The 55785-nt window shown below is 72.0% G+C and carries 53 protein-coding genes and 1 pseudogene (1 of these 54 cut by a window edge); 33 read left to right on the top strand and 21 right to left on the bottom strand.

Annotated features, from left to right (window positions below; all coding sequences use genetic code 11):
- The 3 genes from ACIOC0_RS34070 to ACIOC0_RS34060 all read right to left on the bottom strand — a co-directional run.
- On the bottom strand, nt 1-826 hold the beginning of the coding sequence (locus ACIOC0_RS34070; protein WP_402159620.1) for a fumarate reductase/succinate dehydrogenase flavoprotein subunit. Its footprint begins 1106 nt before the window's first position; 826 of the gene's 1932 nt are visible here — the first part of the coding sequence; it begins with the start codon at nt 824-826; the stop codon falls past the left edge of the window.
- A gap of 16 nt (nt 827-842) precedes the next feature.
- A complete protein-coding gene (locus ACIOC0_RS34065) occupies nt 843-1661 on the bottom strand; it encodes a hypothetical protein (RefSeq protein ID WP_402159618.1) in 819 nt (272 codons plus the stop codon).
- 84 nt (nt 1662-1745) lie between these two features.
- Nucleotides 1746-2033 carry a hypothetical protein gene (locus ACIOC0_RS34060; protein WP_402159616.1) on the bottom strand — a complete coding sequence of 96 codons (288 nt, stop codon included), beginning with the start codon at nt 2031-2033 and terminating at the stop codon, nt 1746-1748.
- Nucleotides 2034-2362: 329 nt separating this feature from the next.
- Here ACIOC0_RS34060 and ACIOC0_RS34055 point away from each other — a divergent pair, with 329 nt between their 5' ends.
- From ACIOC0_RS34055 to ACIOC0_RS34025, 7 genes are all read left to right on the top strand, one after another.
- Nucleotides 2363-4492 (top strand): ABC transporter family substrate-binding protein, encoded by a 2130-nt coding sequence (locus ACIOC0_RS34055; protein WP_402159614.1) that lies wholly within the window; start codon nt 2363-2365, stop codon nt 4490-4492.
- Between the two features lie 138 nt (nt 4493-4630).
- The gene (typA, locus tag ACIOC0_RS34050; protein ID WP_402159612.1) at nt 4631-6547 is read left to right on the top strand and encodes a translational GTPase TypA; all 1917 of its coding nucleotides are present in this window, start codon (nt 4631-4633) and stop codon (nt 6545-6547) included.
- Nucleotides 6548-6985: 438 nt separating this feature from the next.
- Nucleotides 6986-8032, top strand: coding sequence for an ABC transporter permease (locus tag ACIOC0_RS34045; protein WP_402159610.1), 1047 nt, complete (start codon nt 6986-6988; stop codon nt 8030-8032).
- Nucleotides 8033-8133: 101 nt separating this feature from the next.
- Nucleotides 8134-9939 (top strand): ABC transporter substrate-binding protein, encoded by a 1806-nt coding sequence (locus ACIOC0_RS34040; protein ID WP_356680599.1) that lies wholly within the window; start codon nt 8134-8136, stop codon nt 9937-9939.
- Between the two features lie 99 nt (nt 9940-10038).
- Nucleotides 10039-11016, top strand: coding sequence for an ABC transporter permease (locus tag ACIOC0_RS34035; RefSeq protein WP_402159607.1), 978 nt, complete (start codon nt 10039-10041; stop codon nt 11014-11016).
- A gap of 15 nt (nt 11017-11031) precedes the next feature.
- The gene (locus ACIOC0_RS34030) at nt 11032-12093 is read left to right on the top strand and encodes an ABC transporter ATP-binding protein (RefSeq protein WP_402159605.1); all 1062 of its coding nucleotides are present in this window, start codon (nt 11032-11034) and stop codon (nt 12091-12093) included.
- 13 nt (nt 12094-12106) lie between these two features.
- Entirely contained in the window at nt 12107-13246 is a 1140-nt protein-coding gene (locus ACIOC0_RS34025) for an ABC transporter ATP-binding protein (RefSeq protein WP_402159603.1), read from the top strand.
- A 138-nt stretch (nt 13247-13384) separates the two neighbouring features.
- Here ACIOC0_RS34025 and ACIOC0_RS34020 read toward each other — a convergent pair whose 3' ends face one another.
- Nucleotides 13385-15586, bottom strand: a complete 2202-nt coding sequence (locus ACIOC0_RS34020) for a prolyl oligopeptidase family serine peptidase (protein ID WP_402159601.1) — start codon at nt 15584-15586, stop codon at nt 13385-13387.
- Nucleotides 15587-15762: 176 nt separating this feature from the next.
- Between ACIOC0_RS34020 and ACIOC0_RS34015 the strand changes: the two genes are divergently transcribed.
- The 8 genes from ACIOC0_RS34015 (at nt 15763) to ACIOC0_RS33980 (ending at nt 23978) form a co-directional block, all read left to right on the top strand.
- Nucleotides 15763-15957 carry a hypothetical protein gene (locus tag ACIOC0_RS34015; RefSeq protein WP_030783885.1) on the top strand — a complete coding sequence of 65 codons (195 nt, stop codon included), beginning with the start codon at nt 15763-15765 and terminating at the stop codon, nt 15955-15957.
- 239 nt (nt 15958-16196) lie between these two features.
- Nucleotides 16197-17066: an N-acetyl-1-D-myo-inositol-2-amino-2-deoxy-alpha-D-glucopyranoside deacetylase gene (gene mshB / locus ACIOC0_RS34010; RefSeq protein ID WP_402159599.1), complete on the top strand. Its 870-nt coding sequence runs from the start codon at nt 16197-16199 to the stop codon at nt 17064-17066.
- The gene (locus ACIOC0_RS34005) at nt 17066-17476 is read left to right on the top strand and encodes a DUF6113 family protein (protein WP_402159597.1); all 411 of its coding nucleotides are present in this window, start codon (nt 17066-17068) and stop codon (nt 17474-17476) included. Before mshB ends, ACIOC0_RS34005 begins: the two co-directional genes overlap by 1 nt.
- A 154-nt stretch (nt 17477-17630) precedes the next feature.
- On the top strand, nt 17631-20183 hold the full coding sequence (locus tag ACIOC0_RS34000) for a hypothetical protein (RefSeq protein ID WP_402159595.1): 2553 nt from the start codon (nt 17631-17633) through the stop codon (nt 20181-20183).
- Between the two features lie 372 nt (nt 20184-20555).
- Entirely contained in the window at nt 20556-21479 is a 924-nt protein-coding gene (locus ACIOC0_RS33995; protein ID WP_402159593.1) for an ABC transporter ATP-binding protein, read from the top strand.
- Nucleotides 21476-22204, top strand: coding sequence for an ABC transporter permease (locus tag ACIOC0_RS33990; RefSeq protein ID WP_402159591.1), 729 nt, complete (start codon nt 21476-21478; stop codon nt 22202-22204). The genes ACIOC0_RS33995 and ACIOC0_RS33990 overlap by 4 nt, the downstream gene beginning before the upstream one ends.
- Entirely contained in the window at nt 22201-23364 is a 1164-nt protein-coding gene (locus ACIOC0_RS33985; protein WP_402159589.1) for a sensor histidine kinase, read from the top strand. The genes ACIOC0_RS33990 and ACIOC0_RS33985 overlap by 4 nt, the downstream gene beginning before the upstream one ends.
- Nucleotides 23361-23978 carry a response regulator gene (locus ACIOC0_RS33980; protein ID WP_402159587.1) on the top strand — a complete coding sequence of 206 codons (618 nt, stop codon included), beginning with the start codon at nt 23361-23363 and terminating at the stop codon, nt 23976-23978. The genes ACIOC0_RS33985 and ACIOC0_RS33980 overlap by 4 nt, the downstream gene beginning before the upstream one ends.
- Before the next feature lie 91 nt (nt 23979-24069).
- Here ACIOC0_RS33980 and ACIOC0_RS33975 read toward each other — a convergent pair whose 3' ends face one another.
- Nucleotides 24070-24912, bottom strand: a complete 843-nt coding sequence (locus ACIOC0_RS33975) for a transglutaminase-like domain-containing protein (RefSeq protein ID WP_352250239.1) — start codon at nt 24910-24912, stop codon at nt 24070-24072.
- Nucleotides 24909-25913, bottom strand: coding sequence for a GNAT family N-acetyltransferase (locus ACIOC0_RS33970; RefSeq protein ID WP_402159585.1), 1005 nt, complete (start codon nt 25911-25913; stop codon nt 24909-24911). The genes ACIOC0_RS33975 and ACIOC0_RS33970 overlap by 4 nt, the downstream gene beginning before the upstream one ends.
- 141 nt (nt 25914-26054) lie before the next feature.
- On the opposite strand from ACIOC0_RS33970, the gene fdxA reads away from it, so the two are divergent.
- Nucleotides 26055-26375 (top strand): ferredoxin, encoded by a 321-nt coding sequence (fdxA, locus tag ACIOC0_RS33965; RefSeq protein ID WP_130443832.1) that lies wholly within the window; start codon nt 26055-26057, stop codon nt 26373-26375.
- A gap of 142 nt (nt 26376-26517) precedes the next feature.
- Nucleotides 26518-27666 (top strand): bifunctional succinyldiaminopimelate transaminase/glutamate-prephenate aminotransferase, encoded by a 1149-nt coding sequence (locus ACIOC0_RS33960; RefSeq protein WP_402159583.1) that lies wholly within the window; start codon nt 26518-26520, stop codon nt 27664-27666.
- 78 nt (nt 27667-27744) lie between these two features.
- Here ACIOC0_RS33960 and ACIOC0_RS33955 read toward each other — a convergent pair whose 3' ends face one another.
- Together ACIOC0_RS33955 and ACIOC0_RS33950 are read right to left on the bottom strand one after the other, a co-directional pair.
- Complete coding sequence (locus ACIOC0_RS33955; RefSeq protein ID WP_402159581.1) at nt 27745-28179, bottom strand: ATP-binding protein; 435 nt, start codon at nt 28177-28179, stop codon at nt 27745-27747.
- Between the two features lie 327 nt (nt 28180-28506).
- Nucleotides 28507-29553 carry a heavy metal transporter gene (locus tag ACIOC0_RS33950; RefSeq protein ID WP_402159580.1) on the bottom strand — a complete coding sequence of 349 codons (1047 nt, stop codon included), beginning with the start codon at nt 29551-29553 and terminating at the stop codon, nt 28507-28509.
- Between the two features lie 93 nt (nt 29554-29646).
- Between ACIOC0_RS33950 and dapE the strand changes: the two genes are divergently transcribed.
- Nucleotides 29647-30726 carry a succinyl-diaminopimelate desuccinylase gene (gene dapE / locus ACIOC0_RS33945; protein WP_402159578.1) on the top strand — a complete coding sequence of 360 codons (1080 nt, stop codon included), beginning with the start codon at nt 29647-29649 and terminating at the stop codon, nt 30724-30726.
- A 94-nt stretch (nt 30727-30820) separates the two neighbouring features.
- Nucleotides 30821-31579 (top strand): TIGR00730 family Rossman fold protein, encoded by a 759-nt coding sequence (locus ACIOC0_RS33940; RefSeq protein WP_130443824.1) that lies wholly within the window; start codon nt 30821-30823, stop codon nt 31577-31579.
- Nucleotides 31580-31691: 112 nt separating this feature from the next.
- On the opposite strand, the gene folP is transcribed toward ACIOC0_RS33940, so the two are convergent.
- Complete coding sequence (folP, locus tag ACIOC0_RS33935; RefSeq protein WP_130443948.1) at nt 31692-32552, bottom strand: dihydropteroate synthase; 861 nt, start codon at nt 32550-32552, stop codon at nt 31692-31694.
- Nucleotides 32553-32682: 130 nt separating this feature from the next.
- Here folP and ACIOC0_RS33930 point away from each other — a divergent pair, with 130 nt between their 5' ends.
- Both ACIOC0_RS33930 and ACIOC0_RS33925 read left to right on the top strand, forming a co-directional pair.
- On the top strand, nt 32683-33033 hold the full coding sequence (locus ACIOC0_RS33930; RefSeq protein ID WP_402159705.1) for a DivIVA domain-containing protein: 351 nt from the start codon (nt 32683-32685) through the stop codon (nt 33031-33033).
- Entirely contained in the window at nt 33030-33608 is a 579-nt protein-coding gene (locus ACIOC0_RS33925; RefSeq protein ID WP_402159575.1) for a DNA-3-methyladenine glycosylase I, read from the top strand. Before ACIOC0_RS33930 ends, ACIOC0_RS33925 begins: the two co-directional genes overlap by 4 nt.
- Before the next feature lie 21 nt (nt 33609-33629).
- Here ACIOC0_RS33925 and ACIOC0_RS33920 read toward each other — a convergent pair whose 3' ends face one another.
- Nucleotides 33630-34433, bottom strand: coding sequence for an enoyl-CoA hydratase/isomerase family protein (locus ACIOC0_RS33920; protein ID WP_130443818.1), 804 nt, complete (start codon nt 34431-34433; stop codon nt 33630-33632).
- A 381-nt stretch (nt 34434-34814) separates the two neighbouring features.
- Here ACIOC0_RS33920 and ACIOC0_RS33915 point away from each other — a divergent pair, with 381 nt between their 5' ends.
- Nucleotides 34815-34982 (top strand): DUF3117 domain-containing protein, encoded by a 168-nt coding sequence (locus ACIOC0_RS33915; RefSeq protein ID WP_003966491.1) that lies wholly within the window; start codon nt 34815-34817, stop codon nt 34980-34982.
- Nucleotides 34983-35171: 189 nt separating this feature from the next.
- On the opposite strand, the gene ACIOC0_RS33910 is transcribed toward ACIOC0_RS33915, so the two are convergent.
- On the bottom strand, nt 35172-35870 hold the full coding sequence (locus ACIOC0_RS33910; protein WP_402159702.1) for an O-methyltransferase: 699 nt from the start codon (nt 35868-35870) through the stop codon (nt 35172-35174).
- A gap of 162 nt (nt 35871-36032) precedes the next feature.
- Here ACIOC0_RS33910 and sigE point away from each other — a divergent pair, with 162 nt between their 5' ends.
- The 5 genes from sigE (at nt 36033) to ACIOC0_RS33885 (ending at nt 41518) form a co-directional block, all read left to right on the top strand.
- Nucleotides 36033-36818 (top strand): RNA polymerase sigma factor SigE, encoded by a 786-nt coding sequence (gene sigE, locus ACIOC0_RS33905; protein ID WP_358795859.1) that lies wholly within the window; start codon nt 36033-36035, stop codon nt 36816-36818.
- Nucleotides 36815-37804, top strand: coding sequence for a zf-HC2 domain-containing protein (locus ACIOC0_RS33900; RefSeq protein WP_402159573.1), 990 nt, complete (start codon nt 36815-36817; stop codon nt 37802-37804). Before sigE ends, ACIOC0_RS33900 begins: the two co-directional genes overlap by 4 nt.
- Nucleotides 37805-37901: 97 nt before the next feature.
- Complete coding sequence (locus tag ACIOC0_RS33895; protein ID WP_402159571.1) at nt 37902-40025, top strand: trypsin-like peptidase domain-containing protein; 2124 nt, start codon at nt 37902-37904, stop codon at nt 40023-40025.
- A 199-nt stretch (nt 40026-40224) separates the two neighbouring features.
- Entirely contained in the window at nt 40225-40668 is a 444-nt protein-coding gene (locus ACIOC0_RS33890) for a sec-independent translocase (protein ID WP_402159569.1), read from the top strand.
- A 190-nt stretch (nt 40669-40858) separates the two neighbouring features.
- Nucleotides 40859-41518, top strand: a complete 660-nt coding sequence (locus tag ACIOC0_RS33885; protein ID WP_402159567.1) for a hypothetical protein — start codon at nt 40859-40861, stop codon at nt 41516-41518.
- Between the two features lie 101 nt (nt 41519-41619).
- Here ACIOC0_RS33885 and ACIOC0_RS33880 read toward each other — a convergent pair whose 3' ends face one another.
- From ACIOC0_RS33880 to ACIOC0_RS33870, 3 genes are read right to left on the bottom strand one after another with little or no spacing between them, the layout of a single operon-like run.
- Entirely contained in the window at nt 41620-42753 is a 1134-nt protein-coding gene (locus ACIOC0_RS33880) for an Mrp/NBP35 family ATP-binding protein (RefSeq protein WP_402159565.1), read from the bottom strand.
- Between the two features lie 42 nt (nt 42754-42795).
- Nucleotides 42796-43389: a DUF1003 domain-containing protein gene (locus ACIOC0_RS33875; protein WP_402159563.1), complete on the bottom strand. Its 594-nt coding sequence runs from the start codon at nt 43387-43389 to the stop codon at nt 42796-42798.
- Entirely contained in the window at nt 43373-44671 is a 1299-nt protein-coding gene (locus ACIOC0_RS33870) for a magnesium transporter MgtE N-terminal domain-containing protein (RefSeq protein ID WP_402159561.1), read from the bottom strand. Before ACIOC0_RS33870 ends, ACIOC0_RS33875 begins: the two co-directional genes overlap by 17 nt.
- 235 nt (nt 44672-44906) lie before the next feature.
- Here ACIOC0_RS33870 and ACIOC0_RS33865 point away from each other — a divergent pair, with 235 nt between their 5' ends.
- On the top strand, nt 44907-45680 hold the full coding sequence (locus tag ACIOC0_RS33865) for a hypothetical protein (RefSeq protein ID WP_352250268.1): 774 nt from the start codon (nt 44907-44909) through the stop codon (nt 45678-45680).
- Between the two features lie 30 nt (nt 45681-45710).
- Here ACIOC0_RS33865 and ACIOC0_RS33860 read toward each other — a convergent pair whose 3' ends face one another.
- Nucleotides 45711-46247 carry a hypothetical protein gene (locus ACIOC0_RS33860; RefSeq protein ID WP_402159559.1) on the bottom strand — a complete coding sequence of 179 codons (537 nt, stop codon included), beginning with the start codon at nt 46245-46247 and terminating at the stop codon, nt 45711-45713.
- Nucleotides 46248-46270: 23 nt separating this feature from the next.
- Complete coding sequence (locus ACIOC0_RS33855) at nt 46271-47386, bottom strand: magnesium and cobalt transport protein CorA (protein WP_130443798.1); 1116 nt, start codon at nt 47384-47386, stop codon at nt 46271-46273.
- A 505-nt stretch (nt 47387-47891) separates the two neighbouring features.
- Here ACIOC0_RS33855 and ACIOC0_RS33850 point away from each other — a divergent pair.
- Entirely contained in the window at nt 47892-48476 is a 585-nt protein-coding gene (locus ACIOC0_RS33850) for a suppressor of fused domain protein (protein ID WP_130443796.1), read from the top strand.
- A gap of 83 nt (nt 48477-48559) precedes the next feature.
- On the opposite strand, the gene ACIOC0_RS33845 is transcribed toward ACIOC0_RS33850, so the two are convergent.
- Nucleotides 48560-49804, bottom strand: a complete 1245-nt coding sequence (locus ACIOC0_RS33845) for an MFS transporter (RefSeq protein WP_402159556.1) — start codon at nt 49802-49804, stop codon at nt 48560-48562.
- Nucleotides 49805-49951: 147 nt separating this feature from the next.
- On the opposite strand from ACIOC0_RS33845, the gene ACIOC0_RS33840 reads away from it, so the two are divergent.
- From ACIOC0_RS33840 to ACIOC0_RS33830, 3 genes are all read left to right on the top strand, one after another.
- Nucleotides 49952-50593, top strand: coding sequence for a DUF6758 family protein (locus ACIOC0_RS33840; protein ID WP_402159555.1), 642 nt, complete (start codon nt 49952-49954; stop codon nt 50591-50593).
- Nucleotides 50594-50751: 158 nt separating this feature from the next.
- Nucleotides 50752-51624 carry a PHP domain-containing protein gene (locus ACIOC0_RS33835; protein WP_402159553.1) on the top strand — a complete coding sequence of 291 codons (873 nt, stop codon included), beginning with the start codon at nt 50752-50754 and terminating at the stop codon, nt 51622-51624.
- Between the two features lie 70 nt (nt 51625-51694).
- On the top strand, nt 51695-52300 hold the full coding sequence (locus tag ACIOC0_RS33830; RefSeq protein WP_402159551.1) for a MarC family protein: 606 nt from the start codon (nt 51695-51697) through the stop codon (nt 52298-52300).
- Nucleotides 52301-52356: 56 nt separating this feature from the next.
- Here the strand turns inward: ACIOC0_RS33830 and ACIOC0_RS33825 are convergent, their stop codons facing one another.
- Nucleotides 52357-52734 (bottom strand): hypothetical protein, encoded by a 378-nt coding sequence (locus ACIOC0_RS33825; protein WP_402159549.1) that lies wholly within the window; start codon nt 52732-52734, stop codon nt 52357-52359.
- A gap of 280 nt (nt 52735-53014) precedes the next feature.
- Nucleotides 53015-53167, bottom strand: a complete 153-nt coding sequence (locus ACIOC0_RS33820) for a hypothetical protein (RefSeq protein ID WP_007384531.1) — start codon at nt 53165-53167, stop codon at nt 53015-53017.
- 240 nt (nt 53168-53407) lie between these two features.
- Here ACIOC0_RS33820 and ACIOC0_RS33815 point away from each other — a divergent pair, with 240 nt between their 5' ends.
- Complete coding sequence (locus ACIOC0_RS33815; RefSeq protein WP_402159699.1) at nt 53408-54313, top strand: NYN domain-containing protein; 906 nt, start codon at nt 53408-53410, stop codon at nt 54311-54313.
- 26 nt (nt 54314-54339) lie between these two features.
- On the opposite strand, the gene ACIOC0_RS33810 is transcribed toward ACIOC0_RS33815, so the two are convergent.
- Both ACIOC0_RS33810 and ACIOC0_RS33805 read right to left on the bottom strand, forming a co-directional pair.
- Nucleotides 54340-55224, bottom strand: a complete 885-nt coding sequence (locus ACIOC0_RS33810) for an alpha/beta fold hydrolase (protein WP_402159547.1) — start codon at nt 55222-55224, stop codon at nt 54340-54342.
- A gap of 135 nt (nt 55225-55359) precedes the next feature.
- Nucleotides 55360-55785: pseudogene (locus ACIOC0_RS33805) on the bottom strand (hypothetical protein); the annotation flags it as partial.

The following is a 55785-nucleotide window of genomic DNA, read 5'->3' as shown; positions in this document are numbered from 1 at the left end:
TGAGCACCCCGCCGTCGCCGCGCACGGATTCGGTGACGAGGATGCCCTTCACCGACGGCGGCCAGACCATGCCCGTCGGATGGAACTGCACGAACTCCATGTTCAACAGGGGCGCGCCCGCGAGCAGGGCGAGCGCGTGGCCGTCGCCGGTGTACTCCCAGGAGTTCGACGTCACCTTGAAGGACTTGCCGATGCCGCCGGTCGCGATCACGACGGCGGGGGCTTCGAGGACGAAGAAACGGCCGGTCTCACGCTCGTATGCGAAGACCCCGCTGACGCGTGAGCCGTCCTTGAGGATCCGGGTGACCGTGCACTCCTGGAAGACCTTGAGGCGGGACTCGTAGTCGCCGGTCTCCTTGAAGTCCTCCTGCTGAAGGGCGACGATCTTCTGCTGGAGGGTGCGGATCAGCTCCAGGCCGGTGCGGTCTCCGACGTGCGCCAGGCGCGGGTACTCATGGCCGCCGAAGTTGCGCTGCGAGATCCGGCCGTCCGCAGTGCGGTCGAACAGGGCGCCCCAGGTCTCCAGCTCCCACACCCGCTGTGGCGCCTCCCGCGCGTGCAGCTCGGCCATCCGCCACTGGTTGAGGAACTTGCCCCCGCGCATGGTGTCGCGGAAGTGCACCTGCCAGGTGTCGTGCTCGTTGGCGTTGGCCATGGCCGCCGCGATGCCGCCCTCGGCCATCACGGTGTGCGCCTTGCCGAACAGCGACTTGCAGATCACGGCCGTGCGCGCGCCCCGCTCACGCGCCTCGACGGCGGCGCGCAGACCGGCGCCGCCGGCCCCGACCACGACGACGTCCCACTCCTGCCGGTCGACCACGGACATCAGAAGCCCCACTCGTCTAGAAGAAGCGCGGATCGGCGAAGGCGCCCGAGGCGACCAGGTACACGTAGAAGTCGGCGAGCGCGACGCTGATCAGCGACGCCCAGGCCAGCTGCATGTGGCGGGCGTTCAGCCTCCCCGCCCACTGCCACAGCCGGTAGCGCACGGGATGCCTGGAGAAGTGCTTGAGCTTGCCGCCCACGATGTGCCGGCAGGAGTGGCAGGAGAGCGTGTACGCCCAGATCAGCACGATGTTGACCAAGAAGACGACGGTGCCCAGGCCCATGTGGCCCCACGCGTAGTGCTCGTCGCGGAAGGCGAGCACGGTGTCGTAGGTGAGGATGCCCGCGACGGGGAGCGCCGCGTAGAAGAAGTAGCGGTGGACGTTCTGCAGGATCAGCGGGAAGCGGGTCTCGCCGGTGTACCGGCGGTGCGGTTCGGCGACCGCGCAGGCCGGCGGGGAGGCCCAGAAGCCCCGGTAGTACGCCTTGCGGTAGTAGTAGCAGGTCAGCCGGAAGCCCAGCGGGAAGATCAGGATGATGATCGCGGGCGAGATGCCCCACCAGCTGCCGAAGATCTCCCAGTTCGGGCCCGCGCGCATCGGCTCGCAGCGCTCGGCCAGACAGGGCGAGTAGAACGGCGAGACGTACGGCGCCGCGTAGTAGTGGGCGTCGGAGAACGCCCGCCAGGTCGAGTACACGATGAAGGCGAGCAGCCCGGCGGCGGTGACGGCGGGGGCCAGCCACCAGCGGTCGGTGCGCAGGTGGGGGGCGGTGACGGCGGCGCGCGTGGGGGTGCGCACGCCGCTCGGGGGACGGGGTTCCGTGCCTGTGGCCAACGTAAGGACGCACCTTTCGGGGATCGGTTCGTCTCCGGAGCGCGGCAGCCGGCGTCGGGCGCGCAGCGGCCCGGCCGGGTCGGATCAGGGCGCGTGCCGGCGCGCGCCGAAGCCCTCGTCGTCGGTGTCCACCCACAGGCTGTCGTCGTAGGGGGTGTCGGAGATGGTGACCAGCGGGGGCCTGTCCGCCGCGGCGGGCGACGCGGCCGCCGTGCGCAGCAGGGCGACGCTCTCCCGCAGATGGTCGGCGTCGACGCGGACGCGGCGCATCTCCAGCCCGCTGCTGCCGAGTTGCTGCTCCAGACGGCCCACCGAGCGGGACAGGTCGTCGAGGCAGCGCTGTACCGATGTCAGATCGTCGTGCACGGACATGACGTGACCTCACTTCCGCGGACCCGTGGGCCCTGGACGGCGACGCTCATGCGCCAGCGAGTGTTGCGCGTCACACGGGTGATGTGAAGGCGTGTGCGGCGATTGGCGCATTGTGCGCCTAGCCGCACGCCCGTACGCGCTCTGTGTGCGCCGGGAGCGCGCTTTGCTCCGCACGAGTGGGCTTGCGCCCCCGCGCCGCCGTGTCGCCCCCGGCTGAGGAAGCCTTTCCTCTTCAGTGGGCCGTAGATCTGATCAACTCCAAAATACCGCCGAATGTGAACATAACGCACGCGTGTCACGGGCGGCAGCGGCTCCCGGAGGTACCGGATATGTCCTACGACGGCGTCGGCCCCCGCGCGGTCATGCGCTCGGTCGCCTTCCTCACCGCGGGCGTCCTCGCGGTCACCACGCTGACCGCCTGCGGCTCCGAGGACCCGGCCGGAGAGCCGCTCGCCGCTCAGGACATCGCCGCGGCCGCCCGCTCCCAGGTCGCCGACGGCGGCACACTGCGCTGGGCGGTCGACACCGTGCCGGAGACCTTCAACGCCTTCCAGGCGGACGCCGACGCCACCACCTCCCGGGTCGCCCAGGCCGTCCTGCCGTCGATGTTCCGGCTCGACGCCGACGGCCGGCCGCGGCTGAACACCGACTACCTGGAGTCCGCCGAGGTCGTCGACACCGAGCCCAAGCAGGTCGTCCTCTACCGGCTCGCCCAGCAGGCCGTGTGGAGCGACGGGCGGGAGATCGGCGCCGCCGACTTCGCCGCCCAGTGGCGCGCCCTGTCCGGCAAGGACAGCGCCTACTGGACCGCCCGCAACGCCGGCTACGACCGGATCGAGAAGGTCGAACGCGGCAAGAACGACCTGGAGGTCAGGGTCACCTTCAGCCGCGCCTACGCCGACTGGCGCTCGCTGTTCACCCCGCTCTACCCGAAGGACGTCATGGGCACCCCCGACTCCTTCAACGACGGGGCGCGCGGCAAGCTCAAGGTGACCGCCGGGCCCTTCGGTATCGGGCAGGTGGACCGCCCCGGCGGCCGCATCCTGCTGACCCGCAACCCGCGCTGGTGGGGCGAGCCCGCGAAGCTCTCCGAGATCGCGCTGACGGCCGTGCCGCGCGAGCGGCGCGCCGACGCCCTCGCCGCCGGCTCCGTCGACCTCGCCGAGATCGACCCCGCCGCCGCCCGCCGCGTCGACGAGGCCGCCCGGGGCGCGGCGGGACCGCTGACCACCACCGGCTCCGGACGCACCGCCGCGAAGGCGCCGAACCCCCCGGCACAGGGCGACGCGGCGGACAAGACGCTGGGCGAGTACGAGGTGCGCAAGTCCCTGGAGCCCGCCTATACCCAGCTCGCCCTGAACGGCGCCGACGGCCCGCTCGCCGACGAACGGGTGCGCCGCGCGGTGGCCCGGGCGCTGGACCGGGCGGATCTGGCGAAGGCGGTCCTCGGGCCGCTGGGCCTGCCCGCCGTGCCCGTCGGCAGCCACCTCGCGCTGTCCGGGCAGGAGGCGTACGCCGACGGAAGCGGAGCCCTCGGCGGGCAGGACGCCAAGGAGGCGCGGGCCCTGCTCGCGGACGCCGGCTGGGTGCCGGGCGGCCCGGTGAAGGAGGAGAAGAAGGCCGAGAAGGCGGCCGGGTCCGAGGGCGGCAAGGCCGGCGCGCGCTCCTCGCAGAAGGAGTCCGCGGGCGGCGACGACGGCACGTACATCGTCGGCGAGGACGACAAGGCGGGCCGGGAACAGCAGCAGGGACACCTGCGCGGCACGGCGGCCGGGGAGGAGGGCGGACGGCAGCTCGCCCAGGACGGCAAGCAGTACGTCAACAAGCACGGCGCGCCCGGCGCGTACGCCCCCCGGGGCACGGCCGCCCCGGCCGGCGCGGCGCACGGCGGCCTCGCCAAGGACGGCAAGGCGCTCACCCTGCGGTTCGTGCTGCCGTCCGGGCCGGGCTCGGCGCCCCTGCACACCGTCGCCGGGCGGATCGTGTCCATGCTGGAGAAGGTCGGCATCCGGATCGAGGTCACCAAGGTCGCCGACGAGAGCTACTTCAAGGACCACATCGCCTCCGGCCAGTACGACCTCGCCCTGTACTCCTGGCCGGCCTCGGCGTTCCCGGCCACCGACGCCCGGCCGATCTACGCCAAGCCGGTCCCGGCCGCCGACGGGTCGCTCACCGTCGAGCAGAACTACACCCGGGTCGGCACCGACCAGGTGGACCAGCTGTTCGACCAGGCGGTCTCCACCCTGGACGAGGAGGAGCGGCGGTCCCTGATCCGCAAGGCCGACGCCCGGATCTGGGCGGCCGCCGGATCGATTCCCCTCTACCAGCGCCCCCAGCTCACGGCGGTGCGCAAGAACCTCGCCAACGCCGGAGCGTTCGGTTTCCAGACCCCCGTCTACGAGGACATGGGCTTCCTGAAGAAGGGCGCCGCGGGTCCGGCGAACCCGTCGGCGAAGTGACCCCCGTGGCCCTGCGGAGAACGCCCCCCGCCGGGCCACGTACCATGGGGTGAGGCCGTGGCATGTCAAGCCCGGCAGGGCCCGCGTAACACAGACGTACGTGCAGGCCTTCCTCACACTCCGGGAGAACGCCGCTTTATGGCCGTGTCCGCAACACGTCACGACATCCGCAACGTAGCCATCGTCGCCCACGTCGACCACGGCAAGACGACCATCGTCGACGGCATGCTGAAGCAGGCCGGGGCCTTCGCCGCCCACCAGCTCGACTCCGTCGACGACCGCATGATGGACTCGAACGACCTGGAGCGTGAGAAGGGCATCACGATCCTCGCCAAGAACACGGCGGTGAAGTACCACCCCAAGGCCGGCGGGGACCCGATCACGATCAACATCATCGACACCCCCGGCCACGCCGACTTCGGCGGCGAGGTCGAGCGCGGCCTGTCGATGGTCGACGGCGTCGTCCTCCTCGTCGACGCCTCGGAGGGTCCGCTGCCGCAGACCCGCTTCGTGCTGCGCAAGGCGCTGCAGGCCCGGCTGCCGATCATCCTGTGCATCAACAAGACGGACCGTCCGGACGCCCGGATCGACGAGGTCGTCAATGAGACGTACGACCTCTTCCTCGACCTGGACGCGGACGAGGAGCAGATCGAGTTCCCGATCGTCTACGCCTGCGGCCGTGACGGCATCGCCTCGCTGACCAAGCCCGCCGACGGCACCGTCCCGGAGGACTCCACCAGCCTGGAGCCGTTCTTCTCGACGATCCTCCAGCACATCCCCGCCCCCACCTACGAGGAGGGGGCCCCGCTCCAGGCGCACGTCACCAACCTGGACGCCGACAACTTCCTCGGCCGTATCGCGCTGCTGCGCGTCCACCAGGGCGAGCTGAAGAAGGGGCAGACCGTCGCCTGGATGAAGCGCGACGGCTCCGTCACCAACGTGCGCATCTCCGAGCTGATGATGACCGAGGCGCTCACCCGCAAGCCGGCCGAGAAGGCGGGCCCCGGTGACATCTGCGCCGTGGCCGGCATCCCCGACATCATGATCGGCGAGACGCTGGCGGACCCGGAGAACCCGGTTCCGCTGCCCCTGATCACGGTGGACGAGCCCGCGATCTCCATGGTCATCGGCACCAACACCTCCCCGCTGGTCGGCCGTGGCGGCACCGGCAAGGGCGCGGACGCCAAGGCGGCCGTCAAGGACCGCAAGGTCACCGCCCGCCAGGTCAAGGACCGCCTCGACCGTGAGCTGATCGGTAACGTCAGCCTCCGCGTCCTGGACACCGAGCGCCCGGACGCCTGGGAGGTGCAGGGCCGCGGTGAGCTGGCGCTGGCCATCCTGGTCGAGCAGATGCGCCGCGAGGGCTTCGAGCTGACCATCGGCAAGCCGCAGGTCGTCACCAAGGAGGTCGACGGCAAGGTCTACGAGCCGGTCGAGCGCATGACGGTCGACGTGCCCGAGGAGCACATGGGCGCCGTCACGCAGCTCATGGGCGTCCGCAAGGGCCGGATGGACAACATGTCCAACCACGGCTCGGGCTGGGTCCGCATGGAGTTCGTCGTGCCGTCCCGGGGCCTGATCGGCTTCCGCACCGAGTTCCTCACCCAGACCCGCGGCACCGGCATCGGCCACTCCATCCACGAGGGCCACGAGCCCTGGTTCGGCACGCTGCAGACCCGTAACAACGGCTCCCTGGTCGCCGACCGCTCCGGCGCCGTCACCGCCTTCGCGATGACGAACCTCCAGGAGCGGGGCGTGCTGTTCGTGGAGCCCGGCACCGAGGTGTACGAGGGCATGATCGTCGGCGAGAACTCCCGCGCCGACGACATGGACGTCAACATCACCAAGGAGAAGAAGCTCACCAACATGCGGTCCTCGACGGCCGACGTGGCGGAGTCGATCGTCCCGCCGCGCAAGCTGTCGCTGGAGCAGTCGCTGGAGTTCTGCCGCGACGACGAGTGCGTCGAGGTGACCCCCGAGGCGGTTCGCATCCGCAAGGTCAACCTGGACGCACGCGAGCGCGCCCGCGCCGCGAGCCGCGCCAAGCACGGCTGACGCCTGACGGCGCCCCGGCGGGCGCCCTCTGCGCATCCCTCGTCGCCCGGCCCGCCCTGTCCGGCGGGCCGGGCTTCAGGCATGTCTTTGGGCAGCCGGCCGGCGGGTCGCCCTCAGGGGTGGGCGACGGCGTGTCCGGGTGACGGACCGTCACCCGGTCGGCGCAGTCCGGATACCGGTGAATCAGCGATCGCGTTTCGGACATGTAAACCGAAACCTGTCAGTTAATGTCCGTTTTGACGGTTGTTCATCTTGGCTGTCAAGCGCGCTCAGGTGTCGGTCTGCGCAATTTTTCCTCAAAATATCGGCGGTAGGGAGATCCCTATGTCTTCCGCCCTTGACGCGCGTTGAACACTTTGGCGAAAGTTCCCCCAAACCACAGAACCTGCCGGTTTCTGTGCTGCGCTCAACTCTCAACCCCCCGGGGGAAGAACAAACATGACCAGTCCAGCCAAGGCTGAGGGCACCGGGCCGTCGATCGCCTTGGAGCCCGAGCTCGAGCCGAACCCCGTTCCCGCCAAGGACGAGAAGAAGCTCGAGGGCCGTTCTCCTGGCCAGTTGATGTGGCAGCGCTTCAAGCGTGACCGTACCGGTGTCATCTGCGCGTGGGTAGTGATTATCTACTTCGTCATCGCGCTGGCGGCGCCGCTGCTGGTCAAGCTGAGCGGGACCGACCCGTACACGCTGTACGGCCAGGACCCGACCTACGCGGACAAGCCCGTCCTGGACGAGTTCGGGCTGCCTCTGGGGTGGTTCGGGGGGATTTCGGGGGACCACTGGTTCGGTGTGGAGCCGCAGTTCGGCCGTGACGTGTTCGCCATGCTGGTCTACGGCATGCGCACCTCGCTGTTCATGGCGCTCGGGGTGACCACCCTGCTGATGACGACGGGCATCGTCATCGGCCTGATCGGCGGCTACTTCGGTGGCCGTACCGACTACTGGATCGGCCGGGTCACGGACTTCTTCCTGTCCTTCCCGCAGCAGCTGTTCTTCATCGCCTTCATGCCCGTGGTGACCTCGTTCTTCGTGGACCCGCGGGAGGAGACGCCCACCTACTTCCGGGCGCTGGCGATGCTGATCGTGCTCTGGCTGCTGGGTTGGATGAGCATGGCCCGACTGGTCCGCTCCACCGTGCTGTCCCTGCGGGAGCGCGAGTTCGTGGAGGCGGCGAAGGTCTCCGGGGCCTCGCCCGGCCGGATCGTCCGCAAGGAGATCCTGCCCAACGTGGTGACGCCGATCCTGGTGCAGTTCACGTACCAGCTGCCCAGCACCATCCTCACCATCGCCTTCCTGTCCTTCGCGGGCGTCGGCTTCGTCGAGCCGACTCCCGACTGGGGCCGTCTGTTCGCGGCCGGCTCCAGCTACGCGCAGCAGGACCCCGCCTTCATCTTCTTCCCGGGCGTGGCGCTGGTGATCTTCGTCCTGGCCTTCAACCTCCTCGGAGACTCGGTGCGGGACGCCTTCGACCCCAAGTCCGGGCGGTAACCGTCCATTGGTGGGGGGTGACTGCCGCCCCCGCGTCGGCCTACCAGCCGCGTCAGGCAGTACTCATGGATAACAACCGACAGGTAGGTGTTTTCGCCATCATGAAGCCGTTCACCTCACGCAGGGCGCGTGCCGTCGTGGTCGCCATCGCGGCCGGCTCGCTGGCGCTCACGGGCTGCTCCGAGAACAAGGGCAGCAAGTCCAGCGGCGACTCCAAGAAGGACCAGGCGGAAGCCGCGACCCAGTCGAAGCCGGTCACGTACAGCGACGCGGCGGGCTCCACCGGTCCCGCCAAGGAGATCCCCGGCGCCAAGAGCGGCGGCACGGTCACGGTCTACCAGGAGGCGGGCCTCTCCCACCTCGACCCGAGCCAGATCTACGTCTCGGACGCCGGTCAGGTCGCCAACCTGCTCTTCCGCCGCCTGACCCAGTTCCAGGAGGACGACAAGGGCAACGTCTCGGTCGCCGGCGACATCGCCACCGACTCGGGCAAGTCCTCCGACGGCGGCAAGACCTGGACCTTCACGCTGAAGGACGGCGTCAAGGACGCCAACGGCAACGTGATCACCTCCGCCGACGTCCGCCACACCGTCGAGCGCCAGTTCGCGAAGTTCATCTTCGACGGCCCGCCCTACCTGCAGACGTGGCTCGCGGGCAAGAAGTACGAGGCTGACTACCGCAAGCTCCTGCCGGGCGGCGGCTTCGACGGCAAGCACCTGCCGGCCACCGTGCTGGACACCCCGGACGCGAAGACGGTGATCTTCCACTTCGACACCGCCCGCCCCGACCTGCCGCAGACGCTGGCCATGGCCGGCTACGGCATCGTCCCGGCGAAGACGGACACGAAGGAGAAGTACGACAAGGCCCCGGTCGCCACGGGCCCGTACAAGATCGCTTCGTACAAGGCCGGCAAGTCCCTGGTGCTCGTCAAGAACACCAACTGGGACCCGAAGACCGACTCCGTGCGCCACCAGTACCCGGACGGCTTCAACTTCCAGTTCGGCGTCACCGAGGCCACCCAGACCCAGCGTCTGATCGCCGACCAGGGCGGCGACAAGAACGCCATCCAGCTCACCGGCGCGGTCGAGGCCACCCAGATCCAGAAGGTCATCGGCACCCCGTCGGTCAACTCCCGCACGGTGAAGGGCTACCAGCCCTACGTCATGCAGCTGAGCTTCAACCTGGACCGGGTCAAGAACAAGGCGGTCCGCGAGGCCGTCACCTACGCGGTGAACTCCAAGTCGCTCATCGCCGGTGAGGGCGGTGTCTACGGCGGTGACGTGGCCCCGAACTACTTCGCCCCGACCCTGCCGGGCTACGAGCCCAAGTACGACCCGTACGGCCGTCTGAAGACCCCCCAGGGCAACGTGGCCAAGGCCAAGGAGCTCCTGAAGGACATCCCGGCCGCCGAGAAGAAGCTCGTCTTCGCCTACTCCAACAGCTCGGCCGGCCAGAAGCGCAAGGTCGCCATCGAGGACGCGCTGACCAAGGCGGGCTTCGAGGTCGTCTCCAAGGAGGTCGACTCCGCGAGCTACTACGAGCAGATCGGCAAGGTCAACAACCCGTACGACATCTACATCACGGGTTGGGGCCAGGACTGGCCGTCGGCCGGCACCGTGATCACGCCGATCTACGACCCGAGCCTGGTCTCCGACGGTTCGCCGAACTACTCGCACACCAAGGACCCGAAGGTCAAGGCCCTCATCCAGAAGGCGCTGACCCAGGAGCCGGTCGAGGCCGCGAAGACCTGGAAGGAGGCCCAGCACTACCTGCTGGAGACCGTCCTGCCGTCCGCTCCGCTGTGGTACACGAAGCAGTTCCAGCTCTCCGGCTCCAACGTCGGCGGAACCCGCTACGGCTCGGTGTCCAGCCTGCTGGACATCAACCGCATCTTCCTGAAGTCGTAACTCTCTACGGCTGATCGGCGGGGGCGCGCACCAGGCGGAGCGCGCCCCCGCACCTCCGTGAAACCTCCCACCGTCTCCGCAGAGAGCAGCCTCCCCGCCATGTTTCAGTTCATCATCCGGCGCACGGTCGGTGCCGTCGTCACTCTGTTCCTCATCGGCGCCGCCACGTTCTTCCTGTTCGTCGCCGCGCCCTCCGACTACGCGTCCCTGGCCTGTGGCAAGGACTGCTCTCCGCAGCGACTCGAGGACATCCGTACGGCTCTCGGCCTGAACCTGCCGCTGCACACGCAGTTCTGGGACTTCATGTCCGGCATCGTGATGGGCCGTGACTTCCCGACCGGACACTGCAACGCGCCCTGCCTCGGCATGTCGTTCTACTCCGGCGACCCGGTCTGGTCCACCATCATGGACCGCTTCCCGACCACCCTGACCCTCACCGTGGGCGGCGCGGTCGTCTTCCTCGTCGTCGGTGTCGGCGCGGGCATGGTCGCCGCGTACAAGCGCGGCTCGTTCGTCGACAAGATCGCCACCGGCGGGTCGATGGTGCTCAGCTCGTTCCAGATCTACTTCCTCGGCCCGATCGTCCTGATCATCTTCGTCTACAGCACGGGCTGGATGGAGAACTCCCAGTACCGTCCGATCACCGAGGACCCGTTCGGCTGGTTCACGGGGATGCTGCTGCCCACGCTGGTGATGGCCACCATCTTCACCGCCCAGTACACCCGTATGGCGCGCTCGTCGATGATCGAGCAGCTCGCCGAGGAGCACGTGCGCACCGCCCGCGCCAAGGGCATGCCCCGCAAGTACGTGTTCTTCCGCTACGCCTGGCGCGGCTCCCTCATCCCGATCGTCACCGTTCTCGGTATGGACATCAGCGGCATGCTGGGCGGCGCCGTGGTCACCGAGATCACCTTCTCCCTCCAGGGGATCGGCCGCCTCGCCGTCGACGGCGCGCAGACCAAGGACCTGCCGCTGACCATGGGCGTCATGCTGTTCGGTGCCTTCTTCATCCTGATCTTCAACATCCTCACCGACATCGCGTACGCCTACATCGACCCGCGCGTCCGGCTCTCCTAGGAAGAACGAACCACCGTGACCACACTGACCAAGACCGAGGACGCCCCGGCCCCCACCGGCCCGGAGAGCTTTCTGTCGGTGCGTGATCTGAAGGTGCGGTTCTCCACCGAGGACGGCATCGTCAAGGCGGTCGACGGCCTCTCCTTCGACGTCGAACGCGGCAAGACCCTGGGCATCGTCGGCGAGTCCGGCTCCGGCAAGTCCGTCACCAACCTGACGATCCTGGGCCTGCACAACTCCCGCACCACCACCGTCGACGGCGAGATCGTCCTCGACGGCCAGGAGCTCGTCACCGCCTCCGAGAAGGAGCTGGAGCGGCTCCGCGGCAACAAGATGGCGATGATCTTCCAGGACCCGCTGACCGCGCTCTCCCCGTACTACACGGTGGGCCGGCAGCTGTCCGAGCCGTTCATCAAGCACACCGGCGCCTCCAAGAAGGAGGCGAAGGACCGGGCCGTCCAGATGCTGGAGAAGGTCGGCATCCCGCAGCCCAAGGCGCGCTTCGACGACTACCCCCACCAGTTCTCAGGCGGTATGCGCCAGCGCGCGATGATCGCCATGGCGCTGATGTGCGACCCGCAGCTGCTGATCGCCGACGAGCCCACCACCGCGCTGGACGTGACCGTGCAGGCCCAGATCCTGGACCTGCTCAAGGACCTCCAGCAGGAGTTCGGCTCCGCGATCATCTTCATCACCCACGACCTCGGCGTGATCTCCAACATGGCCGACGACCTGCTGGTGATGTACGCCGGCCGGGCCGTGGAGCGCGGCACGGTGCGCGAGGTCATGAGCGCGCCCCGCCACCCCTACACCTGGGGTCTGCTCAGCTCGATGCCGCGACTGGACAGCGACGTGGACGAGGCGCTCGTGCCGATCCCCGGCTCGCCGCCCTCGCTGCTCAACCCGCCCACCGGCTGCCCCTTCCATCCGCGGTGCGCCTTCAAGGACGAGGTGTCGGGCACCCTGTGCACCGACAGCCGTCCGCCGCTGGCCGAGGGCCGGGCGTCCGCCTGTCATCTGACGGCCGAGCAGAAGCAGGCCATCTTCATCGACAAGATCCAGCCCCGGCTGCGCTAGGGAGAACCGAGACATGAGCGACAACCTCACCCTCCCCACGCCGCAGGACTCAGCCGGCACCACCGCGTCCGAGCCGCTGCTGACGGTCGAGGGCCTCACCAAGCACTTCCCCATCTACGGCGGCTTCCCGATCAAGCGCAAGGTCGGCGCGGTCCAGGCCGTCGACGGCGTCGACCTGACGGTCGGCGTGGGCGAGAGCGTCGGCCTCGTCGGCGAGTCCGGCTGCGGCAAGTCGACCACGGGCCGGCTCATCACCCGGCTCCTGGACCCGACCGGCGGAAAGATCACCTACGCCGGTCAGGACATCACCAAGGCCTCGCGCAGGCAGCTGGCGCCGGTGCGGTCCGAGATCCAGATGATCTTCCAGGACCCGTACTCCTCGCTGAACCCGCGGCAGACCGTCGGCTCCATCATCAAGTCGCCGATGGAGGTCAACGGGATCGAGCCCGAGGGCGGCCGGGAGAAGAAGGTCCGGGAGCTGCTGGAGCTGGTCGGCCTCAACCCCGAGCACTACAACCGCTTCCCGCACGAGTTCTCCGGCGGTCAGCGCCAGCGCATCGGCGTGGCCCGCGCGCTCTCCCTGAACCCGAAGCTGATCGTGGCGGACGAGCCGGTCTCCGCGCTGGACGTCTCCATCCAGGCCCAGGTGGTCAACCTGCTCAAGCAGGTGCAGGAGGAGCTGGGCATCGCCTTCCTCTTCATCGCCCACGACCTGGCCGTCGTCCGGCACTTCTCGCAGCGCGTCGCGGTCATGTACCTCGGTAAGGTAGTCGAGGTCGGCGACCGCGACTCCATCTACAACCGCCCGCGCCACCCGTACACGCACGCGCTGCTGTCGGCGGTGCCGGAGGTGGAGCTGGACGGGGAGGACAGCCGGGAGCGGATCCGCCTCGCCGGTGACGTCCCCTCGCCGATCCACCCGCCGTCCGGCTGCCGGTTCCGCACCCGGTGCTGGAAGGCGCAGGACAAGTGCGCGACCGAGGAGCCGCCGCTGGTGCAGCTCTCCGGCAACCGTGAGAGCCATCTGACGGCCTGCCACTTCCCGGAGGACCCGACCACCGGGGCCCGTGCCGAGGACGTCGTCCTGGACCCGGCGCTGAAGGCCCTGGAGGCCGGGGCGGCCGCGGAGCCGGGCAGCGCCGCGAAGGAGTGACCCACGGGCGCAGCGCAGTGTGTTTGCGCTGCAACTGCGTTAACAAGCAGGCAACTTGACTGACGTCGTCCCGATATACGGACGCGTCAGGCTGAACGGCGTACGGCCGTGCGGGTGCCGTAAGCGGGCCGGGGAGCATCATGCGCCCCGGCCCGCCGCCGTGCTCTGGGAGAGGCCCAGCGAGCGCTTGAGGAAGTCCACCTGGAGCAGGAGCAGGTTCTCGGCGACCTGCTCCTGCGGGGTCATGTGGGTGACCCCCGACAGCGGGAGCACCTCGTGCGGGCGGCCGGCGGCCAGCAGGGCCGAGGACAGCCGCAGGGCGTGCGCGACGACCACGTTGTCGTCGGCGAGGCCGTGCACGATCATCAGCGGGCGGTGCGGCTCGGCGGGCGAGGAGAGCCCCTCGTCGGTCACCAGGGAGTTCTCGGCGTACGTCCGCGCCGCCGTGGCCGGGTCGCCGAGGTACCGCTCGGTGTAGTGGGTGTCGTACAGCCGCCAGTCGGTGACCGGCGCGCCCGCGATGCCCGCGTGGAAGACGTCGGGGCGGCGCAGCACCGCCAGGCCGGCCAGCCAGCCGCCGAAGGACCAGCCGCGGATCGCCACCCGGGACAGGTCCAGCGGGTACCGCTTCGCGAGGTCCTGGAGCGCCTCGATCTGGTCGTCGAGGGCGACGGTGAAGTCCTGGTGGATCGCCTTCTCCCAGCCCGGGGAGCGGCCGGGCGTGCCGCGCCCGTCCGCGACGACCACCGCGAAGCCCTGGTCGGCGAACCACTGCGAGGTCAGGTGCGCGTTGTGCGCGGCGAGCACCCGGGGGCCGTGCGGGCCGCCGTAGGGGTCCAGGAGGACGGGGAGCGGGGGAGCGGAGGCGGGCGAGACGTCACCGGGGTAGTCCGTGGGCATAACCACGGCGCACGGGATGCGCCGTGCGCCCCCCTCGGTGAGGAACACGCGGGGGGACAGGCCGGGATCCTCCGCGAACGACCGGATCGTGACGCCCGAACCCGCGCCCGAGACCGCCTGCGCCCCCCTTTCCCTCCGGCCGCCCTCGCGCAGCACCCGCGCCTGACTTCCCGGCCGGTCGAGGGTCGCCGACACCAGCACGGTCACGCCCCCGGCGCGCACCGCCGAGTGCACACCCGGTTCCCTCGAAAGGCGCTCGACGCCCAGTTCGTTGACGCGATAGACGTGCACCTCGCCGGTCTCCGGGTGTTCCGCGGCCTCCCCGGCCGAAGCCGCCACCAGCACGTCCTCGGCCGTCACGTCCAGCACCGCTCGCACATGCAACTGCGCCCCCGTCAGCGGCCGCCCGCCCACCGAGAGCACCCGCGCGCCGCCCTCGTCGGCGATCCGCACCAGATGCCCGGAGGGGCTCCAGCACGGCACCCCGGGAAAAAGATCCAGCCAAATCGGATCTTCGTCGGCATGCACCATACGGGTGGCCCCGGAGTCGGGGTCCACCGCCAGGAACAGCTGACTGCGCTGGTCGCGCGCCTGTACGAGCAGCAGCGGCGCACCCGCCGCTGACCAGTGCACTCGCGCCAGGTACGGATAGCGCGCCCGGTCCCAGCGGACCTCCGTGCGCACCCCGTCGAGGCCGAGGACGAACAGCCGTACCTCCGCGTTGGCCGTACCGGCAGCCGGATACGGCACGTGGTGTGGGTCACGTTTCGGCTGCGCCGGATCCGAGATCCACCACCGCTCCACCGGCGCGTCGTCGACCCTCGCCACCAGCAGTCGGTCCGACTCGGGAGCCCACCAGAAACCCCGCGAACGCCCCATCTCCTCGGCCGCGATGAACTCGGCCAATCCATAGGAAACCGACTCCGACTCCGGCTCGGCCAACGCCCGGTCGCCCTCACCCTCGGCGCCCACCACCCGCAGCGAGCCCCCCGCGACGTACGCCACGAGCCGGCCGTCCGGCGAGGGACGGGGGTCGATCACCGGCCCGGCGACCGGCAGTTCACGCGCAGTACCGGCCCGCAGCTCAGCGGTGAACAGCCGCCCTGACAAGGCGAAAGACGCCAACTCCACGGCGTCGTCCGTGGCGTAGGCGACGATCCCCGCCCCACCCTCGCGGCTGCGCTCACGCCGTGCCCGCTCCTGCGGGGAGAGGTCCTCCGAGGCCCCGCCCAGCAGGGCGCGCGGATCCGCCGCCACGCGTTCCCCGGCGTCAACGGGGTCGAGCACCCACAGCGCGTTCGCCCGGTCCGTGCCGGAGGCCGAGCGGAGGAACAGGACACGGGAGCCGTCGGGGGCCACCGTGAAAGACCGCGGCGCGCCGAGCGTGAACCGCTGGGTGCGGGCGTGCCGTCGGGGAAAGGAGTCGGACTCGGTCGTCATGCCCTGACCATATTGGCCATGCGCCCCCTTGTGCGGCTGTGCGCCGAGAGATGCGCGCGCACCCGAAGTTATGATCACTGGCGCTACGTGGGTATGAACCTGCTGGCAGTTGTATGGATTTACAAGTTCCCTAGCCCTGTTCCCCCACGTACCCGGGTTCTTGGAGGTGAGCCGCCGTGGCACTCTCGATTTCGGCGGTGGTGCTGCTGGCGATCATCGTCTTCTTGTTGATCAAGAAGTCAGGCCTGAAGGGCGGTCACGCGGTTGTCTGCATCCTGCTCGGCTTCTACCTCGCCTCCTCGACGATGGCGGGGACGATCAACGACCTGACGACGAGCGTGGCCAGCATGATCGGCAGCATCAAGTTCTGACACGCGCGCTGAGCCCTGAGCGCCGGTGGACAGTTGACCGGAGCTCACTCCCGACCGCCGTGTGTACCGCGTCTTCCCCGGATCCGGGTCCATAAGCCACCCGGATCCGGGAGAGGCGGCCCCGACGAGTGCGGCAGCCGTCCGTCTGGCCCGAGGCCGACGCCTGAGCCGTCGGCCGGCGGGCTGACCGGGGGTGGGGAGGTGGCCTGGTGGCGGGGGTCGCCTCGTAGGGTTGGGGCATGACCGAACTGCCCGCGCGGCGTCTGCTGCTCGTCCACGCGCATCCCGACGACGAGTCGATCAACAACGGGGCCACCATGGCCCGGTACGCGGCCGAGGGCGCGCACGTGACCCTGGTCACCTGCACGCTCGGCGAGCGCGGCGAGGTCATCCCGCCCGGGCTGCGGCATCTCGCGGGCGCCGCCCTGGGCGCGCACCGGCGGCGTGAGCTCGCCGACGCCGCTGCCGCCCTCGGCGTCACCGACGTCCGGCTGCTCGGCGGCACCGGCCGCTACGCCGACTCCGGGATGATGGGCCTGCCCGACAACGACGACCCCGCCTGCTTCTGGCAGGCCGACGTCGACGCCGCCGCCGCGGCCCTCGCCGAGGTGGTCCTCGACGTGCGCCCCCAGGTCGTCGTCAGCTACGACGACGAGGGCGGCTACGGCCACCCCGACCACATCCAGGCCCACCGCGTCGCCATGCGGGCCGTCGAGCTGGCCGGGGACGCCGGCTGGAGCGTCCCCAAGGTCTACTGGAACCGCGTCCCGCGCACCGTCGCGGAGGCCGCCTTCGAGCGCCTCCGCGAGCGGCTGCCCGGCCTGCCCTTCGCCAAGAGCGCCGCCGTCTCCGACGTGCCCGGCGTGGTCGACGACGCGCTGGTCACCACCGAGATCGACGGCACCGCCCACGCCGCCGCCAAGGCCGCCGCGATGCGCGCGCACGCCACCCAGATCGAGGTCGCCCCCGACGACAGCTCCTTCGTCCTCTCCAACGAACTCGCACAACCCCTCTTCACCACCGAGTACTACCAACTCGTGCGTGGGGAGCGGGCGCAGGGCGCCGGCCGGGAGGACGACCTGTTCGCCGGCGTCGAGGCGGAGGCGTGATGACGTACCACGGCTCCCCGCTCGCCCAGCCCTTCGAGCGCCCCTCCGCCGGACGCGTCGCCGTCTGCCTCGGCCTCTTGCTGCTCGGCGCGGTCACCGGCCTGGCCGGGGCCCTCGTCCAGGCCGGCTGGTTCCCCGGCGGGCTGCTGCTCGCGCTCGTCGGCGCGGCCGGCCTCTTCGTCGGCGGGGCCCGCGCCCTCGGCGGCCGCGCTGGGGCCGTCGCGCCCGCCGCGGGCTGGATGATCTCCGTCGTGCTGCTCACCTCGGGCCGGCCCGAGGGGGACTTCCTCTTCGCCGCGGGAAGCGGCTCCTATCTGTTCCTGCTCGGCGGCATGGCCCTCGCTGTGATCTGCGCCACCCTTGTCCCGGGGCGGCAACCGGTCGGCGACGACGCCCGACTTGGCAAGTGACGTACCACTTCTCCCCGGTGTGACGGTGGGAGACCCGTGGGGGTTTCCCCGGCGGTCGTGGGATACAGGCCAGAAGTGGCCAGTATGGTGGTGCGCGCCGCCGAGCCGCCCGTGAGGTTGTGGCGGGCGGCGGAGCCAACCTGGAGAACCTGCCTTGAGTCGTGAAACTGACAGTCCGTCCTCCGGGCCCAACGGGCGCGGCGGAGCCGCATACCCGTCGGGCACCCCGCCGTACGGCACCCCCGTGGTGTCCGACGGCGGTGCGGACGCGGGCCGTTCGGCCGCGCAGCCGGAGGAACGCAAGACCGAGACCACGCTGACGACGCGGATCCGCATCAACATCCCCGGATCCCGGCCCATTCCGCCGGTCGTCGTGCGCAAGCCCGTCGCGGACGCGGAGGGCAAGGGCGGCGGCAGCGGCGCCGACGCGCAGGCCGCCCGCTCCGCCAGGGGCGGCACGGGCGCCGCTGCCACGCCGACCGGTGCGCCCGGCGGCGGGAGTTCGGCCGGGGCCACCGCCTCCGCCGGCGCCGTCGAGGCGTCCGCCGAGCAGCCGCCCGGCGCGGAGGAGAAGCAGAGCGACTGGTTCGCGCCGCGCAAGTCCGGCGGCGGCAAGGGCGGTCCGGGCTCGGGCTCCAGCAACGGGGCGGGTCTGCCGGGTGGTTCGGCGGCGGGCATGGGTCCCGGTCCCGCCGGCCCGGCCGACGGCGGTGCGCGCCCGGGCGGTTCGGGCGCGGCTGCGCCCGGCGGCCGCCCCGGTGCGGGTGCGGGACGCCCCGGCGGTGTGGTCGGCTCCATGAGCGTGCCTGGCGGCGCGCGTTCGGGCGGCACGAACGGCGCCGGCATGCCCGGCGCCCGCTCCGGTGGGACCAACGGCGCCGGACTCCCCGGCGCCACCGGCGGTCCCGTCGCGCCGGGGCACGGCGGCGGCACCGGCTCCTTCGACGTCACCGAGGCGCTCGCCGCGGGCCCGCTGGGCGGCGGCGCGCGACCCGCGCAGGGCGGCGGCCCCGAGACGCGCCGCGACGACCTGCCGTACTTCTCCGACAACGACGGCGCGCGCAACGGCCAGGGCGTTCCCGACGCCCCCGGCGGCGGTCCCGGCGGGTCCGGTGGTCGCGCCGGCCTCGGCGGCCCCGGCGATCCCCACGACTTCAACGGGCCGGACAACCCCCGCGGCCTCGGCGGCCCGCAGCACCCGTCAGGCCCGACCGGCGGTCCGGTCACCGGCGCCGGCCCCGCCGTGCCGCCGGTGCACGGCGGAGCGCCCGGCGCGCACGCAGGCTCCCTGGGCGCGCCGCAGGCCCCTCACGCGCCCGGTGCGCCCGCAGGTCAGGGCCGCCCCCGCGGCGGTCAGGGCAACCCCGCGGGCCCGGGCGGCCCCGGCCGTCCCGCGGGACCCGGAGCCCCTGCCGGTCCCGGCCGCCCCGGTGCGCCCGCGGCCGGTGGCGCTCCCGCGGGCCGGTACCCCGGCGGCGGGCTCAGCGACGACACAGCGATCCTCACCCCGCAGAAGCCGGCCCCCGAGCCGGGCGCGGGCGGCGGCTACCCCCGTCACGACAACGTCTCCTCGGACACCGTCACCAGCGGTATCCCCGTCGTGCCCTCCGCAGGGCAGCAGCCGGGCCCCGGCGACCGGTTCGCGCCGGCCGGCCCCGGTGACGGGCCGCTGCCCAACACCCCGCCGACGGGGTCCGAGCCGGCCGGCCAGAACGCGTCGGCGGGCGGCTCCAAGAAGAACCAGAAGGCCGCCAAGCCCAAGAAGAAGGGCCGCAGCAAGCTGGTCCTGGTCGGCGGTCTGCTCGTCGTCGGCGCGGCCGGCGCCTACGGCGCGGGTCTGCTGATGAACCACTCCGACGTGCCCAAGGGCACCACCGTGCTCGGAGTCGAGATCGGCGGGGGCACCCGTGACGACGCCGTCAAGAAGCTCGGCAAGGCCTTCGACGGCCGGGTGAACAAGGCGCTGAAGCTGTCCATGGACGGCTCCGACGTCACCCTCAAGCCGGAACAGGCGGGCCTGCAGTTCGACATGCAGGCCACGGTCGACGCGGCCGCCGGGAGCGACTACAACCCGGTCTCCGTGATCGGCTCGCTGTTCGGTCAGCACCGCGTCGTCGACCCCGTCATGCCGGTCGACGAGGAGAAGCTCCAGGCCGCCCTGAAGAGCGCCGCGGGCGGTGCCGGATCGTCCAGCGACGGCACCATCAAGTTCGAGTCCGGCAAGGCCGTCGCCGTCTACGGCAAGGCGGGCAAGGGCATCGACGCGGCGAAGGCCGGCACGGCCGTCGCCGACGCCTACCGCGCCCAGGTGGAGAGCGGCACCGCGACCCCGGTGAAGGTCCCCACGACCACCCGCCGGCCGACGGTGTCCGACGCCGAGGTCGACCGGATGATGAAGGAGTTCGCCACACCGGCGATGTCGGGCAAGGTCACCGTCCAGACCGACGCGGCGCACTCCGTCCCGCTGAGCCCGAAGAACTCGTTGTGGAAGTTCCTCGGCGTCAAGGCGGTCAACGGCAAGCTCGTCGAGTACTACGACAAGGCCGCCCTCAAGGAGCTGTACGGCAGCGCCTTCGACGGCGTCCTGATCACCCGCGGCACCGGCCAGAAGACGCCCGTCACCGTCGAGGACGTCATCAACGCGCTGCGCCCGGCCCTCAAGAGCGAGACGAACCGGGTCGGAGTCATCGACACCGACCCGAGCTGACCCGCGCTTCCCCACAGGGGCGTCCGGCACAACCACCGGGCGCCCCTGTACATGTCCCGGCGCCTCAGCGCACGTCCCGGCACCCCGCCGTCCTCAGCCCCGGCACGGGGCCGGCCGTCCTCAGCCCCGGCACGGGGCCGGCCGGTCTCCGCCACGCCTCGCGGTCCGGCAGGTCTCCGCCCCGCCCGGCGGCTCAGCCGCCTTCGGGTCGCCCCGGCGTGTCGGCCGCCCTCCGCGGGTGCCCGGCCGGCCTCCGCGTACCCGGCGCCCACACCCCGCGCGACTCTCCCGTAGTGCCCATGACATCTGTCATGCGGCAGTCCGGACGCCCGACACTGCCGTCGGAGACATCCCGCGGGCCACCATCGACGCATGACGACGACGACACCGGTGGTCGAGTTCGACCAGGTGCACAAGGGGTTCGGGGACGTGCGGGCGGTGGACGGGCTCAGCCTCGCCCTGCACCCGGGGGAGACCGTGGCGCTGCTGGGGCCCAACGGCGCGGGCAAGTCGACCACGCTCGATCTGCTCCTCGGCCTCAAGAACGCCGACAGCGGCACGGTCCGCGTGTTCGGCGCGAGCCCGCGGGAGGCGATCGTCGCCGGGCGGGTGGGCGCGATGCTGCAGAGCGGCGGTCTGATGGACGAGGTCACCGTCGCCGAACTGGTGACGCTCGCCTGCCGGCTGCACCCGAAGCCCTACCGCCCCGACGAGGTGATGGCCCGCGCGGGCATCACCAAGATCGCCGCCCAGAAGGTCGACAAGCTCTCCGGCGGCCAGGCCCAGAGGGTCCGCTTCGCCCTGGCCACCGCAGGGGACAGCGACCTGATCGTCCTGGACGAGCCCACCACCGGCATGGACGTCACCGCCCGCCGGGCGTTCTGGGCCACCATGCGCGAACAGGCCGACCAGGGCCGCACGGTCCTCTTCGCCACCCACTACCTGGAAGAGGCCGACGCGATGGCCGACCGCGTCCTGGTCCTGCGCCGCGGCCGCCTCCTCGCCGACGGCACCGCCGCCGAGATCAAGGCCAAGGCCGGAGCCCGGCGGATCGCCTTCGACCTCGCGGACGACGCGATCGGCGAGGCCACCGAGAGCGCCCTGCGCGGCCTGCCCTTCCTCACCACGCTGGACGTCTCCGGCCACACCGTCCGCATCCAGTCCACCGACGCCGACGCCACCGTCCACGCCCTCTACGCCCTCGGCCTCTACCCCCGCAACCTCGAAGTCGCCGGCCTCGGCCTGGAGCAGGCCTTCGTCGCCCTCACCGCCGCCGAGGAGGCGCACACGTCATGAACGGCCTCATCAAGCTCGAACTCACCCGCGCCCTGCGCAACCGCAAGTTCCTGTTCTTCTCGGTGATCTACCCCTCGGTCCTCTTCCTGCTCATCGCCGGCAGCGCCGACAGCACGACGAAGATCGACGGCACCGGGCTGACCCTCCCGACCTACATGATGGTCTCCATGGCCTCCTTCGGCGCCCTCACCGCCGTCCTGATGGGCAACAGCGAGCGCATCGCCAAGGAACGGGAGAACGGCTGGGTACGGCAGCTGCGGCTGACCTCACTGCCCGGCCGGGGCTTCGTCCTCGCCAAGACCGCGAGCGCCGCCGTCGTCAGCCTGCCGTCCGTCGTCGTCGTCTTCGTCGCCGCCGCGGCCGTGAAGCACGTACGCCTGGAGGCCTGGCAGTGGCTGGTCCTGACCGCCGCGATCTGGGCCGGAAGCCTCGTCTTCGCCGCGCTCGGCGTCGCCCTCGGGTACCTGGCGAGCGGGGACGCGGTCCGCCCGATCACGATGATCACCTACTTCGGCCTGTCGATCCTCGGCGGTCTGTGGATGCCCACGGCCACCTTCCCGGAGTGGCTCCAGCAGATCTCGAAGTGGGTCCCCACGCACGCGTACGCTGCCCTCGGACAGAACCAGGCACCGCACGCCGAGGACATCGCCGTCCTGGCCGTCTGCTTCGCCCTGTTCACCGGCGCCGCGGCCTGGCTGTACCGGAAGGACACGCTGAAGGCGTGAGCGGCATACGCATCGGGCAGCGCCCGCAGAACAACCGGCAGAGATACGTCAAGCTGCTCTGGATCAGCATCTGGCTGGCGTATCTCGGCGCACCCGTCAGCGACCTGCTGCACGGCGGGCACAGCACCGTGGCCCGCGGCCTCGGCTGGATCGGGCTGGTCGCCTTCGTCGCCTGGTACCTGGCCCTGGTCTTCCGCACCGGGCGGGGTGAGCGCAACGGCGCGGTGCTCGCCTCGCTGGCGGTCCTGGCGACCGAGTCGACCGTCCTCGCCCTCTGTCTGGGCCGTGAATGGCTCGTGCTCTTCGTGTACGTGGGGATCTCCTCCGGCGCCGCCCTGCCGCTGCGCCTGTCCCGCTGGACCGTCCCGGCCGTGTCCGCCCTGCTGACCGGGGTCGCCTTCGTCGTCCCCGGCGGCAGCGACTATCTGACGGGGCTGCTCTTCCCGGCCCTCCTCGGCGGCTTCTCGATGACCGGCGTACGCGAACTCATCCGTACGACCGTGGAGTTGCGCGAGGCACGTGCCACCGTCGCCCAACTCGCCGCCAACGAGGAGCGGTTGCGGCTCGCCCGTGACCTGCACGACCTGCTCGGACACTCGCTGTCGCTGATCACGCTGAAGAGCGAACTCGCGGGCCGTATGCTCCCCGATCACCCCGACCGGGCGGCCCAGCAGATCGCCGACATCGAACAGGTCAGCCGGCAGGCCCTCGTCGACGTCCGCGAGGCCGTCACCGGATACCGACGGCGCCGGCTGCCCGCCGAACTGGCCGGGGCCAAGGTCGCGTTGGCCGCCGCCGGAGTCACCGCCGACCTCCCCGACGAACCCGACCTGTCCGGCGTGCCCGAGGAGAGCGAGGCGGCCCTCGCCTGGGCCCTGCGCGAGGCCGTCACCAACGTCGTACGGCACAGCGGGGCCCGGCGCTGCACGGTCGACCTCGCCCGGCGGCAGACCCTGGACGGCGCGGTCATCGAGCTCAGCGTCGAGGACGACGGCTCGGGCGGCCCGGGGGGAAGCCCCGGCAACGGGCTGACCGGCCTCTGCGAACGCCTGGAGAAGGCCGGCGGCTCCCTGGAGGCGGGCGGCGCCCGGCACGGCTTCCGCCTGGTCGCCCGCGCCCCGGCGGGCGCTCCGGCCGCCGACGTAGGATCCCGCGCATGACGACCCGAACGATCAAGGTCCTGCTCGCAGAGGACCAGTCCATGGTCCGCGAGGCGCTCGCCGCCCTGCTCGGCCTGGAGGACGACATCGAGGTGGTCGCCCAGGTGGCCCGCGGCGACGAGGTGCTGGCGGCCGCCCGGGAGCACGGCGTCGACGTGGCCCTCCTCGACATCGAGATGCCCGGCGCGACCGGCATCGAGGCGGCGGCCGAGCTGCACGCGGCCCTGCCGGGCGTGAAGCTGGTCGTCCTCACCACCTTCGGCCGCCCCGGCTACCTGCGCAGCGCGATGGAGGCCGGCGCCGACGCCTTCCTGGTCAAGGACGCCCCCGCCGCCCAGCTCGCCGAGGCGATCCGCAAGGTCCTCTCGGGGGACAGGGTCATCGACCCCACGCTCGCCGCGGCGGCCCTCGCCGACGGCGCCAACCCGCTGACCGACCGCGAACGCGAGGTGCTGCGCGCGGCGGCCGACGGCTCCACCAACGCGGAACTCGCGGCGGCCCTCCACCTGTCCCAGGGCACGGTCCGCAACTACCTCTCCACCGCCATCCAGAAACTGACGGCCCGCAACCGGGCCGAAGCGGTGCGCATAGCGAGGGAGAAGGGCTGGCTGTGACCCCGCCGCGGACAGCCGGGGCGGCGACCGCCTACCGGTGCCCCGGCAGGCGACGTTCCCCCCCGTCGCCCGAACGTTGGCTGCCGCGGCGCTAGTTCAGCATCGACCGGGCCGCGTGGGCCTCCCGTCGCACCCGGTCGGCGGTGCCCTCGTCCACCACCTCCACCAGCCCCGCGTACTCCTCCATCTCCACCGCACCGGCGACGAACTCCCCGCGCTGCACCAGCAGTTGCCCCCGCTCGTAGCGCAACCGGGCCGGATGCGAGGGCAGCAGCAGCGCCAGCTCCACCGCCCACAGCGCCACATCCGAGCGCTCCGGCCGCGCCGACGCCCACGCCCGCACGTTGTTGAGGATCCGCGCGACCACGTCCACCGGCTCCGCCGGCCGCAGCATCTCCGGGTCCGGCGGAGCCCCCGTCGCACCCGTCACCAGCAGCTCCGCGTCCCGCCCGGACAGCAGCCGGCCCCCGTCGAACGGGTCGACGAGCACCTGCCGTCCCGGATCGTCCCGCGGCCCGAACCCGACCACGAAGTGCCCCGGCAGAGCGACCCCGTACACCGGCGCGCCCGCCCGCCGGGCCACCTCGATCCACACCACCGACAGCAGGATCGGCAGCCCCCTGCGCCGCTGCAGCACCCGGTGCAGCAGGGACGACTCCAGCCGCTGGTAGTCCGCCGCCGAACCGCGGAACCCCTGCCGCTCACCGAGCAACTCCCGCACCGCCACCGCCCACGACCGGGGACCGCCCGGCCGGAACGGCACCTGGCCCGCCAGCCGGTCCAGCTCGACCTGCGCGACGTCCATCCCGGCCTCGTCCAGCGCCCCGTCCGCCTCCGCGCCCACCAGCAGGCACAGCAGCGACAGATCGGGCCGCTCGGACCGCGCCTCCTCGGCGAACCGCCGCCGCACCTCGCTGAACTCCGGCCCCGTCACGGCGCACCCGCCGCAGGCTGCCGGTAGTGGTGGTAGGCGTGGTGCGCCCCGAAGCCCAGCCCCGCGTACAGCGACCGCGCGCCCGCGTTGTCGTCCTCGACCTGCAGCCAGGCCGCCGAGGCGCCCTCCTCCAGCGCCCGCCCGGCCAGCGCGGCCATCACCCGCGTCCCGAGCCCCTGCCGCCGGCGCGCCGGATCGACCTCCACCGCCGCGAACCCGGCCCACCGCCCGTCCACGACCAACCGGCCGACGGCGGCGGGGACGCCCGCCTCGCCGGGCACGGACGCGAACCACACCGACGGTCCCGAGCCCAGCACCTTCAACGCCACCTCGCTCACCCCCTTGCGCCCGTACCGCGCGAGCCACGCCTCGTCGGCCTCTCGGGCGAGCACCACACCCTCAGCGTCCGCCCGGTCCGCGACCGGCGCCAGCGCTCCGATCCACAGCTCGGCGCTCACCTCGCGCACCCACCCGCGCCGCTCCAGCTCCGCGCACAGCAGCTCCTGCGTGCCCTCGGCCCCGGTCGCGGTCTGCACATAGGCGGGCAGCCCTCGGGTGCCGTACCAGTGCCGTACGGCGTCCAGCGCCTCGTCGAGGGGGAGTCCCGGGTCGCCGAGGGGGAGCACGGAGTTGGCGCGGCGGGTGAACCCGGCGGCGGCCCGCAGCTCCCAGCCGCCCAGCCGCTCGCTCTCCAGCGGCCGCCACGCCCGGGACGCCGCCCGCGCCAGCTCCTCGTAGGAGGCGGCCGGCCCCCGGCGGCGGGCGGGAGCGGCCGGCACGACCTTCCCCGCGACCAGCGAGGACGCGGGGATGCGGACGCTCTCACCGCCCTTGCGTGTGATCACCAGCACATCGTCGTCCCATGATGTGAGAACACCGACCGTGTCGGTGAATTTCCCCTGTGTCACCCCGGGTTCGCCAAGGCGGCGCACGGAGACGCGTTTGCCCACGTCAGCAGCGGTGATTCGGACCTCGAGGCGTCCGGCGGCCGAGATTTCCACGGGTCGACTCCCCCCTCCTGTTCGGATCATTGCCAGGAACGGAGATACTAGGGGCGGGCATCGACGACGCCGCGCTCCCGCGCGCCAGGCGGCGGAGCCTGAGAGAGGCCCGCCAGCGCCCTATCGAGGAGGAACGACAGCGTGACCTACGTCATCGCGCAGCCTTGTGTCGACGTGAAGGACAAGGCGTGCATCGAGGAGTGCCCGGTCGACTGCATCTACGAGGGCCAGCGGTCCTTGTACATCCACCCGGACGAATGCGTCGACTGTGGCGCCTGTGAACCGGTCTGCCCGGTCGAGGCCATCTTCTACGAGGACGACACTCCCGAGGAGTGGAAGGACTACTACAAGGCGAACGTCGAGTTCTTCGACGAGCTCGGCTCGCCGGGCGGCGCCAGCAAGCTGGGGCTGATCGAGCGCGACCACCCCTTCATCGCCGCGCTGCCGCCGCAGGCCGGGTAAGGGGCCCTCGGACCCCTGAGGCGCACGAGCGCCCCGTACCGCTCCGTGCCGCCTCGGCCCCGTACGGCCCGATCACGGCCGTGCGGGGCCGATCCGTCCGCCGTACGGGGCCGTCGCATCCGACGAAAGCGAGCCAGTGACCGTGTCCGCAGTCTCCGACCCCCCACCCGTCACGCGCCACCGCCCTTCCACGGAGTCGCTGCGCGACCGTCTCCCCGACTTTCCGTGGGACAAGCTGGAGCCGTACAAGAAGACGGCCGCCGCCCACCCCGACGGCATCGTCGACCTGTCGGTCGGCACGCCGGTGGACCCGGTCCCCGCCCTGATCCAGAAGGCCCTGGTCGACGCGGCGGACTCCCCGGGCTACCCCACCGTCTGGGGCACCCCGGCGCTGCGGGACGCGATCACCGGCTGGGTGGAGCGCAGGCTCGGCGCCCGCGAGGTCACCCACCGGCACGTGCTGCCGATCGTCGGCTCCAAGGAACTCGTCGCCTGGCTCCCCACCCAGCTGGGCCTCGGCCCCGGCGACCGGGTCGCCTTCCCCCGCCTGGCCTACCCGACCTACGAGGTCGGCGCCCGTCTGGCCCGCGCCGGACACGAGGTCTACGACGACCCGACCGAGCTGGACCCGGAAGGGCTGAAGCTCCTCTGGCTGAACTCGCCGTCGAACCCCACCGGCAAGGTCCTCGGCAAGGCCGAGCTGACCCGGATCGTCGCCTGGGCCCGCGAGCACGGCGTCCTGGTCTTCTCCGACGAGTGCTACCTCGAACTGGGCTGGGAGGCCGACCCCGTCTCCGTCCTCCACCCGGACGTCAACGGCGGCTCCTACGACGGGATCGTCGCGGTCCACTCCCTGTCCAAGCGGTCGAACCTCGCGGGCTACCGCGCCGCCTTCCTGGCCGGCGACCCGGCGGTCCTCGCGCCGCTGCTGGAGATCCGCAAGCACGGCGGCATGATGACGTCGGCGCCCACACAGGCGGCGGTCGTGGCCGCCCTCTCCGACGACGTCCACGTCCACGAGCAGCGCGAGCGCTACGCCGCCCGCCGCGCCGCCCTGCGCGCCGCCCTGCTCGACCACGGCTTCCGCATCGAGCACAGCGAGGCCAGCCTCTACCTGTGGGCCACCCGCGACGAGTCCTGCTGGGCCACCGTCGCCCACCTGGCCGACCTGGGCATCCTGGTGGCCCCCGGCGACTTCTACGGCACGGCGGGCGCCCACCACGTACGGGTGGCCCTGACCGCCTCGGACGAGCGGGTGACGGCGGCGGTGGCCCGCCTGACCCGGCGCTGACGCCGGCCGCACCCGCGCTCGGCGGAAACGGCGAAGGGGCCCGGCGTGATCGCCGGGCCCCTTCGCGCGTCACGGGCGTCAGCCCAGCGGCAGCCCCTTCGTCGGCAGCCCCTTAGCGGGCAGCGTGCCCGCCCCCGGCAGGCCGCCCTTGGTCGCCGAGGAGGCCGTGTCCCCGAGGATCCCGCCGGCCGACCCGGCAGCCTCGCCGGCCGCCTTCTGCGCCACCGGCGTGGCCTTCTTCACGGCCTTGCCCCCGGCCTTGCCCGCCGCCGGAACCGCCTGCTTGACCGCCTTGCCGCCGGTGTCGGCCGCGGCCCCGGTGACGCCGCGCGCCGCGCCGTCGAGCGTGTTGCCCACGTTCGCCCCGTCCAGGGCGGTCAGCCCGCCGACGTTCGGGGCGGCGGGCAGTGCGGGGGCCGCGCCGGCGGAGCCGGCCGCACCGACCCCGGCGGCCGCTCCCGCAGCGACGAGCAGCGCGGCACGGGCGATCCTGCGGGTCAGGGGGAGGGTCATGATGCTCCTTACACGGTTACGCGAATTCACGGGTCACGCGGAGGGAAACGCCGGACGATCGTCAGGAAGCCGATCGTCCGCCTCGGTCGCAGTGACTACCGCTCGAGATCCACGAAGGTTGCGGACCGCCGCCGTAAAGAGTTGGCAATGCGTCGCATAATCGCCTGCGGATGAAACGGGCAAAAAGTGCTCGGTGTGAAAGTCCGTCAACCCCTCGGAGCCCAGTCCTCCCAGGGGTTCGCCCGACACCGGGAGCGGTGGCGCGAGCGACCGGCCGCCCCCGGCCCCGCACCGGCTCCCCGTGTCCCGCCCGGGTGACCGCCCGTACTACCGACCGGTGACGATCCGTACGGCGTTCGCGCCGGAACCCGCGCTCGAACCCGTGCCCGCGGCCCCCGCGGCCTCCGTCCCGCTCTCCTCGGCCGGACGCCACTTGCTGTCGGTGTGCCCGGCGGTCCACTCCCGCCCGGCGTACGTGACGCGCTCGATGTGCAGCGCCGAGGCGTTGGCCACCGCCCAGTGCGCGAGCTGCCAGCCGCGCTCGCCGACGGCCCGCCCGCCCGTGGAGCCGCCCTCGGACAGCGGGAGCGTCACGGTCCGCCCGCTGGTCTCCGCGGCCGGCACGTCCGCACCGGTGGCCGACGACTTCGACGCCCCGGCCTCGGAGTCGTTCCCGGCCTTCGAGTCCTGCTCCTGCGCCCCCTCCGCGCGGGCTCGCTGCGCCGCCTCCCGGCCGAAGTCGCGCGCGAGCGCCGCGCGCACCGCCTCCGGGCCGGTGGCCGTCGCGCTCGTCGGCACGCCCTCGCAGGTCAGCGTGGCCGCCGAGGTGCCCGTGAGCGCGGCGGCCAGCAGCGTGGCGTCCGGCTCGTGCTTGGCGTACGCCTCCGGGTAGCCGCTGCGCTGCACGCGCTGCGCGGCCACCGTCAGCGGCAGTTGCGTGTAGTCGCGCACCTTCGCCAGATGCGCGTAGAAGACGTCCGCCGCGTACGTCGGGTTCGTGACCTGCCGCTCGGTGCCCCAGCCCTGCGAGGGCCGCTGCTGGAACAGGCCGAGCGAGTCCCGGTCGCCGTGGTCGAGGTTGCGCAGCGCCGACTCCTGCAGGGCGGTCGCCAGCGCGATCGTCACCGCCCTCTGCGGCATGCCCCGGTCGGTGCCGACGGCGGCGATCGTGGCCGCGTTCACCGCCTGCTCGGGCGTGAACTCGTACTCGGGGCCGCCGCCTTGGGCGGAGACGACCCTGCACCCCGGGTCACCGGCGCCGCCGGTGACGTACTGCACCGCGACATAGCCCGCGACGGCGGACAGGACCACGCAGGCCGCCCCTGAACGGAGGAGGCGGCCGCGACGCTTGCGGGAAGGCGACGGCTCTGGCACGCGTACAAGGTACTGGAGAGTACGGAAACCGGGGAGACCGAAGGGAAGGGAGGGAACGGCGGGAGCCGCAGTCGGCGCGTTAGGGTCGACGGCATGGCCGAGACCCCGCTTGACCTCACGCTGGACGCCGCTGCGCTCACCGCCCGGCTCGTCGACTTCCCGTCGGAGAGCGGCGCCGAGAAGCCCCTCGCGGACGCGATCGAGACCGCCCTGCGCGCGCTGCCGCACCTGACGGTCGACCGGCACGGCAACAACGTCATCGCCCGCACCCGGCTGGGCCGCCCGGAGCGGGTGATCCTCGCCGGCCACATCGACACCGTCCCCATCGCCGGCAACGTCCCCTCCACGCTGGACGAGGACGGCGTGCTGTGGGGCTGCGGCACCTGCGACATGAAGTCCGGCGTCGCGGTCCAGCTGCGCATCGCGGCGACCGTCCCCGAACCGAACCGGGACCTGACCTTCGTCTTCTACGACAACGAGGAGGTCGCCGCCGACCTCAACGGTCTCAAGCACGTCGCCGAGGCCCGCCCCGAGTGGCTGGAGGGCGACTTCGCGATCCTGCTGGAGCCGTCCGACGGCCAGGTCGAGGGCGGCTGCCAGGGCACCCTGAGGGTGCTGCTGAAGACCCGGGGCGAGCGGGCCCACTCCGCGCGCGGCTGGATGGGCTCCAACGCGATCCACGCGGCCGCCCCGATCCTGGCCCGCCTCGCCGCCTACGAGCCGCGGTACCCCGTCATCGACGGCCTGGAGTACCGCGAGGGCCTCAACGCGGTCGGCATCAGCGGCGGCGTCGCCGGCAACGTCATCCCCGACGAGTGCGTCGTCACGGTCAACTTCCGCTACGCGCCGGACCGTTCGCCCGAGGAGGCGATCGCCCACGTGCGTGAGGTCTTCGCGGGGTGCGGGGTCGAGGAGTTCGTCGTGGACGACCACAGCGGCGGCGCGCTGCCCGGTCTCTCCCACCCGGCCGCCGCCGCGTTCATCGAGGCGGTGGGCGGCGTCCCGATGCCCAAGTACGGCTGGACGGACGTCTCCCGCTTCTCGGCGCTCGGCGTCCCCGCCGTCAACTACGGCCCCGGCAACCCCCACTTGGCGCACAAGCGGGACGAACGCGTCGACACGGCGAAGATCCTCGCGGGCGAGGAGCGCCTGCGCGCCTGGCTCACCGGCTGAACCGTCACAGGACCGGACACGCCGACGTCCCCCCTCCGTAACCCGCGTGGATCTACGCTGAGGTACGAACGACGCGCAAGCGGAGGGAGCTCACATGGCTACAGGCAACCCCGAGGGCAAGAAGCAGCCACCGGAGGAACAGCGCCTGGGACCGGTCCTCCGGAGGCGGGACCAGGTGCAGGCGAGCACCACGGACCAGCGGCTGCTGGACGAACGGGCCCCGTCCGACTGGGTCCACACCGACCCCTGGCGGGTGCTGCGCATCCAGTCGGAGTTCATCGAGGGGTTCGGCACCCTCGCCGAACTTCCGCCCGCCATCAGCGTGTTCGGCTCCGCCCGGACGCCCGCGAACTCCCCTGAGTACGAATCGGGCGTGCGGCTCGGCCGGGCGCTGGTCGAGGCCGGCTGGGCCGTCATCACGGGCGGCGGCCCGGGCGCGATGGAGGCCGCCAACAAGGGCGCGAGCGAGGCGGGCGGCGTCTCGGTGGGGCTGGGCATCGAACTCCCCTTTGAGCAGGGCCTGAACCCGTACGTCGACATCGGCCTCAACTTCCGGTACTTCTTCGTCCGCAAGATGATGTTCGTCAAGTACGCCCAGGGTTTCGTGGTGTTGCCCGGCGGGCTCGGCACCCTCGACGAACTCTTCGAGGCCCTCACCCTCGTCCAGACCCAGAAGGTCACCCGCTTCCCGATCGTCCTCTTCGGCACGGAGTACTGGGCCGGCCTGATCGACTGGCTCCGGAACACCCTCATCGCCCAGGGCAAGGCCGCCGAGAAGGACCTCCTTCTGTTCCACGTCACGGACGACGTGGAGGAGGCGGTGGCACTGGTGTCGAAGGAGGCGGGGCGTTAGGGCGCCTGTCCACCGACCGAGTCAGGTGGCGGGTGGGCACAGGGCGGGGTCCAGGGGCGGAGCCCCCTGGTGCGGCCCGCCGGACGACCGCCCACCCACCACCGCCGGCGGCTCACGCGAGCCCCCGCCGCGCCACCGCCGGCGGCCGGTGCCCCGCGATGGACGCCACCATGTCCAGCACCTGCCGCGTCTCCGCCACCTCGTGCACCCGGTACACCTGAGCCCCCAGCCACGCCGACACGGCGGTGGTCGCCAGCGTCCCCACCACCCGCTCCTTCACCGGCCGGTCCAGCGTCTCGCCCACGAAGTCCTTGTTGGACAGCGACACCAGCACCGGCCACCCCGTCTCCACCATCTCCGGCAGCCGCCGCGTCGCCTCCAGGCTGTGCCGCGTGTTCTTGCCGAAGTCGTGCCCGGGATCGATCAGGATCGACTCGCGCGGCACTCCCAGCCCCGCCGCCCGCTCCGCGAGCCCCACGGTCACCCGCAGGATGTCGGCCATGACGTCGTCGTACGTCACCCGGTGCGGCCGCGTCCTGGGCTCCGCGCCGCCCGCGTGGGTGCACACCAACCCCACCCCGTACCGTGCGGCGACCTCCGCCAGCCGGGGATCGACGCCGCCCCACGCGTCGTTCAGCAGATCCGCGCCGGCCTCGCACACGGCTTCGCCGACCTCCGCCCGCCAGGTGTCCACGCTGATCACGACGTCGGGGAAGCGCCGCCGCACCTCGGCGACGAAACCGACCGTGCGCCGTGCCTCCTCCTCGGCGGACACCTCCTCGCCCGGCCCGGCCTTGACCCCGCCCACGTCGATGATCGCGGCGCCCTCCGCCACCGCCCGCTCCACGCGCGCGAGGGCCGGCTCGTCGAGGAAGGTGGCCCCCTGGTCGTAGAAGGAGTCGGGGGTGCGGTTCACGATCGCCATGATCACCGGCTCGTGGGTGCCGAATTCACGCCTGCCGAGCCTGAGCATCCGCTGTGACCTCTCCTGGAACGTCCTGCACATCCACCGCCTGCGACCCTAACCGCCGCGCCCGCATGGCACGATCGGACCCTGACACATCCGATACGAGCACAGCGAGCGTGGTGGCCCACCGATGGTTATGTTCTTCTTCCTGGTCGTCGCGCTCGCCGTCGTGGTCGCCGCGGTGACGCTCGCCGTGGTGGGCGGCGGCGAGGGCGACGGCCCGCTGCCGGACGCCGTCGCCCAGCGGCTGCGCGACCCGCTGCCGCCGGATCGCCCCGTCCAGCGGGCCGACGTCGACCGCCTCCGCTTCCCCCTCGCCGCCCGCGGCTACCGCATGGCGGAGGTCGACGACGTGCTCAACCGCCTCGGCGCGGAACTCGCCGAACGCGACGACCGCATCGCCGAACTGGAATCCGCCCTGACCGCCGCCCGGACGCCCGAGCACCGGGTCTCCATGGACAAGCCCGCCCCCGAGGACCAGCGATGAGCGACGGCGCGGCCCTCGCCGGCCCGGACGGCGCGCTGCGCTGCCCGTGGGCCCTGTCCACCGCTGACTACGTGACGTACCACGACGAGGAGTGGGGCCGCCCGGTCCACGGCGACGACGCCCTCTTCGAACGCCTCAGCCTGGAGGCCTTCCAGTCCGGCCTGTCCTGGATCACGATCCTGCGCCGCCGCCCCGGCTTCCGCAAGGCGTTCGCGGACTTCTCGATCAGCTCCGTCGCCGCCTTCACCGACGAGGACCGCGAGCGCCTCCTCGCCGACCCCGGCATCATCCGCAACCGCGCGAAGGTCGACGCGACCCTCGCCAACGCGCGCGTGCTCGCCGACTGGGCCCCGGGCGACCTGGACGACGTGATCTGGTCCCACGCCCCCGACCCGGAGGGCCGCCCGGTCCCCCGGACCCTCGCCGACGTCCCGGCGGTCACCCCCGAGTCGACGGCGCTGTCCAAGGCGCTGAAGAAACGGGGGCTGCGCTTCGTCGGCCCGACGACGGCGTACGCCCTGATGCAGGCGTGCGGCCTGGTCAACGACCACCTGGAGACCTGCGTGAGCCGCTGACGCCGTCCCGCCGGAAAGCCCCTACCGGCCCAGGTACTTCGGCTTCTCCTTCTGCACGAAGGCCTGCACGGCGATCGTGTGGTCCTCGGACCGTCCCGCCCGCGTCTGCAGCTCGTCCTCCTTCTGGAGCGTCTCGGCCAGCGAGTGGGAGAACCCGTACGCCACGGCCTCCTTCAGCGCCGCGTAGGCGACCGTCGGCCCCTCGGCCAGCGCCCGCGCGACGCTCTCCGCCTCGGCGCGCAGCTCCGCCGAGGGCACGACGCGGTTGGCGATGCCCAGGTCGTACGCCTCCTGCGCCTTCACGGTGCGCGGGAAGAGCAGCAGGTCGGTGGCCCGGCCGGGGCCCACCACACGCGGCAGGGTCCACGAGACGCCGGAGTCGGCGGTCAGCGCCACGCCCGCGAACGAGGTGTTGAAGGCGGCCGTGTCCGCGACGATCCGGTAGTCCGCCGCGAGGGCGAAACCGAAGCCGGCTCCGGCCGCGACACCGTTCACCGCGGCGACCACCGGCTTCGGCGCCTCGGTGATCGCGCGCACGATCGGGTTGTAGTGCTCCCTGACCGTGCTCATCGTCTGCCCCGACCCGGTCTCCTTGTCGGCGGCGAGCAGCCCGATGTGCTCCTTGAGGTCCTGGCCGACGCAGAACGCCCGGTCCCCGGCGGCGGTCAGCAGCACCGCCCGGACCGCATCGTCCTCCGCCGCCGAGCGCACCGCGTCGCGCAGGGCGACCTTGGTCGCGATGTTCAGAGCGTTCATCGCCTCGGGGCGGTTCAAGGTGATCGTCGCGAGCCCGTCGCTCACCTCGTAGAGCACGGTGTCGGCCATGGGGTGTCCCCTCCGTCGTCGGTCACGGTCCGTGGTTGCGGGCGACGGCGTACCGACCGGTACGCCGTCGCCCAGGACAGCATGAAGGACGCGGGAGCGGTGGTCGTGTGACCTGCGTCTAACAATCTGCGGTGATTTCCGGCGGCCCTGAGCGCGTGCGGACGCGAAGTATGGCATCCACATCGCCGAAATGAGTGGTTTTGCTCGCGTGCGTTGCCCAAGCGATGCCTACTGATGTTGGTCATCGGGTCCTGAGATGCGGGATAATGGCCTGGAAGCAATGTGTTCGATGCCGGTGTCGCGCGTCCCCTGACGGAGTGCGCGTGCCCTTCACGGGCCGTCGGCCTTGACGATGAGCTGGTTTCAGGAAGGGGAACGAGCATGGCGGCCATGAAGCCGCGGACGGGCGATGGCCCGCTCGAGGTGACCAAGGAGGGGCGGGGCATCGTCATGCGCGTTCCGCTCGAAGGCGGCGGTCGACTCGTCGTCGAGCTGACCCCTGACGAGGCCGACGCGCTGGGCGACGCCCTCAAGAAGGTCGTCGGCTGACCGCGAGCGAGCTGTGAGGCGCAGGTCGCGAAAGCGTGCTTGCCGCCCGAGCGGGGGTGGGCCTGTCGTCGGCTGACGCGCAAGCGACCATACCCTTTCAGTCGCCCCGGCATCCTCACGGGTGCCGGGGCGACTGTTTCTCCACAAGGCCGCGTGCCGCGCCGCCCTGGTAGGCGGGAGCGCCGCCCGTCAGCGCTTGACCGCGCACAGCAGGCCGTCGCCCACCGGCAGCAGCGAGGGCACCCACTCCTGGCTCTCCCGCACCTCCCGCAACAGCTCACGCACTCTTATGACCTCCGTGGGCTGCGGGCCGGAGTCGATCGTGCGGCCGTTGGCGAACACGCCCTCGAACACCACCAGGCCCCCCGGCCGCAGCAGACGGAACGACTCGGCCAGGTAGTCCATGACCTCCAGCCGGTCCCCGTCGCAGAAGACCAGGTCGTATCCGGAGTCCGCGAGCCGGGGCAGGACGTCGAGCGCGCGGCCCGGGATGAAACGGGCCCGGTTGCTGGCGAAGCCGCAGGCGCGGAAGGCCTGCCGGGCGAACTGCTGGTGCTCCGGCTCCGGGTCGACGGTCGTCAGCACGCCGTCCGGGCGCATGCCGTGCAGGAGGTGTATCCCGGAGACGCCGGTGCCGGTGCCGATCTCCGCGACCGCTTTGGCGTCCACGGTGGCGGCCAGCAGGCGCAACGCGGCGCCCGCGCTGGGCGACACCGAGCGCAGCCCTGCCTCGCGGGCCCGCTCCCGGGCCCAGCGCAGCGCTTCGTCCTCGGCGACATAGGCGTCGGCGAACGCCCAGCTCGTCTGCCGGTTGCCGGTGATGTCCCTCTCCTGTCCCCATGGTTGCCTCGGCGTGACTGTATCCGTTGGCGTCGGGAACCCGCAGATGGGACCGCGCGTTTGAAGGGGTGGGACAGACGACGGGGGACACAGTTGGATCACGACGAGGGACGAGACGTCGAGCAAGTGCTGACGCAGCCGGATGAGCGGCGCCAGCGCACATCAAATTCTCGTAAAACCGCTTATCCGGAGCTAACGGGCGAGGTGGCTATGGTAGGGGCTCCACTGGACACCACCAGAGCCGACAGGGGAGGTGCGGCTGCACCTGTGGATCGGGGAGGAGTGCTGCGGCGCTTCCTCGGATCGGCGGGCAGGCCGAAATCCGTGAACGACACCGCTGCCGACCACAGCCAGGCCGCCGGTCCCACCGCCGGCCACGCCCCGACCGCGACCTTCTCCACCGACGCGGACGGGCAGGCGTGGACTCCGCCCACGTGGGAGGAGATCGTCAGCATGCACAGCGGCCGGGTCTACCGGCTCGCCTACCGCCTCACCGGCAACCAGCACGACGCGGAGGACCTCACCCAGGAGGTCTTCGTCCGCGTCTTCCGCTCCCTGTCGACGTACACGCCGGGCACCTTCGAGGGCTGGCTGCACCGCATCACCACCAACCTCTTCCTGGACATGGTCCGCCGCAAGCAGCGCATCCGCTTCGACGCGCTCGGCGAGGACGCGGCCGAGCGGCTGGCCAGCAGGGAGCCCACCCCGCAGCAGATCTTCAACGACGCCCACTTCGACGCGGACGTCCAGCAGGCCCTGGACACCCTCGCGCCCGAGTTCCGCGCCGCGGTCGTCCTCTGCGACATCGAAGGACTGTCGTACGAGGAGATCGCCGCGACCCTCGGCGTCAAGCTCGGCACGGTCCGCTCGCGCATCCACCGCGGCCGCTCGCAGCTGCGCAAGGCGCTGGCCCACCGTTCGCCCGAGGCGCGCGCGGAGCGGCGCTCCTTCATGGCCCGGGTGCCCGCTCTGGGGGGAGGGGGCGCGACGGCGTGAGTGGATCCCGTCCTACCCCTGCGGAACAGCACCTAGGCGACCGACTCTCCGCCCTCGTGGACGGCGAGCTCGGTCATGACGCGCGCGAGCGGGTGCTCGCGCATCTGGCGACCTGTGCCAAGTGCAAGACGGAGGTCGACGCGCAGCGCCGGCTGAAGAACGTCTTCGCCGAAGTGGCCCCGCCGACCCCCTCCGAAAGCTTCCTGGCCCGGCTCCAGGGGCTCCCCGGGGGAGGTGATCCGGGCGGCGGCGGCATGCCGCCGCTCGGGGGAACGTTCGGGGACCGGTTCACAGCCGCCCGCCCCGGAGCCTCCTCCGTATTCGGGGTGAGACGCGACGAGCCGTTCGAGTTCGGCTACGTCCCCGCCCGTGAGCACGGCTCGGAGCTCCCGCCCTCCCCGGACCGCGGTTTCCGGATCCACCCGGTGGGCCGGGGCGACGCCGAGCGCTCCCGCGGGCTGCGGCTCGCGTTCGTCGCAGCCGGCGCGGTGTCGCTGGCCGCGATCGCCCTCGGCGGCATGAACACCGGCATCCCGGCCGACGCGGAGGCCCGCGGCGGCGCGGGCACCGGAAGCAATGTGACCCCGGCCCGCACACCGGGCGGCTCCGGGGCGACGGCGGTCCCGGAGAACCAGCGTCGGCGTGCCACAGGGCCCCTCCTGTCCCAGGGCACCGGGGCGACCCTCGGCGACGCCCCGGTGGCCCCGACCCAGGTGTCCGCGCCGCTGCTGCCCGGGATTCCGGCCCCGGCCGGCACTCCCGTGGAGCCGCAGGTGCTGCACCGGCTCACCACGCCCATGGTGGCCGGGGCGGCGGCGATGTCCCCGCTGATACGCCCGCTGGCCGCGCCTCCGCCGATCGCGCTCACCGCCTGGGACGCCGCGCCCTCGCCCGGTGCGCCCAACCTGCTCGCCGCCCCCGCTTCCGTACCCGAGGCCGTGCCCGCTCCCAGCCGCTCTCCCTTCTCTCCGCAGATCGCCCGCTGACCGAACCCTGCCGCCGGGCCGCCGTGACCTGGTTGAATCCAGGGAGGATCGCGCCCGTGCGAGGAACCGGGCGCGACGGGGGCCGAACGGGGAGAGCATGGACGAGGGCAAGCCGACCAAGGCGAAGTGGTGGAACCGCCCACGCCCCGAGCCCGGAGAGACCCCCGACGGCGACTTCCAACTCGCCGACCCGAACCCTCCGCCGGAGCCTCCGGCGGCCACGCAAACGGACCAGGCGGAGGCACCCGCCGGAGTTGAGGCGGGCCGGCCGGCGGCGTCCGCCGGGGTTGCGCTGGACCAGCCGGCGGCGTCCGCCGGGGTTGCGCTGGACCAGCCGGCAGCGTCCGCCGGGGTTGCGCTGGACCAGCCGGCGGCGCCCGCCGGGGTTCCGCTGGACCAGCCGGCGGCGCCCGCCGGGGTTCCGCTGGACCAGCCGGCGGCGTCCGCCGGGGTTGCGCTGGACCAGCCGTACTCGCTGGGTGATACGGCGGACCAGCCCGGGGCGCTCGCCGGCGCGCCTGTGGATCAGGCGGGGGCGCTCCCCGGGGTTCCGGGGGCCCGTTCCGCCGACGTGTCCGAGGGTGTTGCCGTGGGGCAGGCCGACTCGGCCGCTCCCGTCGGGGAGCCCCTCGGTCCGCCCCCCACCCCTCCCGTCGGTGACGTGCGTCCCAAGCCGCTGCACGATCCCGACGCCTACAGAACCCCGCCCTACGGCGAGCCCGGCCCCTGGGCCCCCGCACCGCCGGTGCAGCACCCTGCGGCCCCGCACGCCCAGGGCATGCCGCCGGCCACCCCGGTCCCGCCACCCGCACCGCCGGTGCAGCACCCTGCGGCCCCGCACACCCAGGACATGCCGCCGGCCACCCCGGTCCCGCCACCCGCACCGCCCGTGCAGCACCCTGCGGCCCCGCACGCCCAGGGCATGCCGCCGGCCACCCCCGTCCCGCCACCCGCACCGGCCGCCCCCGTCCCTGAGGGCGACGCGCCTCCCGAAGCCGCCGACCCCTGGTACCGGTACGACCCCTGGGCCGCCCCCGGTGGCGTCTCAGCGTCCGCCGGGCCGTTGCAGCAGACCGGGGCCGCCGTGCTCAGCCGGGATCAGCGTCGTAGTCGGGTGCGGAAGGCGCTCGTCGGAGGAGCCCTCGGCATCGCGCTCGTGTCCGGGCTGATCGGCGGGTTCGTCGGCGCCCAACTGGAGCGCAACGGCGGGCTCGACACCGTGAAGCTGCCGCAGGCCTCCGCCGCGCCCGCTGGGCGGGACGCCGACAGCATCGCCGGGATCGCCGCCCGCGCCCTGCCCAGCGTCGTCACCCTGCACGTCAGCGGAAGCGCGGAGTCCGGCACCGGCACCGGCTTCGTGCTGGACACCCGGGGCCACATCCTCACCAACGAACACGTCGTCGCGCCCGCCGGATCCGACGGCGAGATAAGCGTCGTCTTCAACGGCGGCCGGACCGCCCGCGCCGAGATCGTCGGCAAGGACAGCGGGTACGACCTCGCAGTGGTCAAGGTGAGCGGGGTGCGGGGGCTGACCCCGCTGCCCCTCGGCAACTCCGACAACGTCCGGGTCGGCGACCCGGTCGTCGCCATCGGCGCCCCCTTCGACCTGGAGGGCACCGTCACCTCCGGCATCATCAGCGCCAGGGAGCGGCCCATCACCGCCGGCGGCGAGAGCGGCGACGGCAGCGACGTCTCGTACGTGGACGCGCTGCAGACCGACGCGCCCATCAACCCGGGCAACTCCGGCGGCCCCCTCCTCGACGCGCACGGCCAGGTCGTCGGCATCAACTCCGCCATCCGCTCGGCCGCCGACGGCTCCGACGCCGACGGCGGTCAGGCCGGCTCGATCGGCCTGGGCTTCGCCATCCCGGTCAACCAGGGCAGGCGGGTCGCCGAGGAGCTGATCAACACCGGCCGGGCGACCCATCCGGTCATCGGCGTCACCCTCGACATGGACTACACGGGCGACGGCGCCCGGGTCCGCGCCGAGGGCGGTGACGGCGGCCTCCCGGTCACTCCGGGCGGCCCCGGCGACCGGGCCGGCATCCGCGCCGGCGACGTCATCACGGCGATCGACGGCAGGCGCGTCCACTCCGGTGAGGAACTGATCGTCAAGACGCGGGCCCACCGCCCCGGAGACCGTATGAAGCTCACCGTCCGGCGCGACGGCGGGGACCGCACGCTCACCCTGGTCCTCGGCTCCTCCGGGGGCAGTGACTGACAGCGGCTCACAGACGGCCGCCGGCCCGCGGCGCGCCAAGGCAGACAACGCTCAAAACCGGCCGCCGACCGGCACGCGTCTGCCGTGGGGCGGTACCGGTCGGACAGGTGCGACAGGTACCGTGGACCCGGCCCGGACCACGGAAGACCGGAACTGACCACCGAGGGCCGAGGACCGCGGACATCGCAAGGAGCTTCAGGTGTTCAATGACATAGGCCCGCTCGAGCTGGTGACGCTCGCCGTCCTCGCCGTGCTCGTCTTCGGTCCGGACAAGCTCCCCAAGGTCATCCAGGACGTGTCGCGCACGATCCGGAAGATCCGTGAGTTCTCCGACAGCGCCAAGCAGGACATCCGCGCCGAACTCGGCCCGGAGTTCAAGGACTTCGAGTTCGAGGACCTCAACCCCAAGACCTTCATCCGCAAGCAGCTGGACAACGAGGACCTGGGGCTCAAGGAGATCCGCAACGGCTTCGACCTGAAGAAGGAGATGGCCGAGGTCACCGACGCCGTCCACGGCCACGAGCCGGACTCCACCGCCCCGTCGTCGTCCTCGTCCTCGTCCGGCGGCCGTCTGGACATGACCAAGAAGCCTGAGGAGCCGGGCAAGGACGACCGCCCCCCGTTCGACGCGGACGCCACCTGAGCGTCACGCGCCCCGCGTCGCCCCCTCCGATGTGAGGGGGCGCACGCCGTGCGCACCGGGTGGTTTCCCCGCGGTCGGCGACAGGGTGGCTATGCTGCCTGGTTGTTGTGCGGGCCGTACCAGTGAGGCGACGCCACCCGAAGGGCGGCGGGCCGGGGCGGTCCGGCGAGAGCGAGGAGGCGTCGGGCACATGGAGACGACGAGTCGGGCAGTCGAAGAGGCGCCGGCCGCGGAGGGTGGACAACAGGTCACCTCCACCCGGCGCGCGGTCGACCGCTACCTGGAGGCGCCCTTCCCGTGGTACGGCCTCGACGAGGCCTTCACCGGGCCGCGCTGGCTGATGCAGGTGGGCACGGCGGCCGACGGGGCCGTCGAGCACGGCGCGATCGGGCACGGCGAGGAGCCGTCGGTGCGGCACGAGACCTCGGGCGAGGACCGCGGGAAGTTCGCGGTCGTCGTGACCGTCGCCGCGAACCCGGTGCGGCGCAGCGCGGACGGCACCGGGCTGCTGGAAGCCACGTCGGTGTCCTCGGCGGCCTGGCTGGCGGGGCTGGGGCTGCTGTCGCACACCTGGCCGGGCCAGCTGGACCACAGCCTGCGCGACGACTGGCTGGACCAGCAGACCGAGACGGCGTGGGCTCTTGCGGACGACCTCGCAGGCTCCGCCTGGTCGACGCTGTCCCTGCCGGTCGACGGCGTGTCCGCGCCGTTCCACTACCGGGAGTCCGAGTTCGGCTGGGTCCTCGCGGGCACGACGGGACAAGGGGTGCACGTCGGGGCGTACGGCAGGGGGATGAGCGCCTACGGCCTCGGCTTCGCCATGATCAAGGACATCGCCGCGTACGCGTGAGGCCGATCGCCCCGCGGGCATGACAGAAGGGGCGCCGCGGGCGGCGCCCCCTTGTCGCAAGGCTCAGCGCTCGGGAAGAGCGTCGGCGGCATCCCGTGGGATCAGAACTTGTTCCTCGGCGTGATCCCCAGGGCCAGTCCCGAAAGGCCCCTCTGGCGTCCCCCCAGCTTTCCGGCGATGGCCCGCAGGGCGGAGCCCGCCGGGCTGTCCGGGTCGGTCAGGACGACCGGCTTGCCCTCGTCGCCGCCCTCGCGCAGGCGGACGTCGATGGGGATGCTGCCGAGGACGGGCACGGACGCGCCCGTGGTGCGGGTGAGACCGTCGGCGACCTTCTGGCCGCCGCCCGTGCCGAAGACGTCGACCATCTCGCCGCAGTGCGGGCAGGGCAGGCCCGACATGTTCTCGACCACGCCGACGATCTTCTGGTGGGTCTGCACGGCGATGGAGCCGGCCCGCTCGGCGACCTCGGCGGCCGCCTGCTGAGGCGTCGTCACGACGAGGATCTCCGCGTTCGGGACCAGCTGCGCCACCGAGATCGCGATGTCGCCGGTGCCCGGCGGCAGGTCGAGCAGCAACACGTCCAGGTCGCCCCAGTACACGTCCGCCAGGAACTGCTGGAGCGCGCGGTGCAGCATCGGGCCGCGCCACACCACGGGGGCGTTGCCCGGGGTGAACATGCCGATCGAGATGACCTTCACGCCGTTCGCCGACGGCGGCATGATCATGTTCTCCACCTGGGTGGGACGCCCGTCGGCGCCCAGCATGCGCGGCACGCTGTGACCGTAGATGTCGGCGTCGACGACACCGACCTTCAGGCCGTCGGCGGCCATCGCCGCCGCCAGGTTGACCGTCACGGACGACTTGCCGACGCCGCCCTTGCCGGACGCCACGGCGTACACGCGCGTGAGGGAGCCGGGCTTGGCGAAGGGCACCTCGCGCTCGGTCTGGCCGCCGCGCAGCGCGCCCGCCAGCTCCTTGCGCTGCTCGTCGCTCATCACGTCGAGCGTGACGTCGACGCGGGTGACGCCCTCGACCCCGGAGACCGCGTCGGTCACGCGCTGCGTGATCGTCTCGCGCATCGGGCAGCCGGAGACCGTCAGGTACACCGCGACCGCGACCGCTCCGTCCGAGCCGATCTCCACCGACTTGACCATGCCGAGCTCGGTGAGGGGCCGGTTGATCTCGGGGTCGTTCACCGTCGCCAGCGCTTCGCGCACCGCGTCTTCCGTAACCATAGGACGATGGTACGGCGCTCGGCCGGGGCCCCGGGATGCCGGTCACCGGTCGTCTACGTCACGTCCACGCGACCGTTCTGCCGGGAATACGACGTGCTCGTGGTGTCCGTCGCGCCGTCCATCCAGTTCCTTGACCATGTCCTGCAGTTCGGAGCGGATCCAGTCGCGGGTGGCGACCTCGCCCAGCCCGATGCGCAGGGCGGCGATCTCACGCGTGAGGTACTCGGTGTCCGCGATCGACCGCTCGTTCTGCTTGCGGTCCTGCTCCAGGTTGACCCGGTCCCGGTCGTCCTGCCGGTTCTGCGCGAGCAGGATCAGCGGGGCGGCGTAGGAGGCCTGGAGGGACAGCATCAGCGTCAGGAAGATGAACGGGTACTCGTCGAAGCGCAGCCCGCTCGGCGCGAAGATGTTCCACACCACCCACAGGATGATGACGACGGTCATCCAGACGATGAACCGGCCGGTGCCCAGGAAGCGCGCGATGCGCTCGGAGAGCCGTCCGAAGGCCTCCGGGTCCCACTCGGGCACGATCCGGCGGCGGGGCGGACGCGGCTGGTCCAGACGGACGCGGGTCCGGGCGGCGGTGGCGCCGGACGGGGTCCGCTCGGCCCGCCCTCCCTCACGCTCGGGCGTCACTCGGACCACCCCCCGTCGAGTTCTCGTCGAGGTGGAACTCCGTCTCCCGCCAGTCATCGGGCAGCATGTGGTCCAGGACGTCGTCCACGGTCACCGCGCCCAGCAACGACCCCGAGTCGTCCACGACGGGCGCCGCGACCATGTCGTACGCCGCGAAGAACCCGGCGACGACGGGCAGCGCCGCGTCCGGCTCCAGGGGCTGCAGGTCGGCGTCGAGGATGGAGCCGACGAGGGTGTACGGGGGGTCGCGCAGCAGGCGCTGGAAGTGGACGGTGCCGAGATACTTGCCGGTGGGGGTGTCGTCGGGCGGCCGGCAGACGTAGATCTGGGCGGCGAGGGCGGGGGACAGGTCCGGGTTGCGGATCCGCGCGAGGGCGTCGGCGACGGTGGCGTCGGGACGCAGCACGATCGGCTCGGTCGTCATCAGACCGCCCGCGGTGTGCTCCTCGTACGCCATCAGACGCCGCATGTCGGCCGCGTCGTCGGGCTGCATCAGGCTCAGCAGCCGTTCCTTGTCCGCCTCGGGCAGCTCGCTGAGCAGGTCGGCCGCGTCGTCGGGGTCCATGGCCTCCAGGACGTCCGCCGCGCGTTCCTCCTTCAGCTTGCCGAGGATCTCGATCTGGTCGTCCTCCGGCAGCTCCTCGAGGACGTCGGCGAGGCGGTCGTCGTCGAGGGCGGCGGCGACCTCGGCGCGGCGCTTGGAGGAGAGGTGGTGCAGCACGTTGGCGAGGTCGGCGGGGCGCAGCTGCTCGAACGTGGCGAGCAGGTTCTCCGCGCCCTGTCCGTGCTCCTCCAGGGAGAAGCCGGTGACGGCGGACCACTCCACCATCAGCGTCTCGCCCTTGCTGCGCCGGAAGGCGCCTCCCTTGCGGCCCTTGCGCACGAAGACCCGGTCGATCTCCCAGTCCCGGCGGGCGGGCAGCTGCTGCACGGACACGTCGAGGGTGGTGACCTCCTCGCCGGTCTCCACGAGCGTGACCCGCCGGTCCAGGAGCTCGCCGACGACGAGACGTTCGGTGGGCCGCTGCTCGAAGCGCCGGACGTTGAGCACGCCGGTGGTGATGACCTGTCCTGACTCGATGCTGGTGACCCGGGTCATGGGCAGGAAGATGCGGCGGCGGGTGGCCAGTTCGACGACCAGCCCGAGCAGCCTGGGCGGCTTGCGCCCGACACGCAGCATGACGACGAGGTCGCGCACGCGTCCCACCTGGTCGCCGTTGGGGTCGAAGACGGCGACACCGGAGAGGTGCGAGACGAAGATCCGGGGGACGCCCGCGGCCATGGCCGCACCTCCTTCTCGTACGCGCGCGTACGGGGCAGGGAACTGATCGGTCGGTGAGGTGTTTCCTGTGGGGTTCTTTCCCCGATTGCCCGCTCGCGCGGGCTTCAGGCTAGCCCGTCCCGATCGGCGCCGCCCTGGTGAGCGGTCCGGACGGACTGCCTCCGCCGGGCTCACGCGCCCCCGGTACGCTGCGGTACGCCGTTCAGGACACCCCCGCAGAAAGGCAGCCCCCTCTGTGACCGCGATTCCCCAGGGCCGTACCCGACGCCGGACCGTGCTGGCGGGCGCCGTATGCGCGCTGGTCGTGACGAGCACGGGACTGACGGGGTGCGGCGGCGAGGATCCGGACGCCGGCACCAACGGGGTGGGCAAGCTGGCCGCGGACGAGATCCAGGCGAAGGCGAAGGCGGCGGCCGGCGCGGCCGGAGCGGTGCGGCTGGCGGGGACCGTGGTCGCCGGCGGCCGGTCGTACAAGCTCGACATGCGGCTGAAGGCGAACGGGGGCTCCGGGACGGTCACCGCGCAGGGATCGTCCTTCCAGCTGCTGCGGGTCGGCGAGGAGCTGTATCTGAAGGCGGACGCGGGGTTCTGGAAGCACGAGGACTCCAAGGACTCCGAGGGCGGCGGCGGGAAGGACACGGACGCCGCGGACAAGCTCGACGGCAAGTACGTGAAGGTGCCGACGGGCGACCCCTCGTACAAGAAGTTCAGCGGTTTCACCGACAAGGCCCTCCTCCTCGACTCTCTGCTGACGCTGCACGGTTCGCTGGGCAAGGACGGGCACCAGGAGGACCCCGCCTCCGGGGCGCGCACCATCCGGATCTCGGGCGGCGGCGGTTCCGGCGGCACGCTGGACGTCGCCCTGGAGGGGCAGCCGTATCCGCTGCGCCTGGTGCGCGCGGGCGACGCCGGGACGCTGAGCTTCTCGGCGTGGGGCGAGGACTTCGCCCTGGCCGAGCCGGCGAAGGACGACACGGTGGACTACGGCAAGGAACTGCCGACGTCCTGACCCGGGTCGGGGCGGCATGCGCCCGGGGCGTCAGCGTCCGGCCCGTTTGCGCTTTCTGAGCAGCAGGCGGGGGAGCCCGGCGGGGACCGGCTCGCGGGTCGTCGCCGGGGACGGCAGCGGGGCCTCGGCCAGGGAGCCGTCGGGCAGCGGTGCGACGCCGCCCGCCGGCTCCAGCCGCAGCACCCGGCACTCGGCCGCCCACCGCCCGGTCATCGCCTCGCCGTCGGGTGCGTTCAGCCGCTTGCCCTTGAGTTCGGCGACGGTCGCCTCCCACGCCTCGGTGCCGGGGGCGAGCTGGACGACCGTCGCGGTCCAGGAGACCAGCCGGCCTCCCTTGTCCTTGCTGCGCACGGTCACCTCGGCCGAGTCGCCGTCCGTCAGGTGCGGCAGCGGCTGCTCGCCGCTCCCGTCGCCGACCAGGCAGGCCGCGCCGTCGTGCCACACGTGCCACAGCGCCCGCGCGGCGGGGGCCCCGGCGCCCCTGACCCAGATCAGGCCGGACTTCTTCGTGGCCTCCTCGACGAGCGCCCGCTCGGCGAGGGACCGGTCCTGTGGCTCGCGTGTCATGGCCTCACCCTATCCAGGGCCGCTCACAGCCAGCCGTTGCGCTTGAGCATGCGGTGGATGCCGAGGCAGGTCAGCACGGTGACGCCGAGCACCATCGGGTACCCGAACCGCCACCGCAGCTCCGGCATGTAGTCGAAGTTCATGCCGTACACCCCGCAGACCATCGTCGGTACGGCGATGATGGCCGCCCAGGACGTGATCTTGCGCATGTCCTCGTTCTGCGCGACGGACGCCTGCGCGAGGTTGGCCTGGAGGATGGAGTTGAGCAGCTCGTCGAAGCCGACGACCTGCTCCTGGACGCGGGCGAGGTGGTCGGCGACGTCCCGGAAGTACTTCTGGATGTCGGGGTCGACCAGCCGCATCGGCCGCTCGCTCAGCAGTTGCATCGGCCGCAGCAGCGGCGACACCGCCCGCTTGAACTCCAGTACTTCACGCTTGAGTTGGTAGATCCGGCCGGCGTCGGTGCCGCGCGGGGCGCCCTTGCGGCCGGGGGAGAAGACCTCGGTCTCCACTTCGTCGATGTCGTCCTGGACGGCGTCGGCGACAGCGATGTAGCCGTCGACGACGTGGTCGGCGATGGCGTGCAGCACGGCCGAGGGGCCCTTGGCGAGCAGCTCGGGGTCGTCCTGGAGGCGGTGGCGCAGCGCGCGCAGCGAGCCCTGGCCGCCGTGCCGCACGGTGATGAAGAAGTCCTTGCCGGTGAAGCACATCACCTCGCCGGACTCGACGACCTCGCTGTTGGCGGTGAGCCGGTCGTGCTCGACGTAGTGGATGGTCTTGAAGACGGTGAACAGGGAGTCGTCGTAGCGCTCCAGCTTGGGCCGCTGGTGGGCCTGCACGGCGTCCTCCACGGCGAGCGGGTGCAGCCCGAACTCCCTTGCGATGCCCGCGAATTCGCTCTCCGTCGGCTCGTGCAGCCCGATCCACACGAAGCCCCCGTCGCGCCGTACCTGCCGCATCGCCTCGTGGGGGGTGAGCGGCGTCGCGTAGTGCACCCGGGCCCCGTCCCGGTAGACGGCGCAGTCGACGACGGCCGAGGGGGTCGCCGGGTCGCGCGTGGTGTCGTACGAGCCGCTGTCGCTCCGCAGGGAGGGACGGGACGGGCGGACCACGGCGCGCAGGTCGCGGATCATCGACATGGCAGGCTCCTTCGCTACGGGCGACGGAAGGCCGACGACGGGTGGAACTGCCCGGAATGGGGACGTCCTGAGTGCGGATGTTTGGCACGTCCACAAAGCGGGGAGCACCGCACCGTCGCGGTGGCGTTCTCGTTGCTGGTACAGCTACTGCTTCTGATCGGATGGATCGGTCGGACCGCGGGCCGAGGAGTTCGGCCGGGTCGGACGGATCAGGCAAAGCGAAACGCAGCGCTCTTCCGCGCGGTGTGGAGATGCGAGAGGTGGCGGTCAGCCGGAGCCGGGTCAGCTACGTCAGCGGCGGGAAGAGCGAGTGGTACTGCACGGTCGACTTCGATCCATGACAGCCCCACCTCCTCCGGCCGGTCCCCCGTGGGGGATGCTCATCGGCGTCGGGGCTTGATCGCGACGCTCTGCGTGCTGCCCCGAACCACCGGGCAAGAGTATCAGCCGACCACAGTGTCAAGGCGCTGCTTTGCCCGGTGCTGACGAGTTCTATGCTCGCGGCATGGCAGATGTTCTTCCCCTGGTCGAGGCCCGGTTGCGTACCGCGCTCGGCGAGCCCGACGCCCGCGCCGCCGTCACCTTCCTCGGCACGGACCGCATCGAGGTCCTGCGTTTCCAGGAGGGCGACATCGTCCGCTACGCCACGCTCGGCATGTCCGCGCAGCCGATGAGTGACCCGACCGCGATGCTCGCCGACGCGGTGCGGGGTCCGCGCGCCGAGCTGGTCCTCTCGGTGCGCTCCGGGCTGGCCGACACCGGCAAGGTGCTGCGCCCGCTCGCCGTGCTCGCCGCGTCCCCGCAGGTCGAAGGGGTGGTCGTGGCACCGGGCGCGTCCCTGGACGTCGGCGAGCCGCTGTGGCCGGGCGCGCCGTTCACCTCGGTGCTGGTCGCCGAGCCGGGCGGTCTGGTGGAGGACCTGGAGCTCGACGAGCCGCTCGACCCGGTCCGCTTCCTGCCGCTGCTGCCGATGACGCCGAACGAGGCCGCCTGGAAGCGGGTGCACGGCGCGCAGGCGCTCCAGGAACGCTGGCTGACACACGGTACGGACCTGCGGGATCCCTCCCGCAGGTCCGTACCGCTGGACTGAGGACGCGTGACCAAGGTCACCAACTGACCTCCGGGACAGGGGGATTGACCCGGCAGCGGATGTCGTCCGCTTGTCCCTGACGGTCAGTCGGCGAAGACGGCGACCCCGTCCTCGGTGGCGTGCGCCGGTGCCGACTCCTCGGCCTCGTGCATGAGCGCCTCACGGCGTACGACGACGACCAGCGCGCCCACGGCCGCGGTGACCGCCGCCACCACGAACGGGATGTGGACGTCGGTCCACTCCTCGATCTTCGGCGCGAAGAAGGGAGCGGCAGCCGCCGCGAACCAGCGCACGAAGTTGTAGCCCGCGCTCGCGACCGGACGAGGGGCGTCCGAGACCCCGAGCGCGAGTTCGGTGTAGACGGTGTTGTTCACGCCGATGAACGCGCCCGACAGAACCGTGCAGACGACGGCCGTGACGTGGTCGCCGTAACCGAGGGCCAGCACGTCGGCGGCGAGCAGCACCAGCGAGCCGCCGAGTACCTTCAGCGAGCCGAACCGCTCCTGGAGGCGCGGCGCGACGACGACCGAGAAGACGGCGAGCAGCACACCCCATGCGAAGAACACCGCGCCCGACTTGTACGGCGTCATGTCCAGCACGAACGGCGTGAAGGCCAGCACGGTGAAGAACGTGTAGTTGTAGAAGAACGCCGAGACCGCCGCCGAGGCGAGACCGCCGTGGCCGAGCGCCCGGATCGGGTCCAGCAGCGAGGTCTTGCGGGCGGGCCGCGGCTGCTCCTTCAGGAACGCCGTGATGCACAGGAAGCCCACCGCCATCAGGGCCGCGGTGCCGAAGAACGGGTAGCGCCAGCTGGCGTCGCCGAGCAGCGCGCCCAGCAGCGGTCCGCAGGCCATGCCGAGGCCGAGGGCGGACTCGTACAGCAGGATCGCGGCGGCGCTGCCGCCCGCCGCCGCGCCGACGATGACCGCGAGGGCCGTCGAGACGAACAGCGCGTTGCCCAGACCCCAGCCGGCCCGGTAGCCGACGAGCTGGCCGACGGTGTCGGAGGTGCCGGACAGGCCCGCGAAGACGACGACGAGGGCGAGGCCGAGCAGCAGCGTCTTGCGTCCGCCGATCCGGCTGGAGACGAACCCGGTCACCAGCATCGCGAAGGCCGTGATCAGGAAGTACGAGGTGAACAGGAGGGAGACCTGGCCGGCCGTGGCGTTCAGTCCGGAGGCGATGGACGGCAGGATCGGGTCGACGAGCCCGATGCCCATGAAGGCGACGACGGACGCGCCGGCGGTCGCCCAGACCGCCTTGGGCTGCCGCAGAAGACCGCCTGCTCCGGCGGGCGCCTCGAGGGGGGACTCCGTGTCGTGCTGCATGCCGATGCTCCAATCCCGCGACTGATGGGTGGTGTTTACATACATTAAATTAGGATGGCTAATTAATGCAAGATACATCTAACTTGGCCGGTCCAGACGGGTGATCGTCCTTGACGCGGACGGAATCGGGTAGGACCGTGGGGCTCTATGAGGGGCGAACCCAGTTGCCCGAAGTGCGGTGGCCGGGTCAGGGCTCCCGGACTCTTCGCCGATTCCTGGCAGTGCGATGTGCACGGCACGGTGCATCCGCTGCAGCCCGTGATCCCGCCCAGCGTCGAGGCCCTCAGCGTGGTCGTGCACCGCACCCGGGTACCGGTGTGGATGCCGTGGCCGCTGCCCGTCGGCTGGCTGTTCACGGGCGTGGCGTACGCCGGTGACGACCGCAGCGGCGGGCGCGCGAGCGCAGTCGCCTGCTCGGGCCCCGGTCCGCTCGGCGGCATGGGCGAGCTGATCCTCGTCGCCGAGGAGCTCGGCGTCGGCCTCGGTGCACGCTACGCCGGCATGGAGGGGCCCGACCCCGGTCCCTATATGGATGTCGAGAAGCCGCCCCAGGTCAAGGTTCTGGCCGCCGGTCGCCCCACCCCCCTGTGGCATGTCACCGGCGCCCCCGACGACCGCGCGGTCTTCGCGGGCGAAGCGTGCGGGCTGTGGCTGTGGGCGGTGGCGTGGCCCGAGCAGTCCGGGCTGCTGATGTACGACGAGCTGGTGCTGACGGACCTCCGGGACGCGGGCGCCGAGGTGGAACTGGTGCCCTGCGGGGCGTTGTCGCCACGCCTGCTCAAGCCCTGAGGGCCGGCCGGGGACGCGTCGGCGCAGCGCGGGGTGCATCCGGGCGTGCTTCCGCTGTGTAGGGGGCGCTGGCCGGGTGCGGGTGTGACAGAGGTCGTCCGGATTCCCGTTATGCTGAAGCGTCCCGTTCCGCTCTCTCGCCGTCTGGAGCCCGTGCCGTGCGCATCGACCTGCACTGTCACTCCACGGCTTCCGACGGTACGGACACCCCCGCCGAACTGGTCCGGGGCGCGGCCGCGGCCGGCCTCGACGTCGTCGCGCTGACCGACCACGACACCACCCGTGGACACGCCGAGGCGATCGCCGCGCTGCCCGAGGGGCTCACCCTCGTCACCGGTGCAGAACTGTCCTGCCGGATCGACGGCATCAGCATGCACATGTTGGCCTACCTGTTCGACCCCGAGGAGCCCGCGCTGCTCGCCGAGCGGGAGCTCGTGCGCGACGACCGCGTGCCGCGTGCCCGGGCCATGGTCGCCAAGCTCAACGAGCTGGGCGTCCCCGTCAGCTGGGAGCAGGTCGCGCGCATCGCCGGTGACGGTTCCGTCGGCCGGCCGCACGTCGCCACCGCGCTGGTGGAGCTGGGCGTCGTCCCGACCGTGAGCGACGCGTTCACCCCCGACTGGCTGGGCGACGGCGGGCGGGTCTGGATCCCGAAGCACGAGACCGACCCCTTCGAGGCGATCCGGCTGGTCAAGGCGGCGGGCGGCGTGACCGTCTTCGCCCACCCGGCCGCGAGCAAGCGGGGCCGCACGGTCCCCGAGTCCGTGATCGCCGAACTGGCCGCCGCCGGCCTCGACGGCATCGAGGTCGACCACATGGACCACGACGCGGACGCCCGAGCGCGACTGCGGGGACTCGCCCGCGACCTGGGTCTGCTGGCGACCGGGTCCAGCGACTACCACGGCAGCCGCAAGACCTGCGCGCTCGGCGAGTACACGACCGACCCCGAGGTGTACGGGGAGATCACGCGACGGGCGACCGGGGCGTTCCCCGTCCCGGGGACCGGCGGGCCCGAGGCCCTTCGCGCCTGAGGCCGTCACGCCCTCGGGTTCAGCTGCGCACGTCCACTTCCACCCTCTCTCGCGCAAGGCATCCGCACTGATGTTCGACGTTGCCGTCTTCGGCTCCCTGTTCCTCACCCTGTTCGTCATCATGGATCCCCCCGGCATCACCCCGATCTTCCTGGCCCTGACATCGGGCCGCCCGGGCAAGGTGCAGAAGCGGATGGCGTTCCAGGCCGTCTGCGTGGCCGGCGGCGTGATCACCGTCTTCGGGCTGCTGGGCCACCAGATCCTGAACTACTTGCACGTGTCAGTGCCCGCGCTGATGATCGCCGGCGGGCTGCTGCTCCTGCTGATCGCGCTCGACCTGCTCACCGGCAAGTCCGACGAGCCCAAGCAGACCAAGGACGTCAACGTCGCGCTGGTCCCGCTGGGCATGCCGCTGCTCGCCGGACCGGGCGCGATCGTGTCCGTCATCCTCGCCGTGCAGAAGGCCGGCAGCGTCTCCACGCAGGTGTCGGTGTGGGCGGCGATCTTCGCCATCCACGTCGTGCTGTGGCTGGTGATGCGCTACTCGCTGCTGATCATCAAGGTCATCAAGGACGGCGGCGTGGTCCTGGTGACACGGCTCGCGGGCATGATGCTCTCCGCGATCGCCGTGCAGCAGATCATCAACGGGGTCACCCAGGTCGTCCAGGGCAGCTGACGCGGCGGCGTTGTCACGGCTGTGTGATCCGTACGCCGACGTGACCGTGCACCAGTTCAGGCCTCGTGGTGATCGGGGCGGTCGGAGTGGGCGCGCAGACGCTGCCAGCAGCGGTGCACATGCCGCTCGGCCTCCAGCACGGCCGATTCGGCGGGGCGGACGCCGCCGTGGGGCGTCGTGGTGCGACGGGCCGCGGCCGGGGTGTGCGTGCGTCGCGCCGAAGCGGGTGGCGTGGGTCCGGAGTGCGGCCGGGCAGCCGGCTGGTCGTGGCGGGCGGGTGCCTCGGGGGACGTCGCGGCGCGCCACCCGCACCTGCGGGCGGCGCCGACCGCCCGGCGCCGCGCATAGGGGCGGGTGGCCGCGAACCGTGCCGCCAGGATGACGCCGGTGGCTGCCGCCGCGGCCAGAGCGGGTTCCGCATGGTGTACGAGCACAGGGAGAGGGCCTTCCCGTGAAGTGGCGGTCGGGGCGGCGCGGACGCCGGGTGCTCACCAGGTACCCGCGTCGGACGGGATCACCCCGGGCAACTTCCTCACTCTGGCCCCCTCGCGCTCGCGAGGATTTCCGACCCGCCCACCTTCACCCGTTCGGGTGAATTCCGGATGCGGCCTCCCCGCCCCGGCCGGACATGGGCGGAGCCCCGCCCGGCGTCGTGTCGACGCGGTGCGGGGCTCCGGAACGCATGTGAGAAGGCCCGTAGAGGGGGTCGAGGTGCTACGAGGCCGAGGTGTCGGCCGGACGGATCCACAGTCGCTGCCCGATGGCGGCGGCCTGCTGAACGATCCGGTTGACGGAGGCGGCGTCCACGACGGTGCTGTCGACGGGCGTGCCGTCGACGTCGTCGAGTCGCATGATTTCGAAGCGCATGGTGGCTTCTCCCTTCGTCTGGTCATCCTCCTGAGGAGAACTGCTGGTGTGAGGCCCACGGGACGACGGTGCCCCCTGTTCCGTACGTATTCAACGCGGTGCTTGTTACAAACATTCCCTACGCTAATGAAATTTTTCGAACGCCTAATTACTGACGGGTAGGCGCAGTGGCCGTGGGGGGACAGGGGCGGAACGGGACTGAACGGGACCGGTTATGTTCATAGCGTGAGCGCCAGGACAATGGAAGGGATGAACGACGACCTGACGGCCCTCGCCGCCCGTATCGACCGCACGAACGAGCTGCTGACACGCATGCTCGCCGAGGTGGCGAAGACGCCGTCGACGCACGCGATCTTCGTCGACGCCGGCTATCTGTACGCGGCGGCGGGCCGGCTGGTCGCCGGGACCGAGGACCGGCGGGCGTTCGACCTGGACGCCGAGGGCCTGATCGAGGCGTTCATCGACCGAGCCCGCACGATCTTCGCGGACAGCCGGCTGCTGCGGGTCTACTGGTATGACGGCGCCCGGCGCCGCATCCACACCGCCGAGCAGCAGTCCATCGCCGAACTCCCGGACGTCAAGGTCCGGTTGGGCAACCTGAACGCCAACAACCAGCAGAAGGGCGTCGACTCCCTGATCCGCACCGACCTGGAGTCCCTCGCCCGGCACCGCGCCATCAGCGACGCGGCGCTGCTCGGCGGCGACGAGGACCTGGTCTCGGCGGTGGAGGCGGCCCAGGGGTACGGCGCCCGCGTCCACCTCTGGGGCATCGAGGGCCCCGAAGGCCGCAACCAGGCCGAGCCGCTCCTGTGGGAGGTCGACAGCCAGCGCACCCTGGACCTCGACTTCTTCAAGCCGTACGTCGCACGGCGCACCGCCCCGGCGTACGAACCGGCCGGCGTGCAGCGGCCCACCCGTGAGGAGGTCCGCTTCGCCGGCGCGCAGGTCGCCGCCAAGTGGCTCGCGGCGCGCGGCAGGGAGTCCTTGGCGGACCTCCTCCCCGGCCACCCCTACCTGCCTGGCTCCGTCGACCAGGACCTCCTGGTGGAGGCTGAGCGCATCCTGCAGTACTCGCTCCGCGGGCAGGCGGAGCTGCGACGCGTACTGCGGGACGGCTTCTGGGAGCACCTCCAGACGCAGTACTAGTGGCCTCGGGACGGGCTCCCGTCCGGTCAGCGGTCCGGTCGCCCGCGTACGACCTTGTCCCAGAAGTCCGCCAGGCCGTGGGCCGTGGCCAGGGGCTGGTCCAGGTTGGGGGAGTGTTCCGCGCCGGGGATCACCGTGCGGGCCGCGCCCAGCTCCACGGCCATGTCGTCCAGGACGCTCACCGGCCAGGTGTCGTCACGCGCGCCCGACAGAACGTGCAACGGCAGTGGCACGGCGGCGAGTTCGGCGACCCGGTCAGGCTCGACGAGCAACTGACGGCCCGTGGCGAGGAGTTGCGCCGGCTTGTGGTTCAGCCAGCGCAGCCGCATCAGAGCCAGTTCGCCGAACCCCCGCGCGGGGCCGCCGATCTCCTCCGGCGGGCCCATCGCGAGGATCGCCTCCCACACCTCGGGCATCTCCATCACCGCGAGGGCGTCGTGCAGCAACTGCACGCGCTGCCGCTGCGACTCGGAGATGTGCGCGGGACCCGAGGCGACGAGGGTGAACGAGACGAAGGGGGAGTGGTCCAGGAGGACGGCCGCCCGCGCCACCTGGCCGCCCATGGAGTGCCCGACGAGATGCACGGGAGTGTCGAGGACGGCCGCCTGCGCGAGCACATCCCGCGCCAACTCGGCTTGAGCGTAAGGGGCCTTGTCGCGCGCTGGGCCGTGGGACTCGTTCTGCCCGCGTCCGTCCACGGCGACCGTGCGGTAGCCGCGGGCCGCCAAGGGCTCGTGCAGGAAGTGGAAGTCCTCCTTGCTCCCGGTGAACCCCGGCAGCAACAGCGCGACGCCCAACGGCTCGACACCGGGCGCCGCCGGCGCGTCGACGACGGCGAACTCACCGCGCGCTGTCCGCATCTGGTACGCGCGTGCGCCGGGAGGCGGGGTGAAGCTGATCGGCGTGGTCACGGGCTGAGGTTACCGGGACAACGGAGGCCGGGTGCAGAGCGCCTCTCGGCCCGGGCAGAACCTCTTCCCACGCCGACGGCCCGGCTCCCCGAGGGGAACCGGGCCGTCGGCGGTCGCTGTCGTCGCGCGCGGCGATCAGCTGTCCGCGGGCTTCGCGGCGGCCGTCGCCTTACGCGTACGCCGCGGCTTCGGCTGCGCCTCCGCCGTGTCGGCGGCGGCCTCCGCGGGGGCGGCCGTCTTGCGGGTCCGGCGGGGCTTGACCTCCGGCTCCTGCGAGACCTGAGCCGGAATGGCGGCCGTACCGGCCGCCGGGGCGGCGGTCTTGCGGGTGCGGCGCGGCTTGGCCTCCGTGGCCTCGGCCGTGTCGGCGGTGACCTCTGCCGGGGCGGCAGCGGTCTTGCGGGTGCGGCGCGGCTTGACCTCCGCGGCCTCCGCGACGTCGGCCGTGTCGGCGGCCGTTGTCGTGGCGGCGGCCGTCTTGCGGGTGCGGCGCGGCTTGGCCTCGGCCGTTTCCGCCGTGTCGACGACGGCTTCCGCCTTGGCGGCCGCGGTCTTGCGGGT

It is taken from the genome of Streptomyces sp. NPDC088254 (genome assembly GCF_044740925.1).
Lineage (GTDB): Bacteria > Actinomycetota > Actinomycetes > Streptomycetales > Streptomycetaceae > Streptomyces.
Note: the sequence above shows the minus strand (reverse complement) of the source record. Positions and strands in the feature narration are given on the sequence as shown.

Excerpts from the sequence above, each read along its gene's own strand:
- ACIOC0_RS33815 (WP_402159699.1), top strand. The coding sequence starts at position 53,408 with ATGGAAGGGATGAACGACGACCTGACGGCCCTCGCCGCCCGTATCGAC.
- ACIOC0_RS33820 (WP_007384531.1), bottom strand. The coding sequence starts at position 53,167 with ATGCGCTTCGAAATCATGCGACTCGACGACGTCGACGGCACGCCCGTC.
- ACIOC0_RS34020 (WP_402159601.1), bottom strand. The coding sequence starts at position 15,586 with ATGACGACCGAGTCCGACTCCTTTCCCCGACGGCACGCCCGCACCCAG.
- ACIOC0_RS33940 (WP_130443824.1), top strand. The coding sequence starts at position 30,821 with ATGGCTACAGGCAACCCCGAGGGCAAGAAGCAGCCACCGGAGGAACAG.
- ACIOC0_RS34005 (WP_402159597.1), top strand. The coding sequence starts at position 17,066 with ATGACGTACCACGGCTCCCCGCTCGCCCAGCCCTTCGAGCGCCCCTCC.
- ACIOC0_RS33995 (WP_402159593.1), top strand. The coding sequence starts at position 20,556 with ATGACGACGACGACACCGGTGGTCGAGTTCGACCAGGTGCACAAGGGG.
- ACIOC0_RS33990 (WP_402159591.1), top strand. The coding sequence starts at position 21,476 with ATGAACGGCCTCATCAAGCTCGAACTCACCCGCGCCCTGCGCAACCGC.
- ACIOC0_RS33885 (WP_402159567.1), top strand. The coding sequence starts at position 40,859 with ATGGAGACGACGAGTCGGGCAGTCGAAGAGGCGCCGGCCGCGGAGGGT.
- typA (WP_402159612.1), top strand. The coding sequence starts at position 4,631 with ATGGCCGTGTCCGCAACACGTCACGACATCCGCAACGTAGCCATCGTC.
- ACIOC0_RS34060 (WP_402159616.1), bottom strand. The coding sequence starts at position 2,033 with ATGTCCGTGCACGACGATCTGACATCGGTACAGCGCTGCCTCGACGAC.
- ACIOC0_RS33915 (WP_003966491.1), top strand. The coding sequence starts at position 34,815 with ATGGCGGCCATGAAGCCGCGGACGGGCGATGGCCCGCTCGAGGTGACC.
- sigE (WP_358795859.1), top strand. The coding sequence starts at position 36,033 with ATGGTAGGGGCTCCACTGGACACCACCAGAGCCGACAGGGGAGGTGCG.
- dapE (WP_402159578.1), top strand. The coding sequence starts at position 29,647 with ATGGCCGAGACCCCGCTTGACCTCACGCTGGACGCCGCTGCGCTCACC.
- ACIOC0_RS33980 (WP_402159587.1), top strand. The coding sequence starts at position 23,361 with ATGACGACCCGAACGATCAAGGTCCTGCTCGCAGAGGACCAGTCCATG.
- ACIOC0_RS33855 (WP_130443798.1), bottom strand. The coding sequence starts at position 47,386 with ATGTCGATGATCCGCGACCTGCGCGCCGTGGTCCGCCCGTCCCGTCCC.
- ACIOC0_RS34025 (WP_402159603.1), top strand. The coding sequence starts at position 12,107 with ATGAGCGACAACCTCACCCTCCCCACGCCGCAGGACTCAGCCGGCACC.
- ACIOC0_RS33925 (WP_402159575.1), top strand. The coding sequence starts at position 33,030 with ATGAGCGACGGCGCGGCCCTCGCCGGCCCGGACGGCGCGCTGCGCTGC.
- ACIOC0_RS33880 (WP_402159565.1), bottom strand. The coding sequence starts at position 42,753 with ATGGTTACGGAAGACGCGGTGCGCGAAGCGCTGGCGACGGTGAACGAC.
- ACIOC0_RS33840 (WP_402159555.1), top strand. The coding sequence starts at position 49,952 with ATGAGGGGCGAACCCAGTTGCCCGAAGTGCGGTGGCCGGGTCAGGGCT.
- ACIOC0_RS33955 (WP_402159581.1), bottom strand. The coding sequence starts at position 28,179 with ATGACCCTCCCCCTGACCCGCAGGATCGCCCGTGCCGCGCTGCTCGTC.
- ACIOC0_RS33920 (WP_130443818.1), bottom strand. The coding sequence starts at position 34,433 with ATGGCCGACACCGTGCTCTACGAGGTGAGCGACGGGCTCGCGACGATC.
- ACIOC0_RS34035 (WP_402159607.1), top strand. The coding sequence starts at position 10,039 with ATGTTTCAGTTCATCATCCGGCGCACGGTCGGTGCCGTCGTCACTCTG.
- mshB (WP_402159599.1), top strand. The coding sequence starts at position 16,197 with ATGACCGAACTGCCCGCGCGGCGTCTGCTGCTCGTCCACGCGCATCCC.
- ACIOC0_RS33830 (WP_402159551.1), top strand. The coding sequence starts at position 51,695 with ATGTTCGACGTTGCCGTCTTCGGCTCCCTGTTCCTCACCCTGTTCGTC.
- ACIOC0_RS33930 (WP_402159705.1), top strand. The coding sequence starts at position 32,683 with ATGTTCTTCTTCCTGGTCGTCGCGCTCGCCGTCGTGGTCGCCGCGGTG.
- ACIOC0_RS33895 (WP_402159571.1), top strand. The coding sequence starts at position 37,902 with ATGGACGAGGGCAAGCCGACCAAGGCGAAGTGGTGGAACCGCCCACGC.
- ACIOC0_RS34055 (WP_402159614.1), top strand. The coding sequence starts at position 2,363 with ATGTCCTACGACGGCGTCGGCCCCCGCGCGGTCATGCGCTCGGTCGCC.
- ACIOC0_RS34040 (WP_356680599.1), top strand. The coding sequence starts at position 8,134 with ATGAAGCCGTTCACCTCACGCAGGGCGCGTGCCGTCGTGGTCGCCATC.
- ACIOC0_RS33845 (WP_402159556.1), bottom strand. The coding sequence starts at position 49,804 with ATGCAGCACGACACGGAGTCCCCCCTCGAGGCGCCCGCCGGAGCAGGC.
- ACIOC0_RS33860 (WP_402159559.1), bottom strand. The coding sequence starts at position 46,247 with ATGACACGCGAGCCACAGGACCGGTCCCTCGCCGAGCGGGCGCTCGTC.
- ACIOC0_RS33870 (WP_402159561.1), bottom strand. The coding sequence starts at position 44,671 with ATGGCCGCGGGCGTCCCCCGGATCTTCGTCTCGCACCTCTCCGGTGTC.
- folP (WP_130443948.1), bottom strand. The coding sequence starts at position 32,552 with ATGCTCAGGCTCGGCAGGCGTGAATTCGGCACCCACGAGCCGGTGATC.
- ACIOC0_RS33850 (WP_130443796.1), top strand. The coding sequence starts at position 47,892 with ATGGCAGATGTTCTTCCCCTGGTCGAGGCCCGGTTGCGTACCGCGCTC.
- ACIOC0_RS34045 (WP_402159610.1), top strand. The coding sequence starts at position 6,986 with ATGACCAGTCCAGCCAAGGCTGAGGGCACCGGGCCGTCGATCGCCTTG.